This is a genomic window from Thiomonas sp. 13-64-67, from assembly GCF_002282795.1.
In the GTDB taxonomy this organism is placed as follows: Bacteria; Pseudomonadota; Gammaproteobacteria; order Burkholderiales; family Burkholderiaceae_C; genus Thiomonas; species Thiomonas arsenitoxydans.
The window spans coordinates 1-41,758 of the sequence record NZ_NCKP01000032.1 but is presented as its reverse complement, the minus strand read 5'-3'; the positions used below and the strand labels follow the sequence as shown (position 1 = coordinate 41,758).

Sequence of the window (41,758 nt, the reverse complement as noted above, 5' to 3'; positions counted from 1 at the left end):
GGGGCGAAAGCCTGAAGCGCCAGACACCGTGAAAACAAAAAGGCCCGCATATTGCAGGCCTTTTTGATCATCGGATCGCTCACTCCCCCAGATAAGCCGCCCGCACGCGCGGGTCGTGCAGCAAATCTTCGGCCGGACCGGTCATGGTGACCTGCCCCGAGTCCATGACGTAGCCGCGATCGGCCAGACCCAGCGCGCGCTTGGCGTTTTGCTCGACCAGCAGAATGGTCACGCCCTGCTTGGAAATGTCTTCGACTACCTCGAAGATTTTGTCCACCATGATGGGCGACAGTCCCATCGACGGCTCGTCGAGCAGCAGCACTTGCGGACGGCTCATCAGCGCCCGACCCATGGCCAGCATCTGCTGCTCGCCGCCCGACATGGTGCCGGCGAGCTGGTCGCGGCGTTCCTTCAGGCGCGGGAAAATGCCATAGACCTTGTCGATGTCGCTGTCGATCTCTTTGTCCTTGCGGGTGTAGGCGCCCATCTGCAGGTTTTCTGCGATGGTCATGCGGGTGAACACCCCACGCCCTTCGGGCACCATGCACAACCCCTGCCGCACCAGGTCGTAGGCGCCCTGGCCATTGATGGTGCGCCCGACGTAGTGCACTTCGCCATCAGTGATGGGCTGCAGCCCGGTGATGGCCTTGAGCGTGGTGGTCTTGCCCGCGCCATTGGCGCCGATCAGGCTGACCAGCTCGCCCTTGCGTACCTCCAGATCGACGCCCTTGACCGCCTGAATGCCACCGTAAGAGACGCGCAGGCCCGTGATTTTGAGAACAATTTCGGACATGCTCAGTGCTCCCCTGCGCCCAGATAGGCTTCGATGACTTTCGGATTTTTCTGCACTTCGGCGGGCACCCCTTCGGCAATGATCTTGCCGTAATCGAGTACGGTCACCCGGTCGCAGAGGCCCATGACCAGTTTCACATCGTGCTCGATGATGAGAATGGTGCGCCCGTCTTTCTGGATCGCGGTGAGCAGCTCGCGCAGCTGCAGTTTTTCCGTGGCGTTCATGCCGGCCGCGGGCTCGTCGAGCGCCAGCAGTTGCGGATCGGTAGCCAAAGCGCGGGCGATTTCCAGGCGGCGCTGATCGCCATACGACAGCGTGCGGGCGCGGAAGTCGGAATACCGCTCGATGCCCACATAGGCCAGCAGTTCACGCGCCCGTTCGCGGATGGCTTTTTCCTCGGTCTTGAAATGCCGGGTGCGGAACACCGCGCCAATCAGCGCGCTGTTGGTGCGCACATGCCGCCCGACCATCACGTTTTCCAGCGCCGTCATGTCCGGAAACAGGCGGATGTTCTGGAACGTGCGGGCAATGCCCTCACGCGCCACCTGATGCACCGCGGCCGGCTTGTAAGCCTTGCCGGCCAGGATGAAATCGCCCGAATCGGGCGGATACAGCCCGGTGATGACGTTGAAAAACGTGGTCTTGCCCGCCCCATTGGGGCCGATCAGGCCATAGATCTGGCCGCGGTCGATCTGGATGCCGACATCGTTCAGAGCCTGCAAGCCGCCAAATCGTTTGGATGCGCCACTCACGCGCAGAACCGTGTCGCTCATGCCTTGCCTCCTTCCTGCAGCGGAGTGGGCAGTTTGGCGAAGCTCTTGCCATGTTCGGGCGCAGGCCACAGTCCCTTGGGCCGCAGGATCATGATGATGATCATGGCCAGGGCATAGATGAGCTGACGCAGGATGCCGCTGTCCATATACACATGGCCGAAAGTGTGCTGCTGCCAGTCGGAGATGAAGCCCATATAGCGCAGCGCTTCGGGCAGCACCGACAGCAGCACCGCGCCAAGAATGACGCCGGGAATATGCCCCATGCCGCCGATCACCACCATGGCCAGCACGATGATCGACTCTAGCAGCGAGAACGACTCGGGCGAGACGAAGCCCTGAAAGGCCGAGAACATCACCCCGGCCACGCCACCGAAAGTCGCCCCCATCGAGAACGCCAGCAACTTCATGTTGCGGGTATTGATGCCCATGGCCTTGGCGGCGATTTCATCTTCGCGCATCGCCATCCAGGCGCGGCCGATGCGCGAATCCTGCAGGCGGTAGCTCAGTATCACCACAAACACCACCAGGACCAGGAACAGGTAGTAATACTGCGCCACCGAGGGTATGGTGAAACTGCCGATATTGATATTCTGGTTCAGATCCCAGCCGAACAGGCGAATGCCGTGAATGCCCGAAATGCCTTGCGGGCCGTTGGTGATGTTGATCGGCGCGTTCAGGTTGTTCATGAAAATGCGGATGATCTCGCCAAAGCCCAGCGTCACGATGGCCAGATAGTCGCCGCGCAGTTTGAGCACGGGCGTGCCCAGCGCAATGCCCGCACTGGCCGCCAGCGCCGCCGCCATGGGAACGACCAGCCAGATCGACACATCGAAGCCATTGGGGAACATCGCCCCCAGCGCATCGAAATTGCTCGTGAGCTGGTTCGACGACAACAGCGCATACAGATACGCCCCCACCGCATAAAAGGCGATATAGCCCAGATCGAGCAGCCCGGCCAGGCCGACCACAATGTTCAGCCCCAGCGCCAGCATGATGTAGAGCATGGCAAAGGCTGCGATCCGCACCCAGGCATCTCCTGCGATTTGCAGCACCATGGGCAGCGCGATGAGCGCAGCAGCGCCCGCCACAATCCAGACCCAGTTCTTTTGTTGGTTCATGTTCAGTCTCCTCAGGCGCGATCGGCCACGCGCTCACCCAGCAGGCCTTGCGGGCGCAGGGTCAGCACCAGAATCAGCACGATGAAGGCGAAGATGTCCTGGTAATTACTGCCGAACACCCCACCGGTGAGCGTGCCGATATAGCCAGCGCCCAGCACCTCGATCAGCCCCAGCAGAATGCCGCCCAGCATGGCCCCCGAAAGATTGCCAATGCCGCCCAGCACCGCCGCGGTAAAGGCCTTCAAACCCGGCGTGAAGCCCATATAGAAGTTCGCCGTGGCGAAGTTGGCAAACCACATCACCCCGGCAATTGCCGCGAGCATGGCGCCGATCACGAACGCCGAGGAGATGACGAAGTTGGGATTCACCCCCATCAGCGACGCCACGCGCGGGTTCTCCGCCGTGGCCCGCATCGCCCGGCCCAGCTTGGTGTGGTTGATCAGCCAGGTCAGCCCCGCCAGCAGCACGGCCGTGACTATCAGAATCATGATCTGTACCGGCGTGATGACAATACCGCCGACATTGATGACATTGCTCGGCAGCAACCCGGACGGGAACACCTTGTAGTCGCGCCCCCAGATGATCATCGCCAGGGTTTCGAGCAGGATGGACATGCCGATGGCCGTGATCAGCGGCGCCAGCTTGGGCGCATTGCGCAAGGGCCGGTAGGCGATGCGCTCGATAAAGTAGTTGAGCACTCCCGTGGCCAGCATGGCGATGACCAGGGCGATGACCACGACCAACCAACCTGGAAGATGCGGGGCCACATGATCGAGCACCTTGAACACGGTGTAGGCCGTGAGCGCCCCCACCATCATCACGTCCCCATGCGCAAAATTGATGAGGTTGACGATGCCGTACACCATGGTGTAGCCGAGAGCGATCAGGGCATACATGCTGCCCAGAACCAGACCGTTGACGATCTGCTGAAGAAAAATATCCATACCTTGAATCTCCTGACGAGCGGATGGCTAGTGAGTGACGGCCTGACTCTTTTGGAGCGGCCGGGGTGAAACGAGTAAACCGGGGATGAAAGCAAAGCGCGTGCCGGGACCCCCGCACCGGTTGAGTGCATGCCTCCAGGACATCGTGTGTGAAAGTGGAACGCCTGCGAGCGCGCACGATACGTGCCGCGTCTGGTACGCGGCGGCACCCGGCAACGATGCTGCCGGGCGAGGGTGAACAGGCTTCATGGTTTTGTCTGGGGGCCGGGCTGTCCTGACCCCTGTTTTTTTGGCTGGCGCGATGATAACCGCCTGCCTTGGGTCACCCGGCACCGGGTCAACCCGCAGTTTGAGGCCGCTCAGTCGCTGGATGGTTCAGTTGCGGCACTGTCACTTTCCGGCCCGAAAGATGACACCACACTGCCCCGGGTATTGCGCTCAGCCAAGTCTTGCAAGCGGCGGGCGATGCGCTCCTCCACCCCGCGCGATGTGGGCTGATAGAAGCGGGGCGGCGTCATGCCGTCTGGAAAATAGGTTTCTCCGGCGGCAAAAGCGTCGGCCTCGTCGTGGGCGTAGCGGTAGTCCTTGCCATAGCCCAGGTTTTTCATCAGTTTGGTGGGCGCGTTGCGCAGGTGCAAGGGCACGGGCTGGGTGCCTTGCTCCCGGGCAAACGCGCGCGCGGCGTTGAAGGCCTTGTAAACCGCGTTCGACTTGGGCGTGACGGCCAGATAAACCACCGCCTCGGCCAGCGCCAGCTCGCCTTCGGGGCTGCCTAAGCGCTCGTAGGTTTGCGCGGCCTCGAGCGCAAGGGTCAGGGCCTTGGGGTCGGCCAGGCCGATGTCTTCCACCGCCATGCGGATCAGCCGCCGTGCCAGATAGCGGGGATCGGCACCGCCTTCGAGCATGCGCGCAAACCAGTAGAGCGAGGCGTCCACATCCGAGCCCCGCACCGATTTGTGCAACGCCGAGATCAGATCGTAGGTCTGCTCGCCGCCTTTGTCGAAGCGCAGCAGGGTCGCGCCCAGGGTTTGTTCGAGCAGGTCGGCGGTGAGCGTGGTTTGAGCGGCCCGTACGGCGGCCTGCAGCGCCAGTTCGAGCGCGCCCAGCAGGCGGCGGGCATCGCCATCGGCATGGCGAATGAGCCGTTCTTGCGCCGCGGGCTCGATGGCCTCGACGCCGCTGCCCGCCAGCGCGCGTTGCATCAGCAAGCCAAGATCGTCGGCGTCCAGCGGTTCGAGTACGTACACCACGGCGCGCGACAGCAAGGCGCTGTTGACCTCGAATGACGGGTTTTCCGTGGTCGCGCCGATAAAGGTGAACAAGCCGGATTCGACATGCGGCAAAAACGCATCCTGCTGGCTTTTGTTGAAGCGGTGTACCTCATCGACGAACACAATGGTCGCCCGCCCCCGTTGCTGCGCGGCCTGGGCCTGGGCGACGGCATCGCGGATGTCTTTCACCCCGGCGAGCACCGCCGACAACGACAGAAAGTCGGCATCGAAAGCATCGGCCATCAGCCGCGCCAGGGTGGTTTTGCCCACGCCGGGCGGCCCCCAAAACAGCATGGAGTGCAGCCGCCGGGTTTCAAACGCCACGCGCAGCGGCTTGCCGGGTCCGAGCAGGTGGCGTTGGCCCACCACTTCACCGAGATGATGCGGGCGCAAACGCTCGGCCAGTGGGGCGTTGGCCCCAGGCGCGGGCTTGGACGCAGACAGCGGGCGGGCGGGCGCGGGCAGGTCCGCGTCGTCGAACAGGCCCGGGCCGCTAGTCATGGCTGGCTGATGACCGAAGCCCCTTTGGGCGGAGTGAAACGGAAGCTGTCCGGGCCGAAGGTCGGGTTGTGTTTGATGGCGGTGAAGCGCATGGTGGAAATTTGCCCGAAAGCATCGCGCAACTGAAGCTCAGCCACTTCCGGGCCTTGCGCCGTGCTGCGCAGACCGATGCGTATCCAGTCGAAGTTGCTGTCCTTGGCCTTGGGCGTGGCCTGCACCCATTGCAGACCGCCGGCATCGGCCTGGGCCTGCAGGGTGAACAGCCGGGTCAGGTCGGTTCCGGCGAAGATCGCGGCAGGCGTGCCCTTGAACGCCTGCGTGACCGGGGTGATGGTCACCTGATCGAGGTCGTGGTCATAGGTCCAGAGCTGCTTGCCGTCGCTGACGATGACCTGGGCATAGGGCTTGGTGTAGTCCCAGCGGAAACGGTCGGGCCGCTCGAAGGCAAACTGGCCGGTAGCCGGCGCCTGCGCCGGGCCCTTGGGGTTGCTCACAGTCTGAGTGAACTGGGCGCTGCCGCCCCGGGTTTGCTGCAGCCACTGTTCGAGCAGTTGCACCGAATTCGCCGCGAAGGCCGCAGGCAGACTGGCGCCGAGCAGACCGCCCGCGAGAAAAAGCCGCATCAGCGTGGTGCGCCAGCGCGTGTTCATAAACATCATCATTCGGTCTTTCAAAAATTCAAATCAGGGTGCGTGATGCGGGCGCAAGTTCACTCCGACCGCACCGGCACCAGGATGTCGCGGTTGCCGTTGGCGGTCAGCGCCGACACCAAACCGGATTGTTCCATCTGCTCCAGTAGTCTGGCTGAACGGTTGTAGCCGATGCGCAGATGACGCTGCACCAGAGAAATCGACGCCTTGCGGTGCTGCAGCACGATCTGCACCGCCTGATCGTAGAGCGGGTCGCTCTCGCCGTCTGAGCCGCCCGCGCCACCCACAGCGCCCGCCCCATCCAGATCTTCCTCGCCAGTGAGGATGCCTTCGAGATAGTTCGGCCCGCCTCGACTTTTGATGTCTTCGACCACGCGGTGCACTTCGGCGTCACTCACAAACGCGCCATGCACCCGCTGCGGCATGCCCGAGCCGGGCGGCAGGTACAGCATGTCGCCCATGCCCAGCAGGCTCTCCGCACCCATCTGGTCGAGGATGGTGCGCGAATCGATTTTGCTCGACACCTGGAAGGCCATTCGGGTGGGAATATTGGCCTTGATCAACCCGGTGATCACATCCACGCTGGGGCGCTGGGTGGCCAGGATGAGGTGAATGCCCGACGCCCGCGCCTTCTGCGCCAGGCGGGCGATGAGTTCCTCGATCTTTTTGCCCACCACCATCATCAGATCGGCCAGTTCGTCGATGACGACCACGATGTGCGGCAACTTCTCCAGCGGTTCGGGAGACTCTGGCGTGAGGCTGAACGGGTTGGTCAGCGGCTCGCCGCGCGCACGGGCCTCCTGCACCTTGGTGTTGTAGCCCGCGAGATTGCGCACGCCGAGCTTGCTCATCAGCTTGTAGCGGCGCTCCATCTCGCCCACGCACCAGTTCAGCGCCTGCGCCGCCTGTTTCATGTCGATCACCACGGGCGCGAGCAGATGCGGAATGCCGTCGTACACGCTGAGTTCGAGCATTTTCGGATCGATCAGAATCAGCCGCACATCGCTGGGTTCGGCCTTGTACAGCAGGCTCAGAATCATGGCGTTGACGCCGACCGACTTGCCCGAGCCGGTGGTGCCCGCTACCAGCAGGTGCGGCATCTTGGCCAGATCGGCCACCACCGGGTTGCCCACGATGTCCTTGCCCAGACCCATGGTCAGCATCGAGGCGGCTTCGTGATAGTTGTTGGAACCCAGAATCTCCGACAGCTTGATGGTGTGCCGCTTGGCATTGGGAAGCTCGAGCGCCATGGTGTTCTTGCCCGGAATGGTTTCGACCACGCGGATGCTCACCAGCGACAAGGCCCGCGCCAGATCGCGCGACAGATTGACGATCTGCGCACCCTTCACGCCAGTGGCCGGCTCCACTTCGTAGCGGGTGATGACCGGGCCGGGATAGGCCGCCACTACGCGCACCTCCACGCCGAAATCCTTGAGCTTTTTCTCGATCAGGCGCGAAGTGAACTCCAGCGTTTCGTGACTGACGGTTTCCGCCTGCACCGAGGGCGCGGCATCCAGCAGGCCCAAGGCCGGCAGGGAAGAGTCGGGCAGTTCATTGAACAGCGGTTTCTGCTTTTCCTTGAGCACGCGCGGAGACTGCGGCACATAAGCCACCGAAGGCTCGATCAGCACGGGAGCGAGCACCTCGCGCTCTTCCACCAAAGGCCGCTGCAACTCGACTTCCTTTTCGCGCTCCTGCTTGGCTTGCTGCCCGGCCAGCACATCGTCTTCGCGTCCGCGGCGTTCGCGCTGCCAGGTCCACAGCCGCTCGATCCAGCCGCCAAGGCGCTCGGCCGCGTCGGCCCATGAAAAATGACCGACCCAGCTCAGCGAAAACAGAAAAACCGCCAGCAGCACCAAGGTGCCGCCGGTGTCGCCCAGCAAGGTATCAACGGCGATACCCAGGCCATGCCCAAGCAAGCCGCCGGCCTCGCCCGGCAGGGCGGAAGCCAGACTCCACAGCCGCGTCGACTCCAGCGCCGCGCTGGAAAGCGGCAACAGCAGCAGGCCCGCCGCGGCGGCCAGCGGCTGCAGCTTGCGCCACCGGCTCACAGGCGTTTGCTCCTCGGCGGCGGGTGTTTGCGCCTGGGTGTTGCGCCACATGCGCAGCAGGCCGTACAGGCCCAGCGGAATCAGCCACAGGGCCGAGAAGCCCAGCAGAAAATAGGCCACATCGGAAAACCAGGCCCCAACCACGCCGACCCAGTTGGCCACATGACCATCGGTGCCCGAACTCGACCAGGACGGATCGGACTTGTGAAAGCTCAGCAGGCTCAGGCAAAGCAAAATCCAACCGATGAAGGCGGCCGTCAGGCGTACCTCGCTCGCAAAACGCTGCAGGCGGCTGCGCGGCTCAGAACGGAGCGCCGCCTGGGAAGGGCGACGTCGGGTATCGATTTTCGGCATGGGAGGGGTGTTCAAAATCCAGGGTGATGCATCGCGCCCGCCATCAAACTGGGCTTCAGGGCGGATTTTGCCGCCTTCGCGGCGGTCATGGGCAAACAAGCCAACGCGACAGATCGCCCAGGCTCAGAATCGCAGGCGGATATAGACGACGGATCAGGAGCGAGGACGAGGAGCCGTGCACACCCCGCTCGCATCAAATCAGGGTCGAGAGATGCTCTCGGATCAACAGGGTGCCGTCTTCGCGCTCGACCACAAAACCTTGCTGTTCAAAGTCCTTCATCACCCGGCTGACCATTTCGCGCGAAGCGCCGACCATCTTGGCCAGATCCTGGCGTGAAAGCTTGTTGCGGATGACGTGCTCGTTCTGCATCTCGTCCGTGAGTTCCATCAGCGCGCGCGCCACACGGCCATAGACATCCATCAGCGCCAGAGATTCAATTTTTCGGTCGGCCCGACGCAGACGCAGCGCCAGCCCGCGCATGATCGCAAAGGACATGCTGGTGTTTTCAGGCAGGCATTGCAGAAACGCCACCCGGCCGAGCATCATCACATCGGTCTGCACCTCGGCCTGCACCGTGGCGCTGTGCGGTTCGCCATCGATCAGGCTCATTTCCCCGATGTAATCGCCCGCATGCAGCACGGCGATGATGACTTCGCGGCCTTTGGCATCCATGCTGATCACCCGCGCTCGGCCGGAAAGCAGAATGAACAGGGCATTCGACTTGCTGCCCTGCTCGACGATGTTTTCGCCGCGCTTGTAGCGCCGCTTGACGATGGATTGCGAAATCGACCAGGCCTGCGATTCGGTGAGCACGGCAAACAGCGGCACGCGCCGAACGAGGTCAATATCGGTGATTTGCGACATCAGTTTCTCCAGTTTATGGGGCGGCGGGGCAATTTCGAAGGCAGGCGGAGAAGCCAGAAAATAGCCGCATGCCGCACGCCCGATATGCCGCACCCCTAAAATCTTATCTATTGTGCGGCGGCTTGCCCTTGTTCTATTTTCGAGGACAGTCCGTCAGCAGCGGTTGCAGCGCGACCTTCTCCCCCATCCTCTCAGCCCGAAGTTTCTCACACATCATGACATCCAAACACGCCAAAGTGCTCATTCTGGGCTCCGGCCCGGCCGGTTACAGCGCCGCCGTCTATGCGGCCCGCGCCAATCTGAACCCCCTGCTCATCACCGGTCTGGCTCAAGGCGGTCAACTCATGACCACGACCGAAGTCGACAACTGGCCTGCCGACGTCGATGGCGTGCAAGGGCCCGACTTGATGGCGCGTTTTCAGGCGCATGCCGAGCGTTTCAATACCGAGATCGTGTTCGATCACATCCACACCGCGCATCTGCGCGAAAAACCCATCCGCCTCGAAGGCGACAGCGGCGTCTATACCTGCGACACCCTGATCATCGCCACTGGCGCTTCGGCCAAATATCTGGGACTGCCCACCGAAGAAGCCTTCATGGGCAAGGGCGTCTCGGGCTGCGCGACCTGCGACGGCTTTTTCTATCGCAACCAGCCGGTGTGCGTGGTGGGCGGCGGCAACACGGCCGTCGAAGAAGCACTGTATCTGGCCAATATCGCCAGCAAGGTGACCGTCATTCACCGCCGCGACAAATTCCGTGCCGAGCCCATTCTGGTCGACAAACTCATGGCCCGCGCGGCCGAGGGCAAAGTCGAACTCAAGCTCTGGAGCGAATTGAAAGAAGTGCTGGGCGACGCCAGTGGCGTGACTGGCGTGCGCATCCACAACAGCCAGACCGGCGCCGACGAAGACATCGCACTGAATGGCTGTTTCATCGCCATCGGCCATCAGCCCAACACTGAAATTTTCAAAGGCCAGTTGGACATGAAGGACGGCTACATCATCACCCGCAGCGGCAACGAAGGGATGGCGACCGCCACCAGTGTGCCCGGCGTATTCGCCGCGGGCGACGTGCAAGATCACGTTTATCGTCAGGCGATCACCAGCGCAGGTACCGGCTGCATGGCCGCTCTGGACGCACAGCGCTATCTGGAGAATGCGGAGTCTTGACACCGATAGCGGTGGACAAGCAAATCTTTCCGGCTATAATCTTTAGGCTTTGTTCTACACAATTTCGAGGTGTGCCATGGCACGAGTGTGTCAAGTGACAGGTAAAGGGCCGATGGTCGGGAACAATGTGTCCCATGCGAACAACAAGACCAAGCGCCGCTTCCTGCCCAATCTGCAATATCGTCGTTTCTGGGTTGAAAGCGAGAACCGTTTCGTGCGTTTGCGCGTAACGAGCTCTGGGCTGCGCACCATTGACAAAAAAGGCATCGACGTCGTGCTGGCCGAGCTGCGCTCGCGCGGCGAGATCTGATCGCCCTCTCCATTCCTTCCTAGAACTGCACGGAACCCATCATGGCAACCAAAGGCGGACGCGAAAAAATCAAGCTGGAATCCTCTGCGGGCACCGGCCATTTCTACACCACCACCAAAAACAAGCGCACCACGCCCGAAAAGATCGAAATCATGAAATTCGATCCGGTCGCGCGCAAGCATGTGAATTACAAGGAAGGCAAGATCAAGTAATCTGATCTGTCTACCAAAGAACGATCCGCTGGATCGGCCAGAGTGTTCAAATTCACTGCGGCCTGACCAGCGGATTTTTTGTGGGCGCCTCTTTTTCATGGGCGCCTCCTTCGGCGCTCCATCAATGTTTAGCCTGGGCATCCGGCATGAATGCCCAGGCGTCGTAAACATCAGAATTCAGGCCGTCGGCGTATAACGTCGCAGCCTCAGCGACAACTCCCGAAGCGGGGCCAGGCCACTGTCTTCGGCGCGGCGGCACCAGTCCTGCAGCTTCAGGCGAAGCTGTTCGGCGTTCAGATTGGTCTGCTCCCACACCGATTTGAGCTCTTCGCGCATGTGAAGCAGCTTGCTCAGGTTAGGGCTGGCACTTGCCGCCGCGTCCACCAAGGCGCGCGAACGCTCGCACAGAATCTCGCGCTCGATGCCGATCCAGCGTTTGGCTGCGCGCAAAGTCGGCAGATGGCTCACCGCGCCCTGCTCTGCAGCTCGGGCCAGCTCGGCCTTGAGGGTGGACTTCAACCCCGCGGCATAGCGCGCCATCAACTCATAACGGTTGGCGATAACAGCTTGCAAAGTGAGCTGATCGACCTCGGCGCGCACCTCGCCCAGCCGGAACTGCGGCGGTAGTTTGCGTGGTTTGGCCAAACCCACCCAGGACAAAGCGCGGATATACGCCCAGCCGATATCGAACTCCCACCATTTGACCGAGAGCTTGGCCGACGTGGGATAGGTGTGGTGGTTGTTGTGCAATTCTTCGCCGCCGATCAGCAACCCCCAGGGAGAAATGTTGTGGCTGCTGTCTCGCGCCGAAAAATTGCGATAGCCCCACCAATGACCCAGCCCGTTGATCACCCCGGCTGCCCAGATCGGAATCCACAACATCTGCACGGCCCACACCGTGGCGCCGATCGCGCCGAACATCAGCACATCGAGAATGAGCAAAAGCCCGACGCCCTGCCAGATAAAGCGGGAATAAACGTTGCGCTCCAACCAGTCGTCAGGAGTGCCGTGACCGAATTTGCTCAGGGTTTCGGCGTTTCTCGATTCGGTTCGGTACAACTCGGCGCCGTGCAACAGCACCGTATCGATGCCGCGCGTCACCGGACTGTGAGGGTCGTCGACCGTCTCGCACTTGGCGTGATGCTTGCGATGAATCGCCACCCATTCCTTGGTGACCATGCCCGTGGTGAACCACAGCCAGAAGCGGAAAAAGTGCGAGGCGATCGGGTGCAGTTCCAGCGCCCGGTGAGCCTGAGCGCGGTGCAGAAAAATAGTGACGGACGCAATGGTGATATGCGTGGTAATGAGCGCAAATAAGACTATTTGCAACCATGATGCACGCAAAAGGCCGTGCCCAGCCCAATTCAAAAACACATCAAACATCAGAAACTTTCAGATCGATACAACACAATTGGAACTTCGCCGCTGGCGAAAGTTGCATTCATTATCGGTCTTGCACTGACGACAGCACTCAGTGCAAACGAGAAGCCCTTGTCAGTCCGATAGCGTGGCATCGGCTTCGCCACGATCAGATGAGGTCGGGCGCCGCTGCAGCACGGCGGCGTAAAAGCCGTCGGTGGCGTGACGATTGGGCAACAACTGCAAGTCCCCTTGGGTCACCAGGCCCTCGCCTTCTACTCCTTGCTGACGTAGCACCGTATCGGCGGGAACACGCTCGAAATCGGGGTGCGCGGTCAGAAAGGCATTGACGATGCCGCTGTTTTCTTCCGGCAAGACGCTACAGGTGGCGTAAACCAAGCGCCCGCCCGGCTTCAGCAACGTTGCCGCCGATTGCAGAATGTTGGCTTGTTTTGTCGTCAACTCGGCAATATCTTCAGGCTTCTGTCGCCATTTCATATCAGGGTTACGGCGCAAGGTACCCAGGCCGGAGCACGGCGCGTCCACCAGCACCCGGTCGACCTTGCCAGCCAGACGTTTGACCCGTTCATCGCGTTCATGTGCGATGGCCACCGGGTACACATTGGATAGCCCACTACGCAACAGCCGGGGTTTGAGCTTGGCCAGGCGGTAGTCGGCCACGTCGAACGCATAAAGCCGACCCGTGCTGCGCATCATGGCGCCCAGCGCCAGGGTTTTGCCGCCGGCTCCGGCGCAGAAGTCGACCACCATTTCGCCGCGGCGCGGGGCCAGCAGTACGGCGAGCAGCTGACTGCCTTCGTCCTGCACCTCCACCCAGCCTTCGCGAAAGACGGTGAGATCCTGCAAAGCGGGTTTGCCTTCCAGGCGTACGCCCCACGGCGAATAGGGCGTTGGCTGCGCGGGCAGATTGAGGCGGGCGAACACGTCGAGCACGGCTTCGCGCCGTGCTTTCTGCACATTCACCCGCAAATCCAGCGGGGCCGGGCGCAACATCGCCTGCGCCAGCGCGGGATATTCCGCGCCATAGTTCGCCTGCAAGGCGGCCGCCAGCCATTCCGGCAGACTCCAGCGCACCGCTTCGGACAGGGCCATCGCGTCTTGTGCCAGCAAGCGTTTGCGCCACTCGAGTTGCTCGGGAGAAAGCGCGGCATGCAGCGATTGCGCGTTTTCCGACCAGCCGAGAATGGCCAGACGCAGTTCCATAGCTCCGCCGATGCTTTCGTCGGTCGCGGCCAGCGTCTGAAACAAGCGCAGATGCCGCAGCACCTGATAGACCGTGTCGGCCAGGATCTGTCGGTCGGTCTTGCCCAGTTGCGGCTTGGCACGGAACAGCCGCGACAGCACGGCATCGGCCGCGGCGTCGAAACGCAACATGTCGCGCAGCACGTCGCGCGCGGTGTAAAGCAGGTCACGCGGTTTCATGGCGCTCTTTCAAAGGGAAGAATCGGAGGACGGACGGATGCGGGTGCGCAAGCCGTCGATCTGCACCCGCCCTTCCAGCAAAGCCCGCACGGCGGGGGGATAAATTCGGTGCTCTTCAAGCAAGACCCGCGCAGCCAGCGTCTCGACCGTATCACCATCCAGCACCGGCACGGCGGCCTGCGCCAGAATGGGGCCGTGATCGAGCGCACTGCTCACCAGATGCACGGTAGCGCCGTGCCACTTCACCCCTTCTTCGAGGGCCCGCGCATGGGTGTGCAAACCGGTGAAAGCTGGCAGCAAAGACGGATGGATATTCACCAGACGGCCCGCAAAGCGATCCACGAAGGCCGCACCCAGCACCCGCATGAAGCCGCACAGCGCGATGACGTCGGGCTCCAGCGCGGCAATCGCGTCGCCCAAAGCACCGTCGAACGCCTCACGGTTGGGAAAGTCGGCATGCGCGATCACCTGCGTGGGCACACCGAAGGCACGCGCAGCGTCCAGCCCTGCGGCATCAGCCCGGTTACTGAGTACTCCACGCACGCAAACGCCCCAGCCCTGTTCACGCTCGGCCTGAAGAATGGACTGCAGATTGCTGCCGCGCCCGGAAATGAGGAGAACCAGATTTTTCATCGGCGGGCAGTGTAGCCGCCGCGTCAGGCGTTTGATATGCGCCGTGTTTGCGCGCGCTGCCGCGAAAACAGGCCGCAGCGTGAATAATGACGGGTTTAATGTTGCCACGCCGCCATGAAATGCCCTTTTTGCCAAAGCCCCGACACGCAGGTGATTGAAACCCGTGATGTGGAAGACGGCACCGCGCTGCGGCGGCGGCGGCGTTGCGGCCATTGCGACAAGCGCTTCACCACCTATGAGCGCGCGGAGGTCAGCTTTCCAGTGGTGGTGAAGAAAGATGGCCGCCGCACCGAATACGACCGCGACAAACTGCGCGCCTCTTTCCTGCTGGCCTTGCGCAAGCGGCCGGTCAGTGCCGACGCGGTGGACACCGCCATCGGGCGCGTGGAGCAAATGCTGCTGCAAAGCGGCGCGCGCGAGTTGCCCTCCACACAGATCGGCGCCTGGGTGATGGAGGAATTGCGCACGCTCGACGGCATTGCCTATGTGCGCTTTGCCTCCGTCTATCACAGCTTCAAGGATTTGAGCCAGTTTCTCGACGTGCTGCAGGAAATGCAGCCGCCCTCGCCCGCCGTCAAACCCCGGCGCGGCAGAACTCCGACATGAGCCCGGACGACGTTTCATTCAGCGAACAAGACCAGCGCTTCATGCGCCGGGCGCTCGATCTGGCGCACAGCGCGATGTACCGCACCAGCCCCAATCCGCGGGTGGGCTGCGTGCTGGTGCGAGACGGCCAGGTGCTGGGCGAAGGCGCCACGCTGGCGGCGGGGCAAGATCACGCCGAAGTCCAGGCGGTGAAGCAAGCCTGGGAGCGCGGCCACGAGGTGCGGGGCGCCACCGCCTACGTCACGCTGGAGCCCTGCGCGCACCACGGCCGCACGCCGCCCTGCGCCGACCTGCTGGCCACGCAAGGCGTCGCGCGCGTGGTCGCTGCGCTGGTCGATCCCAACCCGCTGGTGGCAGGCCAGGGATTGCAGCGTTTGCGCGATGCCGGCATCCAGGTCGATGTCGGGCTGTTCGCCGATGAAGCGCGCGAGATCAACCTTGGCTTCATCTCCCGCATGGTGCGCGGCACGCCCTGGGTGCGGCTGAAGGTGGCCGCCTCGCTCGACGGCGTCACGGCCCTGCCCAACGGCGCAAGCCAGTGGATCACCAGCGAAGCGGCCCGCGCCGACGGCCATCACTGGCGCGCGCGCGCCTGCGCCGTGCTCACCGGCCTGGGCACGGTGCGGGCGGACGATCCCCAGCTCAATGTGCGGGCGGTGCAGACGCCGCGCCAGCCCATTCGCATCGTCATCGACAGCCGCCTGGAATGCCCGCCGACCGCGCGCCTGTTGCAGAGTGCGGAATCGCCGCTGTGGATCGTCCACGCCCTGCCGCCGGAACAGGCCGCGCCGCGTCTGGCGGCGCTGCGCAGCGCGGCCACCGCCTCGCTCGATCTGCAAGACATCGCCCTGCCCAACGATCCCGGTAAACCGGGCAAAACCGATTTGCGCGCGCTGATGCAGGTGCTCGGCCAGCGGGGCATCAACGAGCTGCACTGCGAGGCCGGCGAAAAGCTCAACGGCTCGCTGCTGCGCGCCGGCGTGGTCGATGAACTGCTGCTGTATCTTGCGCCCCAGTTGCTGGGCGAGGGCGCCGGATTGGCGGCGCTGGGGCCCTATCAGCAGATCAACGAAGGGCTCGCGCTGCGATGGCACGATGTGCAGCGGATCGGCGCCGATCTGCGCATCCTTGCACGTCTCCCTCATTCCTTTTCTCTTTGAACCCTCATGTTCACCGGACTCATCACCAGCGTCGGCCGCATCGCCGAAGTCACCCCCCTCGGTTCCCAGGCCAGTCACGGCAAACGCGTGCGCCTGCAGGTCGATCCGGCCTGGCTGCAGGGCGTAGAGCTCGGCGAGAGCATCGCCGTCAGCGGCGCCTGCATGACGGTGGTGGATCTTCAGCCCTGTGGCTTTGCCTTCGACATTTCGGCCGAAAGTCTGGCGCGTACCACGGGGCTGAACGTGCCGGGCGCCCGGGTCAATCTGGAACAGTCGGTCGCGCTGTCCACCAAGCTGGGCGGCCATCTGGTCACCGGCCATGTGGACGGCGTGGGTCAGGTGGCCCGGTTCGAGCCCATCGGCGAATCCTGGCTGCTGGAGGTGGACGCGCCCGCCGCTTTAGGCAAGTTTTTTGCGTACAAGGGCTCCATCGTGATCAACGGCGTGAGTCTGACGGTCAACCGCGTCGAAGATCTGCCGGAGCGTTGCCGCGTGAGTATCAACCTCATTCCGCACACCCTGCAGCACACCAATCTGCATCAACTTCGCGAGGGCAGCGCGGTGAATCTCGAAATCGACCTCATCGCCCGCTATGTCGAGCGCATGCTGGGCGCACCGGAGGGTCGGAAAGATGTGTGAGTTGTTCGCCTACTCCAGCCGTGTGCCCGCGCGGGTGCGGTTCGCCTTTCGTGAATTCGCGCGCCACGGCGGGCCGCACGCCGCCAATCCCGACGGCTGGGGCGCGGCGTATTACGAGGGCAGCGACGCGCATGTGCTGCGCGAAGCCCAACCCGCGCTGACCAGCGCCTTCGTTCCGGTGCTCGAAAAGCACGACTTTCACAGCCCGCTAGTCATCGCGCATATCCGCCGCGCCTCGCGCGGCCCGGTGACGCTGGTCAACACCCAGCCGTTCGCCCGCGAGCTGTTCGGCAAGCGCCACCTCTTTGCCCACAACGGCGATCTGCCGGACATCGAGCAGGCGCTTCCGCTGGCGCATGCAGCGCACCGCCCGATGGGCCAGACCGATTCCGAACATGCCTTCTACGTGCTCATGCAATCGCAGCAAGTGCTCGATGCGGCGGGTGAGAGCGGCGACCTCAAACGCCGCATCGAAGTGGTCTCCGACTTCGCGGCCAAATTGCGTGCCCTTGGCGCGGCGAACTTTCTGTTCACCGATGGCGACCTGCTGTTCGCTCATGCGCATCGCCGCCGCAGTCATCCGGGCAACACCTGGGTGCCCGGTTTGCACCTGCTCATGCGCGAAGCCGCCAGCGAGCATCAGATGCGCGCTTCTGGGCTGCACGTTCAGGGCCGCGACGACAAACCCGCGCCCGCCGTGATGCTCGCCAGCGTGCCCCTCACCCCGGAAGACTGGGAGCCCCTGCCCGAAAATACGCTGCTCGTCGTCCAGCAGGGCCGATTGATCGCGCGCCTCGGTGCTTGATCATTGCCCCGATCAGCGCCCCAACCCGGCTCTGAACAGCGCTTGAGTCGGCCACACACATGCCGCCCGTTGCAAACGGACACAGGCTCAACCTTTTGCGCTGATAAAGTCTGGCCCGACTTCCCTGAGACGCCCGCCACGAGCCCATGAAACATTTTCCAGCCCGCCTTCTATCCACTTTCGCCCTCCTCTGGCTGGCCCTGGTTCCCCGCGCGAGTTGGGCGCTGGGGCTGGGCGGCGTATCCGACTGGGCGCAGTCCACCTGGAATGCCGCGGTCAGCACCACCCAGACCGGACAGGACGATCTGTACTTCAGTGGCTACACCTGGCACGACCCCGGCACCTACACCGCCGCTAAACGCGCCACGCTCAACAAACACGCCTGGGGCATAGGCTGGGGCCGCCATCACATCAATGCCGACGGCAACGAAGACATGGTGTACGCCATGATCTTCTCCGACTCGCACTGGAACGCCGAGCCCGTGGTCGGCTACGCCCATCAGTGGATGTTCAACAACGACGCGCCGGTGGGCTTCGGTCTGGGCTACACCCTGGCGGTGACCTCGCGCGCCGACATCTTCCACAACATCCCCTTCCCCATCGCGCTGCCCATCGCCTCGATCCGTTTCGGCAGGCTGTCGATTTATGGCACCTTCATCCCGAAGGTGAACAACAAGCTCAACAACGGCAACGTCGCGTTTTTCTTCGGACGTTACGAATTCTGACAAGGCAAGCGGCGCAAGCGCGCCGGGTGAGGCGGTTTTAGAATGTTGGGCTTTTCAGCAGCGCCCCGTCCCCATCATGCCCCTGTCCCCCGTTCCCGACATCATTGCCGAGCTCAAGGCCGGGCGCATGGTCATTCTGGTCGATGAGGAAGATCGCGAAAACGAGGGCGATCTGGTCATTGCCGCCGAGCACATCACCCCGCGGGCCATCAATTTCATGGCCACGCATGCGCGCGGTCTTATCTGCCTGACCCTCACCGCCCAGCGCTGCGCGCAGCTTGGCCTGCGGCATATGGTCGAGCACAACGGCTCTTCGCACGGCACCGCCTTCACCGCGTCCATCGAAGCTGCCGAAGGCGTCACCACGGGCATTTCGGCGGCCGACCGTGCGCGCACCGTGCAGGCCGCCGTGGCGCGCAACGCACAGGCCAGTGACATCGTGCAACCGGGTCACATCTTCCCGCTGATGGCCGCTGAAGGCGGCGTGCTGATGCGCGCCGGGCACACCGAGGCCGGCTGCGACCTCGCCGCTCTGGCCGGGCTGGAACCCGCCGCCGTGATCTGCGAGGTGATGAACGCCGACGGCACCATGGCCCGCCTGCCCGATCTCGAACAATTTGCCGCGCAGCACGATCTGAAAATCGGCGCCATCGCCGATCTCATCGAATACCGCAGCCGCACCGAATCGCTGGTGCAGCGCGTAGGCGAACACCCCATGCAGACGCCGTTCGGCCCCATGCGCTGCGTGGCCTATACCGATCGCGCCGGTCATGGCCTGCATCTGGCGCTGGTGCATGGCGACCTGGCCGCGCAGGCCGCGCCGCTGGTGCGGGTGCACGAGCCCCTGTCCGCTCTCGACCTGCTCGATGCCGCCTGCCAGCGCCATTCCTGGAATCTGCCGCAGGCGCTTGGCCGCATCGTGCGCGAAGGCGTGGGCGTGGCCGTGCTGCTCAACTGCGGTGAATCGGCCGCGCAATTGAAAAGCCAGTTTGAGCGCTTGTTGCAGCCGGCGGCCACGCCGCCCAAATCGGGCGTCACCGCCTTGCGCGACTACGGCATTGGCGCGCAAATCCTGCGCGATCTCGGCGTGCGCCAGATGCGCCTTCTCGGCCAGCCGCGCAAAATGCCCAGCATGGCAGGCTATGGGCTGGAGATCGTCGGCTTCGAGTCCGCACAGGACAGCGCCCCCACCCTTGCGCCCGGCGCGTAAGCTGTTGCCCTTCTGCGCCCCGCGGCGCGCCACTCCTCTGCACTCCAACGCCATGCAAAACGTCCAGAACCGCATTCTTTCCGAACAACTCGATGGCCGTGAGCTGCGCGTCGCCGTGGTGCAGGCCCGCTTCAACACTGCCATTACCGACCGCATCACCCAGTCCTGCCTCGACGAACTCCAGCGCCTGGGCGTGAACGAAGACGATATCGGGCTCTACACCGTCCCCGGCGCGCTCGAACTGCCGCTGATGCTGCAGGCGCTGGCCGAGAGCGAGGCCTTCGATGCGCTCATTGCCATCGGCTGCGTGATTCGCGGTGACACCTATCACTTCGAGGTCGTCTGCAATACCAGCGCGGCCGGTATCGCTCAGGTGGCGCTCGACTACAACATGCCGGTGGCCAACGGCGTGCTCACCGTGGAAAACGAAGCGCAGGCCGAAGCCCGCATCGACAAAGGGGCCGAATGCGCCCGCGTCGCGGTGGAAATGGCCAACCTGTTCATCGACATCAGCGACAACGACGACGAGGCCGCATGACCGCAACCACCGCCCCCAAAAGCGCGCGGCGCAAGTCGCGCGAGCTCGCGTTCCAGGGCATTTATGAATGGCTGCTCGCCGGCAGCGATACCGGCGCGATCGAAGCCTTTCTGCACGAACGCTACCCCACCATCAAGCTCGACGACGATCACTTTCAGTCGCTGCTGCATGGCGCGCTGGCCGAGGCCGGGCCGCTCGACGCCCTCATTCAGCCGCACATCGACCGCCAGACCAGCGAGCTTTCCCCGGTAGAGCACGCCCTGCTGCTGATGGGCGCCTTCGAGCTGCAGCGTCATCTCGACGTGCCCTATCGCGTGGTCATCAACGAAGCGGTCGAACTCGGCAAGGTGTATGGCGGCACCGACGGCTATAAATACGTCAACGGCGGCCGCTAACCAGTCGCACCCGCAAGCGCAGCCCACGGCCACCGACTTCAGCCCGCCGCCCAACCCCTACGCGAACGTGCCCGTCAGCCACAAGGCCAAAGCCCCGCCGCGACGTGCGGCCGCTTCTTTCCCCCGGCGCGCCAGTGCCAGCCCGCGCCCGCCGCGCAAAGACTGATCTCCCTCTGATAGCCGCCATGCGCTTAGCCCAACGCAACCAGTCCATCGAACCCTTCTACGTCATGGACGTGGTGCGCGCCGCGGCCGAACAACAAACGGCCTGGGAAGCGCAGGGCAGGCGCATGATCCATCTCAGCGTGGGCGAGCCCGATTTCACCGCGCCCGAACCCGTGGTCGAAGCCGCCACCCGCGCGTTGCGCGACGGCCGCACCGGCTACACCCTGGCGCCCGGCCTGCCTGCGCTACGCGAGCGCATCGCGCAGCACTACGCCCAGGTGCACGGCGTGACGCTCGATCCCGCGCGCGTGTTCATCACTGCGGGCGCCTCGGGCGCCCTCACCTTGGCCAGCCTGCTGCTGTTCAATCCGGGCGATGCAGTGCTCATGCCCGACCCGAGCTATCCGTGCAACAAGAACTTCGTGGCCGCTGCAGGAGCCCGGGCGCGCATGCTGCCCGCCCCCGCCGCGCAACGCTTTCAGCTCACCGCCAGCGAAGTCGAGGCCGCGTGGACGCCGCAGACCGCTGGGGTTTTGCTGGCCTCGCCCTCCAACCCCACCGGCACCTCCATCGCGCCAGACGAGCTGCGCCGCATCGCCGACGTGGTGCGCGCGCGCGGCGGGGTGAGCATCGTCGACGAAATCTATCTGGGCCTCAGCTATGAAGCCGGCTACGGCCACACCGCGCTAGCCGCGGGCGACGACATCATCACCGTCAACAGCTTCTCCAAATACTTCCAGATGACCGGATGGCGGCTGGGCTGGCTGGTCGTGCCGCCCTCGCTCGTCGCCCCGCTGGAGCGCATGGCCGGCAATCTGTTCATCTGCGCCAGCAGCGTGGCGCAACATGCCGCGCTGGCCTGCTTCGAGCCCGACACCCTGACTGAATACGAACGCCGCCGCGCCGAGTTCCAACGCCGCCGCGACCTGATCGTGCCCGGCCTCGAAGCCTTGGGCCTGCGCGTGCCCGTGCGGCCGGACGGCGCGTTTTATGTGTACGCCGACTGCTCTGCCTACAGCGCAGACAGCTGGGACTTCTGCTTCGAGGTCATGCGCGATACCGGCGTAGTGCTCGTACCCGGCAAAGACTTCGGCACCGCCGAGCCCCAGCGCTACTTCCGCCTGAGCTACGCCAACAGCATCGCCAACCTGCAGGAAGCGCTGGCCCGGCTACGCGGCTATCTGGAACGCAAGGTGGCATGAAAATCGCCCAATGAACCTGGAGCATCGCATCCTGCTGATCGCGGGGCCGAATGGCGCTGGGAAAACCACCTTCGCCAAGATTTTCCTGCCCGAAGCGGATTACAGCGACTTCATCAATGCCGATCTCATCGCCTCGGGCTTATCCCCATTCGATCCCGATAGGGCTGCTCGACGCGCTGCGCGCCTGATGCTGGAAGAAATTGACTTACGGGTGAAAAACGGGAAAAGCTTCGCCCTGGAAACCACCCTCAGCGGGCGCGGCTATGCCGCACAAATTCCACGGTGGCGTGCATTGGGCTATCACGCCAAGCTCGTGTTTTTGTCCTTGCCCGATGCGGAAATGGCAGTACAGCGTGTGGCGGCCCGTGTGGCACAAGGCGGGCATGCCATCCCTGAAGCCGTCATCCGACGCCGTTTTTCAGCCGGATTACTCAATTTCCATCATCTCTACAAACCGTTGGTGAACGCCTGGGCACTTTATGACAACTCGGGTGATCTACCCTCTCTGATCAGCAGCGGGGACAACCCATGACCATCTCTCCGATCAAGCACACCCCGCCTTCTGTCGACCCCGATCTGCAAAAAGTCGAGCCCGCCCTGCGCCGTGCAGCCCAAAGCGCGCGTGAGCTCGCGCTGCGTACCGGCACGCCTTGCTATGTCTGGCGCGATGGCAAGCTGATCAACATTGGCAGCCCGCAGATGAATCCCTCAGCCGACACCCACACCACCGAGAAGGCATGAACTCGACCGCCAGACCTTCGGCGCAAGCCCCTTGCCTCGCTGTTTTCCACTGGCCCGTGCGGGTGTACTGGGAAGACACAGACGCCGGGGGTATCGTCTATTACGCCAACTATCTCAAGTTTTTCGAGCGCTCGCGCACGGAATGGCTGCGCAGCCTGGGGCTGGCACAGTCGGAGCTGGCGGCGCAATCGGGCCTGGTATTCGTCGTGGCCGACGTGCATCTGCGCTACGCCGCCCCCGCCAAACTCGACGACGCGCTGCAGATCCAGCTTCGCTTGCAGGACATCGGCAGCGCCAGCCTCACCGTCGCGCAACAGGCCTGGCGCTGCGACGCCAGCGGCGCGCCCGCCGCGCTGCTGTGCGAGGCCACGGTGCGCGTGGGTTGCGTGGCGGCGGCCACGCTGCGACCATCGCGCATTCCGCGGGAAGTCTTCGACCGCGTCACCCGCTGGGCAGCGCCTGCTTCACCCGCACCCTGAGTTGCAACCCTTCCTGTCGTGAACCTTTTTTCCGCAATCCTGTCTTCTCCGCAGCGGCCGCGCCCGTTGGGGATTTGTTGTAATGCAGGCTGTCTCTCCTGAGCCGCGCGCTCACTCTCCCACTACTACAGCCAGACCTCCCTATGGATCAAAACTTCTCCATCGTATCCATGGTGCTCGGCGCCAGCATCGTGGTGCAGCTGGTGCTCGCCCTTCTGCTCTCCGTATCGCTGGCGAGCTGGACCGTCATCTTCCGCAAATATTTCGCCATCAAGTCGGCGCGGGTGAAGTCTGAAGACTTCGAACAGGAGTTCTGGTCGGGCACGGGGCTCAACGACCTCTACCAATCGGCGCTGAGCAACGGCCGCCACGGCAGCCCGCTGCAGCGCATCTTCGCCTCGGGCATGCGTGAATACCTCAAGCTGCGCGAGCGCCATGTGCTCGACGGCTCCACCCTGGTGGACGGCGCCCGCCGCGCCATGCGCGCCGCCTTCCAGCGCGAGATGGACGCGCTCGAAGCCAACTTGTCCTTTCTCGCCTCGGTCGGCTCAGTGTCGCCCTATGTCGGCCTGTTCGGCACGGTGTGGGGCATCATGCACGCCTTCGTCGGCCTGTCCAATCTGCAGCAGGTCACGCTGGCCACCGTGGCGCCCGGCATTGCCGAGGCGCTGGTGGCCACGGCCATCGGCCTGTTCGCCGCCATCCCCGCGGTGATCGCCTACAACTTCTTCGCCCGCGACATCGACCGCCTGGCCAATCGCTACGAGTCGTTCACCGAAGAGTTTTCCAACATCCTGCAGCGCCAGAGCACGCCCGCGCCGAGCGCCGCGCAGTCGGCCGCGGCAGCAAGCGCCGGGCGAGCCGGGCCGGTCACCGGCTTTGGCGGAGGGCGCTGAGATGACGCTACCGCGCTCACTTCGTTCGCTGATCCCTGGGAACTTCTGACATGCCCGCCCTCCAATCCAGCAGTCGTGGGCATCGCTCGCGGCGCGCTCTGGCCGACATCAATGTCGTGCCCTATATCGACGTCATGCTGGTGTTGCTGATCATTTTCATGGTCACCGCGCCGCTCATCACGCCGACCATGGTCAAGCTGCCCACCGTGGGCAATGCACCGCAGGCGCCCAGTACCTTGGTACAGGTCACCATCCAGAAGGACGACATGCTCGAAGTCTCGCTGCGCGACCCCAAGAGCAAGGCCGCCAACGCCGCGCCGCAGCCCGTCAGCCTCAAGGACTTGCCGCAGACCGTGCAGCAACTGGCCGCGCAGGCTGGCCTCAGCCTCGATGCCATGCCGGTGCTGATCGCCGCCGACAAAAACGTGAAGTACGACGCGGTGATGCGCGCGCTCAATCTGCTCAAACAACACGGTGTGGAGCGCGTGGGCCTGGCCGTCCAGTCCAACCCATCCTGATGCGTTTTTTCTCCCGTTTTTTAGCCCGGTTTTTTCCCCTTTTCCCATGAACACCGCGCGCTTATCCCCAGGCGACCCCTCCGCGCTGCGGCCGCCGCACGAACGCGGCACGCTGCGCGCCTTCGGCCTGGCCGCCCTGTTCCACCTACTGCTCATTGCCCTCATCGCCTTCGGCGTGCACTGGAAGAGTCACCCGCCCGAAGCGGTGGAGGCCGAGTTGTGGTCGCCCACGGTGCAGCGCGCCGCGCCCCGGCCCACCGCGCCGATGGAACGCAAGCAGCCGCAACCCCGGCCGCAGCCCGCCCCTCCGCCACCGCCACCGCCCAAACCCGTGGCGGCCCCCAAACCCGAGCCGCAGGTGCAACAGGCCGACATCGTGCTGAAGCAAGAGCGCGAAGCCGCGCTCAAAAAACAGCAGGCCGAGCAACAGACGCTGATCGAAAAACGGCTCAAGGAAGAACAGAAAAAACTCGCCGAAGAAAAGCAGCGCCTGGCCGAGCAAAAGCAGCAGCAGGAACTCAAACAACAACAGTTGGCCGAACAGCGCAAACAGCAGCAGGAAGAAAAACTGCGCCAGGAAAAGCTGGCCGAGCAAAAAAAGCTGGCTGAACAAAAGCGGCTAGCCGAGCTGAAGCAGAAAAAACTGGAGCAGCAGCAGGCGCAGCTTGCCGCCTCGTCGCGCGACGATTACATGAAGCAGTTGATGCAGCAGGCGGGCACCGGCGCGGCCAACAGCACAGGTACTGCGGCGCGCACCTCCGGTCCGTCGGGCACGTATGCGGCGCGCATCGCCAGTCTGGTGCGGGAGAACGTGACCTATCCCGAGATCAACCAGATCACCGGCGATCCGCGGGTGACGGTGCTGGTCAACCTGGCGCCGGACGGCACCGTGCTCACCGCGAAAATCGAGCGCTCCAGCGGTGTGACGAGCTGGGATCAGGCCGTGCTACGCGCCATCGAGCGGGTGCACCACTTCCCGCCCGACAGCAACGGCAAGATCTGGACGCCGATGTTGGTCAAAGCCGGGCCGCGCGACCCAAGCTGATCAGTAGTCGATCTCCGCCCGGCCGTCTTTCGAGATCTGGGCCAAGGCGCTCAGGATCGGATCGGTGGGTGGCAGGCGGCAGGCCGGCACACTCAGGCGCACTTGCGCCCCGGCGCGTTCGACGTCGAGCAGCAGCGGCAAGCCATCTTCGCTGGCGTGCTGGCGGGCCAGCCCCACCAGCGGCTCGGCCGAGCTGGCGCCGTTGAGTTTGAGACGGATACTTTTTCCCAAGCGGGCGCGGGCCTCTTCGAGCGTCCACACCGCGTCGGCGTTGAAACGCAGCCCGCCATTGAAGCGGTCGGTCTGTGCCTTGCCACGCAGCACCAGCAGGGCGTCGTCGCGCAGGCGGTCGCGCACGGTGTCGAGCAGGCTTTCGCCGATGACGATCTCCATCGCCCCGGAGCGATCTTCGAGCGCGAGGATGGCGATGCGCCCGCGCTGCGACTGCACCAGACGCACCCCGGCCGCGATGCCCGCGATAAGCACCGGGTCGCGCGAATCGACCAGATCCATCAGCGCAGTCGGGGCGAAGCGCCGCACCTCCTCGGCGCTGGCGTCGAACAGATGGCCGCTGAGGTAGTAGCCGATGGCGGTTTTCTCAAAGGAGAGCTTGGTGCGCAGATCCCAGGGCTCGACCTCGGGCAGCAGCGGCTCGTGCGCCGGGTTGTGGTCGCCATCGGCGGCGTCGGCGGCGAACAGGTCGAACAGCCCGGCCTGCTGCCGGGCGGCCTCGCGCTGCGCGGCGTAGTCCATCGCGGTTTCCACCGCGGCCATCACCGCGGCACGCTCGGGGTGCAGGGTGTCGAACGCGCCGGCCTTGGCCAGAGCTTCGAGCACGCGCTTGTTGAGGCGGGTGCGATCCACCCGTTCGGCAAAGTCGAACAGCGAAGTGAAAGGCCGCTCTTGCCGCGCAGCGATCACGGCCTCCACCGCAGCCTGGCCGTTGCCCTTGATGGCGCCCAAGGCGTAGCGGATGGTCTTGCTGTCCACCGGATCGAAGCGCCACTGCGAGGCGTTCACATCGGGCGGCAGCACGGCAATACCCCGCGCCTGCGCATCTTCCACCAGCACCTTGAGCTTGTCGGTGTCGTCGAGGGCGATGCTCATGTTGGCCGCGAGGAATTCGGCGGGGTAATGCGCCTTCATCCAGGCCGTCTGCACGGCGAGCAGCGCGTAGGCGGCGGCGTGCGATTTGTTGAAGCCGTAGCCCGCGAACTTCTCCATCAAATCGAAGATCTCGTTGGCCTTCTCCGGCTTGATGCCGTTTTTGGCCGCGCCTTCGGCGAAGATGCCGCGGTGCTGCGCCATCTCCTCGGGCTTTTTCTTGCCCATGGCGCGGCGCAGCAGGTCGGCGCCGCCGAGCGAGTAGCCACCGATGACCTGCGCCACCTGCATCACCTGCTCCTGATAGACCATGATGCCGTAGGTTTCCTCCAGCACCGAGGCCATGCGCGGGTCGGGATAGACCACGTCTTCCTTGCCCGCTTTGCGCGCGCAGTAGGTGGGAATGAGGTCCATCGGGCCGGGGCGGTACAGCGCCACCAGGGCGATGATGTCCTCAAAGCGGTCGGGCTTGGCGTCACGCAACATGCCTTGCATGCCGCGCGATTCGAGCTGGAACACGGCGACGGTGTCGCCCTTGGCCATGAGTTTGTAGCTCTTGGGGTCGTCCAGCGGAATGTCTTCGAGTTTGAAGTCGGCGCGGTCGGGGTGGTTGCGGCGGATGAGTTGCGCGCCCAGCTCCAGGATGGTCAGCGTAGCCAGGCCGAGAAAGTCGAACTTCACCAGCCCGGCGGCTTCGACATCGTCCTTGTCGAATTGTGAAACGGCGTCGGTGCTGCCCGGCTGCGCATACAGCGGGCAGAAGTCGGTAAGTTTGCCCGGCGCGATGAGCACACCGCCAGCATGCATGCCGATATTGCGCGGCAGGCCTTCGAGCTGCTGGGCGAGATCGAGTAGTTGCCTGACCTCCTCTTCCTCCTCGTAGCGCTGCGCCAGCAGGGGCTCCTGCTTGAGCGCGTCGGCTAGTGAGATGTGCTGGCCCGGCTTGGCGGGAATGAGCTTGGCGATGCCGTCGCAGAAGGTGTAGCTCAGATCGAGCACCCGCCCGACGTCGCGCACCGCGGCGCGCGCGGCCATGGTGCCGAAGGTCGCGATCTGCGACACGGCTTCGACGCCGTATTTCTCTTTCACATAATCGATGACGCGGTCGCGGTTTTCCTGGCAGAAGTCGATGTCGAAGTCGGGCATGGACACCCGCTCCGGGTTGAGAAAGCGCTCGAACAGCAGCGCGTACTCCAGCGGGTCGAGGTCGGTGATGCGCAGGCTATACGCCACCAGCGAGCCCGCGCCCGAACCCCGCCCCGGCCCCACCGGGCAGCCGTTGTTCTTGGCCCAGTTGATGAAGTCGGCCACGATGAGAAAGTAGCCCTCGAAGCCCATCTTGGCGATGATGCCCAGCTCGTACTCCAGCCGCTGCTGATAGCGCGGGCGGGCCGCTTCGCGCTGGTCGGCCTGCGGATAGAGCACGGCCAGCCGCTGCTCCAGTCCTTCCTGCGCCTGCTGGCGGAAGAACTCGGCGGGGGTCAGTCCCTGCGGCGTGGGGAACAGCGGCAATTGCGGTTTTCCCAGATCGAGCACCAGATTGCAGCGCTGGGCAATCGCCACGGTGTTGGCCAGCGCCGAGGGCACATCGGCAAACAGCGCCTCCATCTCGGCCTGCGACTTGAAATATTGCTGAGCAGTGAACTTGCGCTGGCGGCGCGGGTTGCCCAGGGTTTCGCCCTCGGCGATGCACACCCGCGCTTCGTGGGCATCGAAGTCGTCGGCCTTGAGGAATTGCACCGGGTGCGTTGCCACCACCGGCAAACCCAGTTCGGCCGCCAAGGGCACCGCCGCCTGCACGTGGGGCTCGCACGCGGCATGACCGCCGCGCTGCAACTCGATGTAGAAGCGCCCCTCGAACACAGCCGCGTGCTGCCGCGCCAAGTCACGCGCGGTGGCCGTGTCGCCCTGCAGCAGCGCCTGCCCAATGGCACCTTCATGCGCACCCGAGAGCGCGATCAGACCTTCGGCCAGCCCGCCCTCCAGCCATTCCCACTGCACCACGGCACGGCCGCGCTGCTGGTTGTCCAGCCAGGCCCGACTGAGCAGATCGCAGAGGTTGAGATACCCGGTGCGGTTCTGCACCAGCAGCAGCAGCCGTGTGAACTGCCCCGGATGGCGGGCGCTGCCCAGCAGCACATCACAGCCGATGATCGGCTTGACCCCGGCGTCCAGCGCGGCTTTGTAGAACCGCACGGTGGCAAACAGGTTGTTGAAATCGGTGATCGCCAGCGCCCCTTGCCCGTCGCGGACGGCCGCGGGCACCATGTCGTCCACGCGCAAGGCGCCGTCGACGATGGAGTATTCAGTGTGGGTGCGAAGATGGACGTAGGACATCGGGGTATTTTAGGGAGGCGCCGATCCCTGGTGCACACTCAATGAGCCGCCAATTTCTGCACCTCGGCCAGCACCAACGACCTCATGCGAGGCAGTTCTACCAGCGTGGTCTGCCACACAATGCCAAGGTCCACGGTGAAGTAGCCGTGAGCCACCGCATTGCGCAAACGATAGGCGTCGGCCAGTGCGGTCTCGGGATGCCGCTGCAAAAAATCCGGATATGGGCGAGATAGTCTGCCAGCCGCAGCGCATTCCGATTCAATGGGACACCCTCTGCGAAGTTCGCCTGTGAAGAGGCTTACACCGGCTTCGCTTCGGTGAGCACCTGGTCCCGGAACTTGGGCGGCAAGGCATTCGGCGTCAAAACGTCCACAAGCACGCCAAGCAGGCGCTCCAAAGCATTGCTAATGGCGTTCAGATCGAACAGTGAGGTTTCAGGCAGGGGATCGACCAGTAAATCAAGGTCACTGCCTTCCGTATCGTCGCCGCGCAAAACCGAGCCAAACACACGCGGATTTCTTGCATGGCGCGCCTCCACGATGCTGCGAATGGCAACACGGTGCGCGTATAAAGCCTCAGAAGGTTTCATCCGGCCGACTCCATGAAAGTTTGCGAACCATCATAACGCGGGTCTCAAAATTTTCGAGATCGCGTTATTTCAACATTTACTGCTTCTATTTTCCCTCTTTTCCGCCCATCTTTCCTGCAAATTCCCGCTCTGCTATGGTGTCAACCAAGGCAGCGACGACTGCCTATTTCACACACCGGAGACCCCGCAAGATGATCAACAGCTACCTGCCCGCATGGCCCTTGCATCCTGACGGGGTGTTCTGGGTGGGTGCCGCGCTGGTGTTGGCCACGCTCACGGGGGAATCGGTGTTTCGCTTTCTCAAGTGGCCGCGGCTGGTGGGCTATGCCGCGGCCGGCATGATTCTGGCCGCAGGCGGGGCGGGGCTCAATGTGTATGAGCTGCAGAACAGCGCCCGCGCCATTGTCGATACGGCCCTAGCCGTGCTGCTCTTCGAGATCGGCCACCGGGTGAATCTGCGCTGGCTGCGCGCCAATCCGGCGCTGCTGGGCATGAGCCTGCTCGAATCGGCGTTGGGCTTTGGCGCGGTGTGGATCACTCTGGTCTTCCTGGGCTTCACCGCGTTGCAGTCGGCCATCGTGGCTGGGCTGCTCATGGCCACCTCGCCCGCAGTAGTGCTGCGCATCAGCAGCGAGTTTCGCACCAACGGGCAGGTGACCGAGCGCCTGCTGCTGCTCTCGGCCCTCAACACCTTTTACGCCCTGCTGGTCTGCAGCCTGCTGCTGGGCATGATGGACGCCGACGGCCCGCAGGGCGCGGCCGCCTCGGCGCTGCATCTGCTGTACCTGCTCGGCGGCTCGGTGCTGGCGGCGGCGCTGCTGGCCTGGGCGGTGAACTGGGTGGAGCGGCATTTCGACTTCCGCGACGAGGGCGGGGCGCTGATGCTCGTCGGCCTCATTGTGCTCACCCTCTCGGTCACCCGCATGCTCAACTGGTCGGCTCTGCTCACGCCTCTGCTGGCCGGCGCGCTGCTGCGCTGGCGCAGCCCCAGGCCCCGGCTGTGGCCGCGCCATTTCGGCACGGCGGGCGGTGTGCTCATGGTGCTGCTCTTCCTCATTCTGGGCCTGAGCCTCAACGCCCGCATTCTGCTGGCGGGCGGGCTGGCGGCGGCGTTGGTCATCGTCGTGCGGCTGGTGGCCAAGCTCGCCGGGGCGCTGGCGTTCGGCCGCGTCAGCGGCGCGAGCTGGCGGCAGTCTGTCGCGCTGGGCCTATCGCTCAACCCGGCCGCGGGCGTGAGCTTCGTGCTCGCGTTGAGTTTTCTCGGCAGCTCGGCCGGGGCGGCGCTGCACCCCATGCTGGCCGTCGCGTTCAGCGCTATCGCCCTGCTCGAACTGCTCGCCCCGCTGCTCACCCGCTGGGCGCTGGGCTATAGCGGCGACATCGCCCCAGGCCCTGTCAGCCGCACCACGGGAGGAAACGCATGAGTCTGGGGCCATTCACCAAATCAGGCGCCTTGAGCATCGGCATCGAGCTGGAGCTGCAGATCGTCAACCGGCACAACTACGACCTCATGCCCTGCGCCCCCGACCTGCTGCGGCTGCTGCAAGGCCACAAGCTGCCCGGGGTGGTCACGCCGGAAATGACCGAGAGCATGATCGAGCTCGCCACCGGCATCTGCACCGGTTATGACGACGCCCTCGCCCAGCTCACCGAGATTCAGGGCGCACTGGTGGAAGCCGCCAACAAGCTCGACGTGGGCCTGGCCGGCGGCGGCACTCACCCCTTCCAGCACTGGGCGCAGCAGCGCATTTTCGACAAGCCGCGCTTTCTCCAGCTCTCCGAGCTGTACGGCTACCTGAGCAAGCAGTTCACCGTGTTCGGCCAGCATGTGCACCTGGGCTGCCCCGACGCCGACACCGCGCTCTACACCCTGCACTGCATCTCCCGCTTCATTCCGCACTTCATCGCCCTTTCCGCCTCGTCGCCGTATGTGCAGGGCGAAGACACCGGCTTTCACTCCGCGCGGCTGAACTCGGTGTTCGCCTTCCCGCTCTCGGGCCGCGCGCCCTTTGCCCTGACGTGGGAAGACTTCGAGCGCTACTTCGACAAAATGACCGCCACCGGCGTGGTCAAGAGCATGAAAGACTTCTATTGGGACATCCGCCCCAAGCCCGAGTACGGCACCATTGAAGTGCGCGTGATGGACACCCCGCTCACCATCACCAAGGCCGCGCGCATCGCCGCCTACATCCAGACCCTGGGCGCCTACATTCAGCGCGAGCGGCCCTTCCAGCCGCAGGAAGACGACTTCCTCGTCTACACCTTCAACCGCTTTCAGGCCTGCCGCTTCGGTTTCGACGGCACCTTCGTCGACCCCGCCACCCGCGAACACCGCACCCTGCGCGAAGACCTCATCCGCACCCTCGTCAAACTGGAAGGCCACGCCGCAGACTGCAAATCCGACGTCGCCCTGCGCGAGTTACTGACCGACGTCAGCGCCCGCGGCAACGATGCCGAGTGGATACGCGAGGTGTTCTCACGCGAGCATCACCTGCCTGAAGTGGTTCGGCAGCAGGCGGGGCGGTGGATGACGGCGAGCCCGTACAAAGCCTGAGCCAGCTGGCTGGCAAGCGCGGTGACGTTCAGATCAGCGATTGGTAAAGCGCAAGGGTCTGATTGACCATGGCCTCCACGCTGAAGCTCTGCAACACACGGGCCCTGCCCGCCTCGCCCAGCCGATGCGCCAGAGCTGGATCGGCAAGAACCCGGTTCAGCGCCCCAGCCAGGGCCGTAGCATTACCAGGCGGCACCGTCAGTGCGCACACGCCCTCTGGCGCCAAGGCGTTGACCCCGTTGTGCAACCAGGTGTTGACCACCGGCTTGCCACAAACCATCGCCTCCGCCTGCACGATGCCAAAGGCCTCCGCCGTGGCAACTGAAGACAGGCAATACACATCACAGGCATGAAAGTAGGCGGGCAGATCCACCTCGGAAATCTCTCCGGCGAAGTGCACCTGGGCGCCCGTGCTACGGGCAAGTTCGCGCAACTCGGCGCTCATCGGCCCACTGCCGCCCAGCAGCAAGACGGCAGGTACCGCCGCCATGGCCCGGATCAACACATCAAAACCCTTGTAATACACATGCCGCCCGAGGGCGAAAACCAGAGGCTTGTGACCGTGCTGGGCACGCAGCGCCTCGGCCTTGCGCTGCACGGCCTCGGTCAGCGCGAGAAGCCGGGTATCGATACCGTAAGGAATGACGTGGCGCTTCTCAAAGGGAACGAAGCGGTCCATCTGCGTCGAGTTCAGGTGCGCCTGCGTCGCCCCCACCACGGCGTCTAGCCGCTTGAGCAGGTGCGGTGCAAGCTGCTGGTACAGCGGCCCCAGAACCCGCTGGCGCACGATGTCGCTGTGCCAGCTCACCACATGCGCGGGCTCCCCCGGCACCAGACTCGCCACCACATGCGCGAAAGGGTCGGGCCAATGCTGGTGCACCACGTCAAAGCGCCTCACCTGCGCCAATTGCCGGGCACACCCAATCATCGCCGGGGCAATGGCCTGACTGCCCAAGTGCCCCCAAACGCCCACTGGCTCCACCCGCACGCCATCAACCAGCCGCGAACTGGCGCGGCCCGTAGTGTCGTAAACCAGCACCGAAACATCCACCCCCGCCGCCGCAAGCCCGCGCGTGAGCGTCTCCACATGGCGCTCCATGCCCCCCGGCCGCTCGAAGGCGTATTTGGCGATATGCAGAACGCGCATCAAAGACTCAACTCAATAGGGCATCAGGCGAGGCTGCGGTAGACCGCCAAAGTTTGCTGCGCGCACTTCTCCCAACTGAACGTTTTGGCACGTTCCAAGCCGCGCTCTGCGTGCTGTCTCGCCAACTGGGCGTCGTCGAGCAAGCGATACAAACCCTCGCGGATGGCCTCGGTGGAAAGAGGATCGACCTCCAATGCCGAGCCCGCCGACACCTCGGGAAGCGAGGTGACGTTCGAGGTCAACACAGGCGTTCCGCTGGCAAACCCTTCCAACACCGGCAGACCAAACCCTTCATAGAGCGACGGGTAGGCAAAAACGGCTGCGGCTGAATACAGATCGACCACTTGCGAGCGCGGCAGGTAGCCCGTGCGCACAACTTCGCCTTTGGCTTCTAGCTCCCTCACCCGTGAAAGCAGGGTCGAATCGCGCCAGCCGCCGCCGCCCACAAGGACCAGCGGGCAGGCGCGGCGCGTGGCCGCAGGCAAGGCGGCATAAGCGGCCACCAGACGCTCCACGTTTTTGCGGGGTTCCAGAGTGGCGACGGAGAGCACAAAGCCACGGTACCGAAGACCGAAGGCCTTCAAGGTCTCTGCGACCTCGTCCGATGCTCTCACGCGAAAGTCTGCGTCCGCGCCGAGGTGGGTGACAAACAGCTTGCTTGCCGGAATGCCATACACCTCTGCAAGCTCACTCGCGACAAAGTGCGAATCGGTGACCACCCGATCGGCCCGCGCGAGCGCCGAGGCCAAATGCTTGTCGAGGAACGCCACCCGCTCAGCAGGATGAAACTGCGGATAACGCACATGCGAGAGGTCGTGCGCCGTGATGACCAAGGGGCCGGCATATCGCACCGGGATGTAGTTCGGCTCGTGATAGACAAACCCTTCGCTGGCCAAGACGCCAATACGGCGACCATCCTGCCATTCGCGCAACGCCTGCCTTGCCGCGTAGGCCCCTGGAACACTCCGCATCGCTACCTTCAGCGCTGCGAGTCTGCCCCGTGGGCTCAAGGCCGGGGAGGCATGGGGAGACCGATCTTCATTCACATAGGCGTGAAGCGCCTCACCTCGATAAATGCGCCCCCCCAGGAAACCCGCCACGGCATCCAGTTCTCCCGTGGCCGTCAGCGCCTCAATGAGATGTTGCGTGTAAAGGCCAATCCCGGTGCGCGGCGGCAACAGCGACTGCACATTGAACAGAACTTTCAAGCCACAGCTCCAAGGGACGTATCACCCTGCAGCATCCACGCCAGAGTGTCTTCCAGGGCATGGCGAGGAGCAAACCCGAGGGCTTCTGTGAGCTTGTGGTGCGAACCACGAAGCACGGGAATCTCGTTCGGCCGCACGAAGGCCGGGTTGACTTCCACGGCCATGGTGTGACCCGTCTTGCGGGTCATGATGTCCAGCACGGTGCGCAAGGCCACCGCCTTGCCCGAACAGACGTTGAAAACCTCCGACTGCACATCCGACTCCAACAGCCCCATGTAAGCCGCAGCCACATCGCGCACGTCCGAGAAGTCTCGGCTGACGTCCAGATTGCCCAGCTCGATCTTGGCCGCGCGGCGCTTGAAATGACTCACGATCTTGGGAATGAGAAACTTCTCGTCCTGCCCTATCCCGGTGTAGTTGAACGGCCGCGTCATCACGATGGGCAATCGGTCAAACCAGGTGCGCACCATGTATTCCATCGCGAGCTTGCTGCAGGCGTAGTGGTTGACCGGCGCGGGGCAGACCGATTCATCGATGACCTCGACACCCGGCGTGCCGTAGATATTGGCCGAGCTGGCTATCAGCACCTTGCGAGGCAACTCGGGCAACGCCGCCAGGGCTTCGAGCAAATTCAACGTGCCGAACAAGTTAACGTCGTAAAACGCACGCGCATCCGCATGCCCCACAAAAGCCAGCGCAGCCAAATGCACCACATGCGTGGGCCGCACCTGCGCCACGGCCTCATGCACGGCCTGGGCATCGGTGAGCTCGCAGGCGATTTCTTCAGGGCACTGTGGTGAGCCTTGTACCAGACCCACCACCCTTGCACCGCTTGCGCGCAGTGCAGCAGCAAGGTAATGCCCTGTGAAGCCGCGCAGGCCGGTGATGAGAACGGTGTGCTGCTTGATGGTCATGGGCGCAATTGGGCCAAGAGCGGATGCGGAACGTCCGCATAAGGGTTGACGACCGTGACACCGCGCCATGTGAAGCCTTGTTGTAAATCTTCACTCAGCAAAACGCGACAGTGGTGGTCTGCGGCGACCGTGAGGATGAGCGCATCCCAAATCTGCAGGCCATGGTCTGCACACAAATCCATGGCGGCGATGAAAGCCGTGCCGGTGGAGTCTGCCACCTGAAAGGCATCGGCCCAGGCCAGCACGGCATCCCGCGCAAGCTCGGCAGGGCGTAACGCTTTACCTCGCAGCACGCGAAACAATTCGCCCAGGCATTGCGCCGGAATGAGCACATCGCCCAGCGCCAAGTGCTCGATCAGTGCAAGGCTGGCATCGCGCTTTGCTGCGCTGCCCACACCTTCCGCGTAGGCAAGCACGTTCGTGTCTAGCGCAACGCGCAGATCAACGGTCATACAGCTCTTCGCGCGTCCAGGGAGGCAGATTTTGCGGCAGTTGTTTTTGCAGGCGCTGCAAGAGTGCACGTCTCGCCACTAAATGACCCTGCCCTGCCGAAACGGCACGCATGGTGGCGACGGATTTGCCGCGAGACAGAATGACAACCTGCTCGCCCTGGCTCACATCACGCAGGAGTGCGGAAAAATGCCGATTGGCCTCGCCAGCGGAAATGGTTTTCATGTGCGCCCCAATGAGTAGTGTTGAGCACTAATTGTAGTCGTACACATCCATTGCGATCGTTCAAAAAGACGCCCCTGCCGCATTCCTGCGCAAGTCCGCCTCCACCATCATGGCGCACAGTTGCTCAAGCGTGGTGGTCGGCTCCCAACCGAGTTTGGCCTTGGCCTTGGCCGGATTGCCAATGAGCAAGTCAACCTCGGCTGGCCGGTAAAACTTCGGATTGATGGAGACGATGGTCTTGCCCGTGGCGGTATCGATGCCCCGCTCTTGCTCATTTTTCCCCTGCCATTCGAGCGCGATGCCAGCGCCTTTGGCGGCCATGGACACGAAGTCGCGCACCGTCTCGGTACGGTTGGTGGCAAGCACGAAGGTGTCGGGCTCGTCGGCCTGCAGCATGCGCCACATGCCCTCCACGTAGTCTTTGGCGAAGCCCCAGTCGCGCTTGGCGTCGAGGTTGCCGAGTTCCAGCACGTCCAGTTTGCCGAGCTTGATCTTGGCCATGCTGTCGGTGATTTTGCGGGTCACGAACTCGCGGCCACGCAGCGGGCTTTCGTGGTTGAACAAGATGCCGCTGCTGCCGAAGATGCCGTAGCTCTCGCGGTAATTCACCGTCATCCAATGGGCATACAGCTTGGCCACGCCATACGGGCTGCGGGGATAGAAGGGCGTGTCTTCCACCTGCGGAATGGCCTGTACCTTGCCGAACATCTCCGAGGTGCTGGCTTGGTAGAAGCGGATCTTCGGGTTGACGATGCGGATGGCCTCCAGCAGGTTCAGCGGCCCAATACCGGTGATCTGCGCCGTGGTGTGCGGCTGGTCGAAGCTGACGCCGACGAAGCTCTGAGCCGCGAGGTTGTAGACCTCCGTGGCACCCGTGCTCTGCAGCAGACGAATGGACGACCCCAGGTCCGTCAGGTCGTATTCGACCAAATGCAGGTTCGAATGCTTGGCAATGCCCAACTCTTCAATGCGCCAGAAATTAACGGAGCTAGTACGGCGGTACGTGCCGTAGACCGTATAGCCCTTCGACAGGAGGAGCTCCGCAAGATAAGCACCATCTTGGCCGGAAATTCCTGTAATAATGCAATTTTTCATATCAAATTAGCCAAAAAAATCATTAACCGTGTCTGCAACATACGCGACATCGTCTTCACTGAGAAGGGGTGAACTCGGCAAATTTACGGCCTTCGCCGCCAGTTCGCACGCAACCGGATAATGTCCGCTTGAAAATTTAGAATACATGGGCATCATGTGCGCCGGATAAAATCCAGGTCGAGTCTCAACACCGCGAGACTTCAAAAATTCCCGCAAACCATCTCTTGACCCACCATCGTTTACAGAGATAGTGCACATCCAAAACGAATTTGTTGTACCACCTATCTCCCAGTGCAATTTTGCATATTTAGGATCGATTTGGCTTCTATATTGCTCTGCTATTCTTCTCTTCTTACTCAAAATATAATCAAAATTCTCCAATTGACCGACCCCAATTGCAGCGCAAATATTGGTCATTCGATAATTATATCCTACAACGTCGTGCCAATATTCCTTATCACCAGCCAAACCTTGGCCGCGCAGCTTTCGCGCAGTGGTCAAGTACTCAGCGTGCACGCCAATGAGTGCCCCACCCTCACCAGTCGTAATTGTCTTATTACCAAAAAAACTTAATGTGCCAATATGACCAAACGTCCCAACCGATTTTTCACCAATCTTTGAACCGATAGCCTCCGCGCAATCCTCGACGACAAAAATATTATTGCACTCAGCTATTGCCATCAGTTGAAGCATGTCCGATGGCTGCCCATATAAATGAACTGCCATAATCGCTCGCGTTCTTGGAGTTATCGCACGCTCAACAGCACTCGGATCGATCTGCCACGAATTTTTTAACGAATCTACAAACACCGGAGTGGCACCAACATATGCAATTGCATTAACACTCGCAATATACGTAAACGTAGGCACTATAACCTCATCACCAGGGCCGATCCCAAGTGAGAGCAGCGCCAAATGTAGCGCTACGGTACCGTTGCAGACCGCAACTGAATCGACAGAGCCAGTGACCTGCCCCAGCATGCCCTCAAACTGACCGATGAATCGCCCTCGCGAAGAAATCCAGTTTGAATCAAGACATTCCTTTACGTATGCCTTTTCTGCCGCCCCGAGCATTGGCTCATATACCGGAATATTTTTCATTTCTCAATTTCCCTCAATGACATTCAAATAACTGCGCGCCATATCCGAGAAGGTGTACCCCTTGTGGACCTCTACAAGGACATGTTGCGCACGTACAAATTCGTCCCTTTCGGCCAAAACCACACGAATCATCTTCACGAGTTTATTTAAATCATACGGGTCAAAGAGCCACCCCGAAAATAAGGTCTCTGAAATTGAATATCTCAAAAACATTTCGCGGACAACTGGTATATCCGAAACAATTACGGGCGCGCCAAGAGCGACGGCGCGGGACACATTAAATATATCACCCCCCTCAGCCAAACTTGGGTGAACAACCGCAGCAGCGTTCGCGATCAGGAAATTCAGCATCGCGATGGGGACTGTTGGCAAGAACAAAATTTCACGATCGAGCCGTCTCTCCTGGATATATTCGAGAACTTCAGCCGAAATACTATGCGATGTACAAATAAGCTTTACTTGAACTTGCTCAACTCTCAATAATCTTTCAACTGCCTTAACCAGCGCAATCGTATTTTTATGAGGTCGATCTACCGAAGGGTAAATCAAATACTTTCCCTCGCCCCTCACGAGCATTTCGACTAATTCGATGTTCTTAACAGGAGGAACGCGAGCCCGTACAATCTGAAAAGCTTCTGATCTCGATGAAGTCCGCCCCATTTCATCTACAAAGAACCCTTGAGGAATGACGCTAATTTTCTCTGCAGAAACCGTCGGAAAAAATCGTCGCAGTTGCCGATCTCGGGTGTAATTCGAATAACAAATAACATGATCTGCATTGTTAATCGCTTTGGCGATAGAAATATGCAAATTCCCCCCCAAAACCCCTTGTGGATATCGACTCGGAAAAGCGGCCGTAACCAAATCCGGGAAAACAACGACCTTCCGCACTCTTCGAATAGATTCTGCAAGATATCCCTCAAACGCATTTATAAACAATATGCATTTAACTGATGCATCTGAATCAATAATTCGCCCCAATCGCCGCGACTCCAATCGATATGACGCTTCTAAAAATTTAAGTTTCTCGTTTTGAATGGTTGCGTCAATGCTCGATTTAAAATTCGCAAAAATCCGCAGGAAACGCATAATCCGCAGCCTTTGCGCGATAGCCCGCCGCTTCCTCCAAATCGCACGCCACGCTACAAGCGCACCTAACGCGAAAATCAAAGGAACCATCAACAATCCGAGTGGGACTAAAAGAACAGTCAACAACATTTTAGGAATTAAAGTTATTGGCGAAAAGTCCAACAACCGTGCAAATAGATCAATTAAACGATCACGCACGGCCTTCATCCTCCCTCCCGTCGATGCTCTGATCTTAGATTTCTTCATGGCTACGCCCCCCCATCGGGCATGCCTCAAAATCCAGCTTCCGGCCATTTCCGCTTTAATTTCAACTCTACCTAAATCAATTCCATTTGTTGTGAGCACCTTAATAAGGCCATCATAATGCCGGCGCGTGGTAAATACCCTAACTACCTCACCAATACCTGCTGCACCAATCACCAAATCAGCAAACAGTACGTTCAAACCCTCACTCGCCGAAGTTTCCGAGCTGCGCTGGTAAAATATAATATCCATAAATTGGTTATCAATTAGAGGCGATTGGAATGAAGGCCAATCTTAATCGTATCCCAAAATTCTGGCGCCGCCTGAATATATGTTTCTCTATCAAGAACCTCCTTACTTGGCATTCTTTCTCTTAGAGCATCTTGATTATTAATCATATATTTAATTTTTTCTGGCAAATTCGATCCATTTAAATCAAAAAATTCCATTCCTAACTGGAATTTCTCATCAATTTCCCGCATAGCCGCATAACCTGCTGATAAAGTTGGAGTTCCTAGCCTTGCAGCCTCTATCGCCGTATAGGTTCCATTATCAAACCGCGTGCTATGCAGGAGGAATGTTGATCGAGCGATCGTTGCTAAAAATGTCGCGTCGTCTAAATACCCTGTGAAATTCAGTGCCTTCCTTAAAAGCGGCGAGTTCTTAATTTTCTTCGCTACAGATTTAATATATGGGTGCGCATCAGCCCCGGAGAAATCCGGCGAAAATTGAAAAACTGAACCAATTACGTCGACATATATAGGTTCGGCGCATTCACTAAGAACTAAATCGATCGAATCCAATATTTCAAGATGATTTTCATGCTGCGAGTAGGTGGTCGCCCAAGATATTCTATTTCGGCTGCACACCTCTTTCGACAATGAATAACCAACATCCAGCATCGGATCGAAATCCAATGGCGCTCGCAATACTTTTTCAGAACGAGCACCTATGAAGTTAATTATATCTGATCTAGTTTGATTCGATGTTGCAATTATAAAATTCGCGCGCAATGAAATTCCAGCGCGCAGATCCATTAGGCGCCATCCATTTTCGTCAAATATATCAGGATAATACCGACATACATAGTCGTATACGACCACTGAATATGGCTTTTTAATTCTGGCCGAATATGGTATGTTGTCGGAGGCAATCAAATAAAAATCGGCCTCCTCAAAATTACTCATTCCGTCATTAAAGACAACTACATCCCGATTTGTTTCATCAATATTTTTTGAGCATTCTTCTTGAAATTCATCATAGACTTTAAAGAGATCGCTCGGCATAATTTGAAGCGTGAACTCCCTTGCATTTATGCCATAATTTCCTAACGACTCAATTGAGCCCTTTCTAAATTTTGTACCTTTCGGATATCCAAAGCTCACCCTCACCTCGTCTCCACGCTTCTTCGAGCCGATCACTAGCATTTTTGCCATGTTGACGGCACTTTTGAGCACTCCCCCTTCATAGGGCGCAGGCAATATTACGGCTATGTGTAAATTCATGATTTTTTATTGATTTCACGAGCTGCTGCACCTACAACGACCTGTGAATTTGGTATATTTCTCACCACAGCGGTACCCGCCCCAACAATGACTTTGCGGCCGATCCGAACGCCTGGTTTAATTGAAGACCCGACGCCAATTAACGCTTTTTCTCCTACATAAACTTGACCGGCTAAGGCGCAACCAGGAGCGACATGTGCACCGCTACGTATTTCGTTGTCGTGCTCTACGATTGCACCGGAATTTATGATCACAAAGCTACCAATCTTTGCATGAGTACCAACACTTGCATTCTGCAAGATAACGGCCCCGCGCGATATCGACGCAGATCTTGAAATATAGGCCCTTGGGTGTATTATTGCTGGGAATTCACACCCACCCTTCGAGAGAGTGCGCGCAATCTGTATTCTTTTTGTATTATCCCCCAAAGCAACGACAATATTCTGTATCCCGATATTTTTTATTACCTCCATCTCGCTTGCTCCCGAATAGACAGGCAAGTCATACAAGCTTAATTGGGAACCCAGATGTCGCGTCCCGTGTGATCATGTACCCATTCGAAGCTGGCCGCTGTACAGAGCAAGGGACGTGATGCGCGGCGTGGTGGAGTCCTTCAAAGGGGAGCAA

General features: G+C 61.6%; 44 protein-coding genes. 20 read left to right on the top strand and 24 right to left on the bottom strand.

The genetic code is table 11. From position 1 onward, the window contains the following. Positions 1–79 precede the first annotated feature (79 nt). The 8 genes from B7X30_RS09485 to B7X30_RS09450 all read right to left on the bottom strand — a co-directional run bounded on the left by B7X30_RS09485 (position 80) and on the right by B7X30_RS09450 (position 9,320). Positions 80–793, bottom strand: coding sequence for an ABC transporter ATP-binding protein (locus tag B7X30_RS09485; protein ID WP_286730351.1), 714 nt, complete (start codon positions 791–793; stop codon positions 80–82). 2 nt (positions 794–795) lie between these two features. Next, entirely contained in the window at positions 796–1,566 is a 771-nt protein-coding gene (locus B7X30_RS09480; protein WP_286730350.1) for an ABC transporter ATP-binding protein, read from the bottom strand. Then, positions 1,563–2,684, bottom strand: a complete 1,122-nt coding sequence (locus tag B7X30_RS09475; protein ID WP_013123936.1) for an ABC transporter permease subunit — start codon at positions 2,682–2,684, stop codon at positions 1,563–1,565. Before B7X30_RS09475 ends, B7X30_RS09480 begins: the two co-directional genes overlap by 4 nt. An 11-nt stretch (positions 2,685–2,695) precedes the next feature. Further along, positions 2,696–3,628, bottom strand: coding sequence for a branched-chain amino acid ABC transporter permease (locus B7X30_RS09470; protein WP_286730349.1), 933 nt, complete (start codon positions 3,626–3,628; stop codon positions 2,696–2,698). A 359-nt stretch (positions 3,629–3,987) separates the two neighbouring features. Further along, complete coding sequence (locus B7X30_RS09465) at positions 3,988–5,400, bottom strand: replication-associated recombination protein A (RefSeq protein ID WP_286730348.1); 1,413 nt, start codon at positions 5,398–5,400, stop codon at positions 3,988–3,990. Next, complete coding sequence (gene lolA, locus B7X30_RS09460; protein WP_232054307.1) at positions 5,397–6,050, bottom strand: outer membrane lipoprotein periplasmic chaperone LolA; 654 nt, start codon at positions 6,048–6,050, stop codon at positions 5,397–5,399. The genes B7X30_RS09465 and lolA overlap by 4 nt, the downstream gene beginning before the upstream one ends. Before the next feature lie 59 nt (positions 6,051–6,109). Further along, positions 6,110–8,455 (bottom strand): DNA translocase FtsK, encoded by a 2,346-nt coding sequence (locus B7X30_RS09455; protein WP_286730347.1) that lies wholly within the window; start codon positions 8,453–8,455, stop codon positions 6,110–6,112. A gap of 193 nt (positions 8,456–8,648) precedes the next feature. After that, complete coding sequence (locus B7X30_RS09450) at positions 8,649–9,320, bottom strand: Crp/Fnr family transcriptional regulator (RefSeq protein WP_013106702.1); 672 nt, start codon at positions 9,318–9,320, stop codon at positions 8,649–8,651. 212 nt (positions 9,321–9,532) lie between these two features. Between B7X30_RS09450 and trxB the strand changes: the two genes are divergently transcribed. From trxB to rpmG, 3 genes are all read left to right on the top strand, one after another. Continuing rightward, a complete protein-coding gene (trxB, locus tag B7X30_RS09445; RefSeq protein ID WP_196794234.1) occupies positions 9,533–10,489 on the top strand; it encodes a thioredoxin-disulfide reductase in 957 nt (318 codons plus the stop codon). Between the two features lie 76 nt (positions 10,490–10,565). Then, positions 10,566–10,799, top strand: coding sequence for a 50S ribosomal protein L28 (gene rpmB / locus B7X30_RS09440; RefSeq protein ID WP_013106704.1), 234 nt, complete (start codon positions 10,566–10,568; stop codon positions 10,797–10,799). A 41-nt stretch (positions 10,800–10,840) separates the two neighbouring features. Then, a complete protein-coding gene (rpmG, locus tag B7X30_RS09435; RefSeq protein ID WP_013106705.1) occupies positions 10,841–11,011 on the top strand; it encodes a 50S ribosomal protein L33 in 171 nt (56 codons plus the stop codon). Between the two features lie 177 nt (positions 11,012–11,188). On the opposite strand, the gene B7X30_RS09430 is transcribed toward rpmG, so the two are convergent. The 3 genes from B7X30_RS09430 to purN all read right to left on the bottom strand — a co-directional run bounded on the left by B7X30_RS09430 (position 11,189) and on the right by purN (position 14,446). Then, positions 11,189–12,394 (bottom strand): DesA family fatty acid desaturase, encoded by a 1,206-nt coding sequence (locus B7X30_RS09430; protein WP_276709827.1) that lies wholly within the window; start codon positions 12,392–12,394, stop codon positions 11,189–11,191. 111 nt (positions 12,395–12,505) lie between these two features. Further along, a complete protein-coding gene (locus B7X30_RS09425) occupies positions 12,506–13,813 on the bottom strand; it encodes an RsmB/NOP family class I SAM-dependent RNA methyltransferase (RefSeq protein WP_286730346.1) in 1,308 nt (435 codons plus the stop codon). A gap of 9 nt (positions 13,814–13,822) precedes the next feature. Then, positions 13,823–14,446, bottom strand: coding sequence for a phosphoribosylglycinamide formyltransferase (gene purN / locus B7X30_RS09420; RefSeq protein ID WP_276709830.1), 624 nt, complete (start codon positions 14,444–14,446; stop codon positions 13,823–13,825). Between the two features lie 114 nt (positions 14,447–14,560). On the opposite strand from purN, the gene nrdR reads away from it, so the two are divergent. From nrdR to tolA, 15 genes are all read left to right on the top strand, one after another. Further along, positions 14,561–15,052 carry a transcriptional regulator NrdR gene (gene nrdR, locus B7X30_RS09415; RefSeq protein WP_276709833.1) on the top strand — a complete coding sequence of 164 codons (492 nt, stop codon included), beginning with the start codon at positions 14,561–14,563 and terminating at the stop codon, positions 15,050–15,052. Beyond that, positions 15,049–16,212, top strand: coding sequence for a bifunctional diaminohydroxyphosphoribosylaminopyrimidine deaminase/5-amino-6-(5-phosphoribosylamino)uracil reductase RibD (gene ribD, locus B7X30_RS09410; RefSeq protein WP_286730345.1), 1,164 nt, complete (start codon positions 15,049–15,051; stop codon positions 16,210–16,212). The genes nrdR and ribD overlap by 4 nt, the downstream gene beginning before the upstream one ends. A 6-nt stretch (positions 16,213–16,218) precedes the next feature. Continuing rightward, on the top strand, positions 16,219–16,851 hold the full coding sequence (locus B7X30_RS09405) for a riboflavin synthase (protein ID WP_276709837.1): 633 nt from the start codon (positions 16,219–16,221) through the stop codon (positions 16,849–16,851). Continuing rightward, the gene (locus tag B7X30_RS09400; protein ID WP_276709839.1) at positions 16,844–17,656 is read left to right on the top strand and encodes a class II glutamine amidotransferase; all 813 of its coding nucleotides are present in this window, start codon (positions 16,844–16,846) and stop codon (positions 17,654–17,656) included. Before B7X30_RS09405 ends, B7X30_RS09400 begins: the two co-directional genes overlap by 8 nt. Before the next feature lie 146 nt (positions 17,657–17,802). Beyond that, positions 17,803–18,381 (top strand): Antimicrobial peptide resistance and lipid A acylation PagP, encoded by a 579-nt coding sequence (locus tag B7X30_RS09395; protein WP_013106713.1) that lies wholly within the window; start codon positions 17,803–17,805, stop codon positions 18,379–18,381. A gap of 76 nt (positions 18,382–18,457) precedes the next feature. Next, positions 18,458–19,591, top strand: a complete 1,134-nt coding sequence (ribBA, locus tag B7X30_RS09390; RefSeq protein ID WP_276709845.1) for a bifunctional 3,4-dihydroxy-2-butanone-4-phosphate synthase/GTP cyclohydrolase II — start codon at positions 18,458–18,460, stop codon at positions 19,589–19,591. A 52-nt stretch (positions 19,592–19,643) separates the two neighbouring features. Then, positions 19,644–20,129 (top strand): 6,7-dimethyl-8-ribityllumazine synthase, encoded by a 486-nt coding sequence (gene ribH / locus B7X30_RS09385; RefSeq protein WP_013123949.1) that lies wholly within the window; start codon positions 19,644–19,646, stop codon positions 20,127–20,129. Then, entirely contained in the window at positions 20,126–20,524 is a 399-nt protein-coding gene (gene nusB / locus B7X30_RS09380) for a transcription antitermination factor NusB (RefSeq protein WP_286730344.1), read from the top strand. Before ribH ends, nusB begins: the two co-directional genes overlap by 4 nt. Positions 20,525–20,709: 185 nt before the next feature. Continuing rightward, positions 20,710–21,891, top strand: coding sequence for a pyridoxal phosphate-dependent aminotransferase (locus B7X30_RS09375; protein ID WP_276708828.1), 1,182 nt, complete (start codon positions 20,710–20,712; stop codon positions 21,889–21,891). Positions 21,892–21,901: 10 nt separating this feature from the next. Then, the gene (locus B7X30_RS09370) at positions 21,902–22,423 is read left to right on the top strand and encodes an ATPase (protein WP_276708827.1); all 522 of its coding nucleotides are present in this window, start codon (positions 21,902–21,904) and stop codon (positions 22,421–22,423) included. After that, a complete protein-coding gene (locus B7X30_RS09365; RefSeq protein WP_013106719.1) occupies positions 22,420–22,632 on the top strand; it encodes a hypothetical protein in 213 nt (70 codons plus the stop codon). Before B7X30_RS09370 ends, B7X30_RS09365 begins: the two co-directional genes overlap by 4 nt. Next, a complete protein-coding gene (gene ybgC, locus B7X30_RS09360; protein ID WP_276708826.1) occupies positions 22,629–23,111 on the top strand; it encodes a tol-pal system-associated acyl-CoA thioesterase in 483 nt (160 codons plus the stop codon). Before B7X30_RS09365 ends, ybgC begins: the two co-directional genes overlap by 4 nt. Before the next feature lie 143 nt (positions 23,112–23,254). After that, a complete protein-coding gene (gene tolQ / locus B7X30_RS09355) occupies positions 23,255–24,007 on the top strand; it encodes a protein TolQ (protein ID WP_013106721.1) in 753 nt (250 codons plus the stop codon). Between the two features lie 50 nt (positions 24,008–24,057). Next, positions 24,058–24,525: a biopolymer transporter ExbD gene (locus B7X30_RS09350; protein WP_013123955.1), complete on the top strand. Its 468-nt coding sequence runs from the start codon at positions 24,058–24,060 to the stop codon at positions 24,523–24,525. Between the two features lie 46 nt (positions 24,526–24,571). Further along, positions 24,572–25,570: a cell envelope integrity protein TolA gene (gene tolA, locus B7X30_RS09345; RefSeq protein WP_276708823.1), complete on the top strand. Its 999-nt coding sequence runs from the start codon at positions 24,572–24,574 to the stop codon at positions 25,568–25,570. Here the strand turns inward: tolA and dnaE are convergent, their stop codons facing one another. From dnaE to B7X30_RS09330, 3 genes are all read right to left on the bottom strand, one after another. Next, positions 25,571–29,011, bottom strand: a complete 3,441-nt coding sequence (dnaE, locus tag B7X30_RS09340) for a DNA polymerase III subunit alpha (RefSeq protein WP_286730343.1) — start codon at positions 29,009–29,011, stop codon at positions 25,571–25,573. A 38-nt stretch (positions 29,012–29,049) separates the two neighbouring features. Further along, positions 29,050–29,220, bottom strand: a complete 171-nt coding sequence (locus tag B7X30_RS09335; protein WP_286730342.1) for a HepT-like ribonuclease domain-containing protein — start codon at positions 29,218–29,220, stop codon at positions 29,050–29,052. 89 nt (positions 29,221–29,309) lie between these two features. Beyond that, a complete protein-coding gene (locus B7X30_RS09330; RefSeq protein WP_286730341.1) occupies positions 29,310–29,600 on the bottom strand; it encodes a nucleotidyltransferase family protein in 291 nt (96 codons plus the stop codon). 191 nt (positions 29,601–29,791) lie between these two features. Here B7X30_RS09330 and B7X30_RS09325 point away from each other — a divergent pair, with 191 nt between their 5' ends. Both B7X30_RS09325 and B7X30_RS09320 read left to right on the top strand, forming a co-directional pair. After that, positions 29,792–31,024 (top strand): cation:proton antiporter, encoded by a 1,233-nt coding sequence (locus tag B7X30_RS09325; RefSeq protein ID WP_276726755.1) that lies wholly within the window; start codon positions 29,792–29,794, stop codon positions 31,022–31,024. Continuing rightward, positions 31,021–32,154 carry a YbdK family carboxylate-amine ligase gene (locus tag B7X30_RS09320; protein WP_286730340.1) on the top strand — a complete coding sequence of 378 codons (1,134 nt, stop codon included), beginning with the start codon at positions 31,021–31,023 and terminating at the stop codon, positions 32,152–32,154. The genes B7X30_RS09325 and B7X30_RS09320 overlap by 4 nt, the downstream gene beginning before the upstream one ends. 28 nt (positions 32,155–32,182) lie before the next feature. On the opposite strand, the gene B7X30_RS09315 is transcribed toward B7X30_RS09320, so the two are convergent. The 10 genes from B7X30_RS09315 to B7X30_RS09270 are packed head-to-tail and all read right to left on the bottom strand — an operon-like array spanning position 32,183 to position 41,631. Next, positions 32,183–33,301 carry a glycosyltransferase gene (locus B7X30_RS09315; protein ID WP_286730339.1) on the bottom strand — a complete coding sequence of 373 codons (1,119 nt, stop codon included), beginning with the start codon at positions 33,299–33,301 and terminating at the stop codon, positions 32,183–32,185. 23 nt (positions 33,302–33,324) lie between these two features. Continuing rightward, on the bottom strand, positions 33,325–34,491 hold the full coding sequence (locus B7X30_RS09310; protein WP_286730338.1) for a glycosyltransferase family 4 protein: 1,167 nt from the start codon (positions 34,489–34,491) through the stop codon (positions 33,325–33,327). A gap of 14 nt (positions 34,492–34,505) precedes the next feature. Further along, a complete protein-coding gene (locus B7X30_RS09305) occupies positions 34,506–35,423 on the bottom strand; it encodes a GDP-mannose 4,6-dehydratase (RefSeq protein ID WP_286730337.1) in 918 nt (305 codons plus the stop codon). Further along, a complete protein-coding gene (locus B7X30_RS09300; RefSeq protein ID WP_286730336.1) occupies positions 35,420–35,875 on the bottom strand; it encodes a PIN domain-containing protein in 456 nt (151 codons plus the stop codon). The genes B7X30_RS09305 and B7X30_RS09300 overlap by 4 nt, the downstream gene beginning before the upstream one ends. Then, entirely contained in the window at positions 35,865–36,098 is a 234-nt protein-coding gene (locus B7X30_RS09295; protein ID WP_286730335.1) for a type II toxin-antitoxin system Phd/YefM family antitoxin, read from the bottom strand. Before B7X30_RS09295 ends, B7X30_RS09300 begins: the two co-directional genes overlap by 11 nt. 60 nt (positions 36,099–36,158) lie before the next feature. Further along, positions 36,159–37,193 carry a GDP-mannose 4,6-dehydratase gene (gene gmd, locus B7X30_RS09290; protein ID WP_286730334.1) on the bottom strand — a complete coding sequence of 345 codons (1,035 nt, stop codon included), beginning with the start codon at positions 37,191–37,193 and terminating at the stop codon, positions 36,159–36,161. 6 nt (positions 37,194–37,199) lie between these two features. Further along, the gene (locus B7X30_RS09285) at positions 37,200–38,294 is read right to left on the bottom strand and encodes a DegT/DnrJ/EryC1/StrS family aminotransferase (protein WP_286730333.1); all 1,095 of its coding nucleotides are present in this window, start codon (positions 38,292–38,294) and stop codon (positions 37,200–37,202) included. 3 nt (positions 38,295–38,297) lie between these two features. Further along, positions 38,298–39,878, bottom strand: coding sequence for a glycosyltransferase (locus tag B7X30_RS09280; protein WP_286730332.1), 1,581 nt, complete (start codon positions 39,876–39,878; stop codon positions 38,298–38,300). A 14-nt stretch (positions 39,879–39,892) separates the two neighbouring features. Beyond that, a complete protein-coding gene (locus B7X30_RS09275) occupies positions 39,893–41,131 on the bottom strand; it encodes a glycosyltransferase family protein (RefSeq protein ID WP_286730331.1) in 1,239 nt (412 codons plus the stop codon). Beyond that, a complete protein-coding gene (locus B7X30_RS09270; protein ID WP_286730330.1) occupies positions 41,128–41,631 on the bottom strand; it encodes an acetyltransferase in 504 nt (167 codons plus the stop codon). Before B7X30_RS09270 ends, B7X30_RS09275 begins: the two co-directional genes overlap by 4 nt. Positions 41,632–41,758: the final 127 nt, after the last annotated feature.

What these genes read in the sequence shown, in the direction of transcription:
- B7X30_RS09315 (WP_286730339.1), bottom strand. Translation starts at nt 33,301, where the DNA reads ATGCGCGTTCTGCATATCGCCAAATACGCCTTCGAGCGGCCGGGGGGC.
- B7X30_RS09300 (WP_286730336.1), bottom strand. Translation starts at nt 35,875, where the DNA reads ATGACCGTTGATCTGCGCGTTGCGCTAGACACGAACGTGCTTGCCTAC.
- B7X30_RS09275 (WP_286730331.1), bottom strand. Translation starts at nt 41,131, where the DNA reads ATGAATTTACACATAGCCGTAATATTGCCTGCGCCCTATGAAGGGGGA.
- tolA (WP_276708823.1), top strand. Translation starts at nt 24,572, where the DNA reads ATGAACACCGCGCGCTTATCCCCAGGCGACCCCTCCGCGCTGCGGCCG.
- B7X30_RS09375 (WP_276708828.1), top strand. Translation starts at nt 20,710, where the DNA reads ATGCGCTTAGCCCAACGCAACCAGTCCATCGAACCCTTCTACGTCATG.
- B7X30_RS09485 (WP_286730351.1), bottom strand. Translation starts at nt 793, where the DNA reads ATGTCCGAAATTGTTCTCAAAATCACGGGCCTGCGCGTCTCTTACGGT.
- B7X30_RS09305 (WP_286730337.1), bottom strand. Translation starts at nt 35,423, where the DNA reads ATGACCATCAAGCAGCACACCGTTCTCATCACCGGCCTGCGCGGCTTC.
- B7X30_RS09330 (WP_286730341.1), bottom strand. Translation starts at nt 29,600, where the DNA reads ATGAAACCTTCTGAGGCTTTATACGCGCACCGTGTTGCCATTCGCAGC.
- dnaE (WP_286730343.1), bottom strand. Translation starts at nt 29,011, where the DNA reads ATGTCCTACGTCCATCTTCGCACCCACACTGAATACTCCATCGTCGAC.
- B7X30_RS09470 (WP_286730349.1), bottom strand. Translation starts at nt 3,628, where the DNA reads ATGGATATTTTTCTTCAGCAGATCGTCAACGGTCTGGTTCTGGGCAGC.
- ybgC (WP_276708826.1), top strand. Translation starts at nt 22,629, where the DNA reads ATGAACTCGACCGCCAGACCTTCGGCGCAAGCCCCTTGCCTCGCTGTT.
- B7X30_RS09425 (WP_286730346.1), bottom strand. Translation starts at nt 13,813, where the DNA reads ATGAAACCGCGTGACCTGCTTTACACCGCGCGCGACGTGCTGCGCGAC.
- B7X30_RS09465 (WP_286730348.1), bottom strand. Translation starts at nt 5,400, where the DNA reads ATGACTAGCGGCCCGGGCCTGTTCGACGACGCGGACCTGCCCGCGCCC.
- B7X30_RS09295 (WP_286730335.1), bottom strand. Translation starts at nt 36,098, where the DNA reads ATGAAAACCATTTCCGCTGGCGAGGCCAATCGGCATTTTTCCGCACTC.
- nrdR (WP_276709833.1), top strand. Translation starts at nt 14,561, where the DNA reads ATGAAATGCCCTTTTTGCCAAAGCCCCGACACGCAGGTGATTGAAACC.
- B7X30_RS09320 (WP_286730340.1), top strand. Translation starts at nt 31,021, where the DNA reads ATGAGTCTGGGGCCATTCACCAAATCAGGCGCCTTGAGCATCGGCATC.
- B7X30_RS09365 (WP_013106719.1), top strand. Translation starts at nt 22,420, where the DNA reads ATGACCATCTCTCCGATCAAGCACACCCCGCCTTCTGTCGACCCCGAT.
- lolA (WP_232054307.1), bottom strand. Translation starts at nt 6,050, where the DNA reads ATGAACACGCGCTGGCGCACCACGCTGATGCGGCTTTTTCTCGCGGGC.
- B7X30_RS09395 (WP_013106713.1), top strand. Translation starts at nt 17,803, where the DNA reads ATGAAACATTTTCCAGCCCGCCTTCTATCCACTTTCGCCCTCCTCTGG.
- B7X30_RS09325 (WP_276726755.1), top strand. Translation starts at nt 29,792, where the DNA reads ATGATCAACAGCTACCTGCCCGCATGGCCCTTGCATCCTGACGGGGTG.
- B7X30_RS09450 (WP_013106702.1), bottom strand. Translation starts at nt 9,320, where the DNA reads ATGTCGCAAATCACCGATATTGACCTCGTTCGGCGCGTGCCGCTGTTT.
- B7X30_RS09350 (WP_013123955.1), top strand. Translation starts at nt 24,058, where the DNA reads ATGCCCGCCCTCCAATCCAGCAGTCGTGGGCATCGCTCGCGGCGCGCT.
- tolQ (WP_013106721.1), top strand. Translation starts at nt 23,255, where the DNA reads ATGGATCAAAACTTCTCCATCGTATCCATGGTGCTCGGCGCCAGCATC.
- purN (WP_276709830.1), bottom strand. Translation starts at nt 14,446, where the DNA reads ATGAAAAATCTGGTTCTCCTCATTTCCGGGCGCGGCAGCAATCTGCAG.
- B7X30_RS09280 (WP_286730332.1), bottom strand. Translation starts at nt 39,878, where the DNA reads ATGGATATTATATTTTACCAGCGCAGCTCGGAAACTTCGGCGAGTGAG.
- ribD (WP_286730345.1), top strand. Translation starts at nt 15,049, where the DNA reads ATGAGCCCGGACGACGTTTCATTCAGCGAACAAGACCAGCGCTTCATG.
- gmd (WP_286730334.1), bottom strand. Translation starts at nt 37,193, where the DNA reads ATGAAAAATTGCATTATTACAGGAATTTCCGGCCAAGATGGTGCTTAT.
- B7X30_RS09285 (WP_286730333.1), bottom strand. Translation starts at nt 38,294, where the DNA reads ATGAAAAATATTCCGGTATATGAGCCAATGCTCGGGGCGGCAGAAAAG.
- B7X30_RS09400 (WP_276709839.1), top strand. Translation starts at nt 16,844, where the DNA reads ATGTGTGAGTTGTTCGCCTACTCCAGCCGTGTGCCCGCGCGGGTGCGG.
- rpmG (WP_013106705.1), top strand. Translation starts at nt 10,841, where the DNA reads ATGGCAACCAAAGGCGGACGCGAAAAAATCAAGCTGGAATCCTCTGCG.
- B7X30_RS09475 (WP_013123936.1), bottom strand. Translation starts at nt 2,684, where the DNA reads ATGAACCAACAAAAGAACTGGGTCTGGATTGTGGCGGGCGCTGCTGCG.
- nusB (WP_286730344.1), top strand. Translation starts at nt 20,126, where the DNA reads ATGACCGCAACCACCGCCCCCAAAAGCGCGCGGCGCAAGTCGCGCGAG.
- B7X30_RS09430 (WP_276709827.1), bottom strand. Translation starts at nt 12,394, where the DNA reads ATGTTTGATGTGTTTTTGAATTGGGCTGGGCACGGCCTTTTGCGTGCA.
- B7X30_RS09480 (WP_286730350.1), bottom strand. Translation starts at nt 1,566, where the DNA reads ATGAGCGACACGGTTCTGCGCGTGAGTGGCGCATCCAAACGATTTGGC.
- B7X30_RS09405 (WP_276709837.1), top strand. Translation starts at nt 16,219, where the DNA reads ATGTTCACCGGACTCATCACCAGCGTCGGCCGCATCGCCGAAGTCACC.
- B7X30_RS09455 (WP_286730347.1), bottom strand. Translation starts at nt 8,455, where the DNA reads ATGCCGAAAATCGATACCCGACGTCGCCCTTCCCAGGCGGCGCTCCGT.
- ribH (WP_013123949.1), top strand. Translation starts at nt 19,644, where the DNA reads ATGCAAAACGTCCAGAACCGCATTCTTTCCGAACAACTCGATGGCCGT.
- rpmB (WP_013106704.1), top strand. Translation starts at nt 10,566, where the DNA reads ATGGCACGAGTGTGTCAAGTGACAGGTAAAGGGCCGATGGTCGGGAAC.
- ribBA (WP_276709845.1), top strand. Translation starts at nt 18,458, where the DNA reads ATGCCCCTGTCCCCCGTTCCCGACATCATTGCCGAGCTCAAGGCCGGG.
- B7X30_RS09370 (WP_276708827.1), top strand. Translation starts at nt 21,902, where the DNA reads ATGAACCTGGAGCATCGCATCCTGCTGATCGCGGGGCCGAATGGCGCT.